Genomic DNA, 57,671 nt, shown 5'->3' with positions numbered 1-57,671 from the left:
CCGTTGATCCCGACGCATGTCGGCTTCGGCGCGCATGGGTATTGGGGACCATATCGTGCAGCAGACCCTACAAGACTTCCTGTCCCGCCAGCGCAAGATCTGGTTGTTCAATGTGCGCGGAGACCTGATTGCCGGGATCGTGGTCGCGCTGGCCCTGATCCCGGAGGCGATCGCGTTTTCCATTATCGCCGGGGTGGACCCGAGCGTGGGCTTGTACGCGTCCTTCACCATGGCGGTGGTGATCGCCTTCGCCGGAGGGCGCCCCGGGATGATCTCGGCCGCGACCGGGGCCATGGCCCTGCTGATGGTGACACTCATCGCCGAGCACGGACTGCAGTACCTGCTGGCCGCGACCATCCTGACCGGGATCATCCAGATCCTGTTCGCCTGGGCCAAGCTCGCGCGCTACATGATGTTCATCCCGCGCACGGTGCTGGTCGGCTTCGTGAATGCGCTGGCGATCCTGATCTTCCTGTCCCAGGTGCCCTACCTGGTGGATGGCGACACCACCATGTGGGCGCTGGTCACGGCCGGCCTGATCATCCTCTATGGCCTGCCGATGATCCCGGGCTATCCGAAGCTGCTGCCGCCGCCGCTCGTCGCGATCGTGGTGCTCAGCGTCGTGGTCTATTTCATGGGGCTGCCGACGCTGGAGGTCGGCGACATGGGCGAGCTTCCGGACGGCCTGCCGGTGTTCCTGTTCCCCGACATCCCGCTGAACTGGGAGACGCTGCAGATCATCTTCCCGACCGCGTTCGCGCTGGCGATCGTCGGCCTGCTGGAGTCGCTGCTGACCGCCTCCATCCTCGACGATCTGACCGACACGCCCTCCGGCAAGAACCGCGAGGCCCAGGGCCAGGGCATCGCCAATGTCGTCACCGGCTTTTTCGGTGGCATGGCGGGCTGCGCGATGATTGGGCAGTCGGTGATCAACATCAAGTCCGGGGGGCTGGGGCGCCTGTCCACGCTGTCGGCGGGCATCTTCCTGCTGCTGTTCATCGTGTTCCTGGGGGATCTGGTCTCGATCATCCCGATGGCCGCGCTGGTCGCGGTGATGATCATGGTCTCCATCGCCACCTTCGACTGGGGCTCGCTGACCACCCTGCACAAGCTGCCGCGCACCGACGCCACCGTGCTGATCGTGACCGTTGGCACCACCGTGATCACCCACGACCTGTCGCTGGGCGTGTTCGCCGGCGTGCTGCTCTCGGCGATCTTCTTCGCGCGCAAGATGGTCAAGGCGGTCGAGGTCACCAGTGCGCTGTCGGAGGACGGCCGGACGCGCATCTACACCGTGCGCGGCCAGCTGTTCTTTGTCGCCGTGGACAAGTTCATCGACAGCTTCGACTACCGCGAGGGCATCCATCACATCGAGATCGACCTGACCCGCGCCTCGCTGTGGGACAGCTCGGCGGTGGCCGCCATTGACAAGGTCGTCGGCAAGTTCCGCCGCAACGGCATGGAGGTCGAGGTGAAGGCCCCGCGAGGTGAAAGTGGTGAACTGCACGACAAGCTCGCGCAGCACGACAAGGGCGCCGACCTGGGGCCGGGCGAGCACTGACCCCCGCGCGACTACTGACTCGCACAGCCATTGCGAGGCCCCGCAGGGGCCGCGGCACAAAAGCGCGAAGCGCGTTGAACGGCCGCAGGCCGGCCCGAAGGGGGAGCGCAGCGAGGCATCTCCCTACGGCAGCGCGGAGCCAGCTTCAGGAGGTTGCCACGTCGGCTTCGCCTCCTCGCAATGACGGTGCCCGTAACGACGCCGGGGGATGGGAGACGTTGGACCTCGCGCTGGGGCGTGGCAGGCTAGGCGGATGATGAATCTTCGCCGGCCGGCACCCCCGGCCGACCCCCGGGCCGAGCGCGAGCGGATTCGGCGTGCGCTGCTCTGGCCCATGCTGGGGGCCGCCGTCCTGATCGTGATCCACGCCCTGCACGACCTGCTGGGCGGGGACTGGTCGCGGCTGGGCATCCTGCCGCGCGACGCGGTCGGGGCGCTGGGCATCATCACCTCGCCGCTGATCCACGGCTCCTGGGGTCACCTGCTCGCCAATGTGCCAACCCTGTGGGTGCTCGGCATGCTTGCGCTGTACGGCTTCCCGCGCGCCACGCGCGTTGCGGTCCCGCTGATCTGGCTGATGGGGGGCCTGGGTGTCTGGCTGTTCGCCCGCGAGGGGCTGCACATTGGAGCCTCGGGTCTGACCCACGGGCTGATGTTCTTTGCCGTGGTCATCGGGATCCGCCGGCGCGATGCGCTGTCCATCGCGGTGGCCATCATCATCCTGTTCCTCTACGGCAGCATGCTCTGGGGTGTCTTCCCCAGCGGCCCCAAGGTCTCGTTCGAGGCGCACCTGTTCGGCGCGGTTGTGGGCGCGGTCTGCGGCTGGTTCCTCTATCGTCGAGACCCGTTCCCGATCTACCGCCGGCATGACTGGGAGGACGACGATCCCACCGACCCCGAGACCCTGCGCAAGATCGAACAGGGGCGGCTCGACGAGATCGAGCCGAGAGAACCGCCGGAGGAGCCCGGGCGGCGCGATTAGTCGGACACCCTTCCTTGGGGCGGTTCGCGCGGCGCCCAGTGCAGCGTGCGACGTAGCGGCTACGGTCCATCTTCACGGCACCGTCATTGCGAGGAGGCGAAGCCGACGTGGCAATCTCCGAACGCTGGCAATGCGGTGCTTCCTGAGGGAGATTGCTTCGTCGGCTTCGCCTCCTCGCAATGACGGCTCAGGGTCCGGCGTGGTGGCGCGCTAGCGCCCGAAGGTCATGCGCATGCCGGCCATCAGGGTCAGGCCCGGGGCTGGCTCGTAATAGCGGCGGTTGCCGTCGTTGATGCGGATGTTGTCGACGTTGTCCGCATCCAGCAGGTTGTTCGCCGCCACGAAGGCCTCGACATGGGCATTGCCATCCTGCCAGTGGCGGCCCGCGCGCAGGTTCAGCGTGGTCTGTCCGCCCACCCGTTCGTCGTTGGCGTCGTTCACGTAGCGCCCGCCTGTGTACAGCGCATCGACGGTGAAAAAGTAAGGCCCCTGGCGCCAGTCGGCCTCCACGAACAACTGCTCGCGCGGCAGCCCGGGCAGCCTATTACCATCGCGCCGCTCACCCTGCTGGTCCACGAAATCCCGATAGCGGAAGTCGTTCAGGCTGAGCGCGCTGGACAGCGTCCACTGCTCGGTCGCGGACCAGTCGACCGCCAGCTCGAAGCCGTTGCGCGCGGTCCGGCCGGCGTTGGTGTAGAAGGTGCGTCCGTCCACGTTCGGTTCTTCGAACGGGGCGATCTCGTCGCGCACGCGGGTCGCGTAGACCGAGGCATCCCAGGCCAGGCGACCGGTCTCGCGGCGGATTCCGACCTCGATGCTGCGTGCCCGCTGGGGGTCGAGGCCGTCGTTGAAGCCGCCCCCGCCCTCGGGATTCGCGAACTCGGTGAAGGTCGGGGTCTCGAAGTTGGTGGCCACGTTCACGTAGGCCCGGTAGTCCGGCTGGAAGTGCCAGATCAGCCCCGCCATCGCGCTGGTCTCGCGGAAGGTCCGCGCATCCGAGCGATCCGGTTCGCCGACCCGGTCAGAGAAGTGGTCGTCGATGGACATGCGGATGCGGTCGTGGCGCGCGCCGAGCACCATGTTCCAGTCCGACCCCAGCGCGGTGTCGGTCTGTACGAAAACCCCGCGCGAGCGGGCGCGCTCTCGCTGGTGCAGGGCGAGATCGTCGATCGAGGGGGTGCCGCCCGGACAGTTCGCCTGCCCCTGGATATCGGTGCAGCGCCGGGTGCGGTCGTCACGCTGCTCTTCCAGGTCGATCCCGGTCAGCACCCGGGTCGGCCCGATGTCCTGTTCGTACTGGGCATTGAGTCCGTAGAAATCCCGTTCGTAGGCTACCCGCGAGTCGCCGGGGAATGGCAGTTGCTGCGCGTAGTCGCGCTGGGTCCAGAAACCACCCAGGCGCAGCTCGCCGGGTCCGAGGGACTGTTCCCACTGCAACCCCGTCGTGAGCTGCTCGGCCTCCTGCGTGCTGTCGAGGGCCGTGGCCAGCGGGGCGGCCGCGCGGCGGTTCTGGCGCATCTCCTCGCGGGTGAGCCCGCCGGGATCATCGGTGCGCGGGGCATCGAGGTAACGCAGGTGGAAGTTCAGCGTCCCGGCCTCCAGCTCCGAGGCGGTATGCAGGCGCAGGTAGCGCTTCTCGGCGGTGGACTGGTCGCGGTAGCCGTCGATCGCGAAATCGTGGGCGGTCAGGGAGTAGCGATGGGTCCCGTGGTCCTGTTCGGCGATGGCCTCGGCGCGGCGATAACCGTAGCTGCCCAGCATGACCCCGCCACCAAAGCCACGCGGGTCGCGGCCGTCGCGGGTGCGCGCCGAAATCACGCCTCCAGAGGCATTGCCGTACAGCGCGGCGCTGGGTCCGCGCAGGACCTCGATGTCGCGCAGGTTCAGCAGGTCGATCGCATCCACCTGCGACTGGCCGTCGGGGGTGGTCTCGGGGATGCCGTCCTGCAGGATGCGCAGCCCGCGCACCCCGAACGGTGCGCGCGAGCCGAAGCCGCGGATGGAGATGCGCGCGTCCTGCGCGAAGTTGTAGCGGTTCTGGGCGAACAGCCCCGGCACGCGGTTCAGCGACTCGTCCAGCTGCAGGCCCTGACGCCCCTCGGTGGCCTGGCGCTCGTCCACGCGCGATACCGCCGCCGGCAGATCCGCCAGCGGCGTGGCCAGCCTGGGTGCGGTCACAGTGATCTCCACCGGGTCCAGCACCGGCACGTCGTCTTCGGCGAGCCCCGTCGAGCCCGCGACCAGCAGGCCGGTGAACAGGGGCCACCGTAGCTTGCCAGAGAACGCCCTATCCACTCGTCGCTCCACCACGGTCCCTCCCATTCGCGGCTGCATCGCCACAGGCCTCGAGTCAGCCTGCTCTTCGGAGGACTCGTGGCCGGTGCGCGGGTTCCCCGGCCGGGCGTATTGTTTATGCCACAGTGTCGCTTATTAACACGATCTTCACTCCCTCGTAATGGGCGCGTCACCCGCCCTCGCCATGCTTGCGCCCTGTCGGGACGCCGCCGCGTCTCGCCAACCTGCACATGCCAAAAGGGGAGAAACCCATGAATCGCAAGTACTTGCTGACCAGCCTGATTGCGGCTGGTCTGGTCGTTCCGGCCCTGGCGACGGCCGACTGGACTCTGTACGGCCGCGCCCACGTTTCCGCGGATGTTCTCGATGACGGCGCCGACTACAATGAATTCAACGTTTCGAGTAACTCCAGCCGCCTGGGCTTCCGCGGCGAGCGCGAATTCCGCGAACAACTGATCGGGATGTTCCAGATCGAACAGCAGGTGGACTTCGACACCGCGGCAGACAATGAATTGAGCTTTGCCACACGCGACACCTTCGTCGGGCTGCGCGGCGACGCTTGGGGCATGTTGCGCGTCGGCAAGTTCGATACCCCCTTCAAGCGGGCGCGTGGTCCCGCCAACTTCTTCGGTGATCAGGTTGGCGATCTGCGTAATCTCGCGCGCTCCGCCGCCCAGACCGGGCGCTTCGACGAGCGCTTCAACAACAGCATCCACTACCAGACTCCGAGCTTTGGCGGCCTGACCTGGAACATCCAGTATTCGAACGAAACTGATGGCGCCACGACGGTGGACGGTGCTGACAACAAGGCCTACTCGACCTCGCTGAACCTTAGCCTGGGCGACCTGACTGGCGCGCTGGCCTACGAAAAGCAGGAAGACGGTGACGTGAACCCGGATGCCTGGCGCCTGGCCATTGGCTACCGCATCACAGAGGCCTTCCGCATCGGCGGCCTCTACCAGAATTCGGAGACGGTCAATGGTGACGAGGCGGACGTGTACGGACTGGGCGGCCAGCTCCGTCTGAGCCCGAGCATGTACCTGAACGGCCACGTCTTCCAGCTGGATTCCGACCTGGACGATGCCGATGCCACGATGTACGCCCTTGGCCTGGAATATCGTATCGACAGCGACCTGCGCTTCTACGGCAACATTGCCATGGTCGACAATGACGATGCCTCGGCTCTGACCCCATGGGGTGCGGCGCGCAGTTCCGGCCCGGGTGGCGCGATGGGCGAAAACGCCACGGCCTTTTCGCTTGGCATGCGCTACGACTTTTAGATCGTGGCCCCAGCCCGTGTCCCGGATCCCGGGAGAGCGGGGCACGGCTGAGCAAAAAACCCCGCCGGACTACGCCCCGGCGGGGTTTCCTGTTTCTCCAGTACCGAGAGAGTCTGGCTCGGCATTGCACGGGGCATGACCCCGTGCTGGCCTCAAGGGTGGAGTTCTGGCGGCCTATCCGGTCGCCTCCTTCAGGCGGATCAGTTTGAGTTCGTGGAACAGCCCCATCATCAGGCTGACGCACATGAACAGAAGCACGATCACGAAGGGCAGCCCGGTGCTGACGGCACCGGCCTGCAGGGCCTGCAGCGCGGCCGCGCCGCCCACCGCGAGCAAGACGCCCGCGATCACGCCTTCGACCGTGGCCCAGAACAGGCGCTGGGACTGCGGGGCGTCGGTCTTGCCGCCGGAGGTGATCGAGTCGATCACCAGCGAGCCGGAGTCCGACGAGGTGATGAAGAAGACCAGCACCAGGGTGATCGCCAGCAGTGAGGTGATCGTGGTCAGCGGCAGGTGCTCCAGCATCTGGAACAGCGCCAGCGAGGAGTCGCTGATGCCGTCGGCCAGCGCGCCGATCCCGTCGCGGGCCTGATCCAGGCCGGTCCCGCCAAAGGCACTCATCCAGATCACGGTAACGGCCGTCGGTACCAGCAGCACTGCGGTCACGAACTGGCGCACCGTGCGCCCGCGCGAGACCCGCGCGATGAACATGCCGACAAACGGCGACCAGGAGATCCACCAGGCCCAGAAGAAGATCGTCCACTCGTGGTAGAAGGTCTGGTCATCACGGCCCACCGGGTTGCTGAGCGGCCACATGTACTGGGCGTAGGCGCTGAGCGTAATGCCGGTATTGGAGAGGAAGGCGATAAAGCCGCCGAACAGGGCCACGAACAGCAGCAGGATGGCGGCCAGTGTCAGGTTGATGTTGCTGAGCACGCGTACCCCGCCATGGATGCCACGCATGATCGACAACAGGGCAATGACGGTAACGCCGATGATGATCGCCACCTGGGTGTTCAGCCCGGCCTCGATGCCGAACACCGACTCCAGTCCCGATGCCGCCTGCTGTGCCCCGAGACCCAGGGAGGTGGCCAGGCCGAACAGCGTGGCCAGTACGGCCAGGGTGTCGATCACATGCCCGATCGGGCCCCAGATCCGCTCGCCGAAGATCGGGTAGAACGCGGAGCGGATGGTTAGTGGCAGGCCCTTGTTGAAGGCAAAGAACGCCAGCGCCAGACCCACCACGGCATAGATCGCCCATGGGTGCAGTCCCCAGTGGTACATCGTTGCACCGAGCGCGGCGTGCTTCGATTCCTCGGTGCCGCCCTCGATGCCCAAAGGTGTTCCGAACCACTCGGTGAAATAGCCTACCGGTTCGGCTACGGCCCAGAACATCAGGCCGATGCCCATGCCGGCGGCGAAAAGCATCGAAAACCACGACAGCACACTGAAGTCCGGCTTCGCATCCTGGCCGCCGATCCGGATGCTCCCCACCGGCAGCAGGATCAGGGCCAGACAGAACAGCACGAACAGGTTGCCGGCCGACAGGAACAACCAGTCAAAGGTCTCGCCGATCCAGGCGCGCGTGGCGCCCAGACTCTCGTCGGCCTGTTCCGGGAACAGCAGGGACAGGATCACGAACAGGAGGATCAGCAGGGCGCTGACGACGAATACCGGGTTGTGCAGATCCAGCCCCAGCGGGTTGATGTTCTGTTCCCCGATCTCGTGATCGGTCTCGTAACGGGCCTCGAGCTCCTCGATCGCCCGTTTCGGGTCTTGTGCGTTGTCGCTCACGGTCTCCTCCTTGGAACTCCGGTCCGGGATGCCGAGTTCAGCCGGTCAATGTATTGACGGCGGCGGGTGGTCCCGGCTTCGTGAATGTCTCTAGCTTTCGTGGGCCCGGGGAACGGCATCCGCATGGACCCCGTTTCCCGGGGGCTGGGTCAGAAGTAGTACCCGAAGTTGATATTGAAGCGGGCTTCCCAGTTGTCATCTTCGTTGGCACCGAGACGGTCACCGAACGGATTGTCGCCGCGACGGTTGCCACCGACGAACTCGTTGCCGTTGGAGTAGGCGAGATCCGTATAGATGTACCAGTTGCCTCGGCCCCAGGCGGCCCCCAGCACCAGAAGGTCGCTGTTGTTGAAGTCGCTCTCGCTTTTCACCACTGAGCTGAATTCCGCATAGGGGATAACGTAGTCGAGCCAGCCGATATTCGGGGTCTCGTGGTAGTAGCTGAGTGATACGGCCGGGATCCAGCCCTCAGTGGCCACGGTGTTCGGGAAGTCGTAAGCACCCATATCGATCCGGCGATCCGTGACGCTGCCGTCGAGCAGCGTGTGCTCGTCCACATCCATCTTGTAGTAGGTCAACTGACTGGCCAGTGTCCAGTTGCCCCAGCTGTTGACCATGTGACCGGACACCGCGAAGTGGTCCCCGTCATCCTGAGGCCCGCGGCTGCGCAGCTCTCCGTACTGCGCCGAGAAGCCCACCTCGTGATCGGTATCCGGGATGCTGTAGATCCCGCGGACATTCACCTGGTTGCGTTCCTCAAAGCCATCCCCGGTCTCGTTGACGACGTCGTAGGAGTAGCGAGCGCTGTCCTCGGTGTCACCCGAGTAGGACCCGGCATCGGAATAGAAATAAGCAAAATCCCAGGTCCAGTCGCCCATCGGCATCGTGTATTTGGCACCGAGGTTCATGTTGTCCGACAGGCCGAGGTAATAGTGCTGGTCGAAGAACCAGCTCTGGGAGACACCGTACGGTCCCGGGCCGAACGGCGCGCGCGTCACGCCGACCTCGAGCTGGCTCTCGTTGTCGAAGCGATAGCCTGCCCAGCCGGTATGCAGCATGTTATAGCCCTCGTACCAGCGGTACTCGAACTTGCCGAGCCACGGCCCGTTTTCGTAATCGAGATTGATGCGGGCGGTGTCCAGAGTGAAATCGCCACCCTTGCCCCATTCGCGTCGATCGCCGTCGGGATAGTCACCCAGGATGTAGTTGGCCCTCAGCGCACCCCCGATGGTCAGATTCCCCACCTGGATGCCTTCGTACTCCGCGGCCGCGGACTGCGGGCCAAGGGTCAAGGCGAGCACGATGGCTCCGGACAGCCCGAGCCCCAGGGGCCGGTTCAACGTGTACTTGTCCATGCTGTACTCCTCCCGAAAAGGTCTGTCAGGGAGGTCACGCATCCTGAGGAGACAACTGACCCAGTCCCGCCGCGAGAAGGTTGGTGTGCAGCATTTTCACCCCTCTGATTGATGGCCCTTTTCGTGGGCCGTGCGGGTTCGGTCAAACCCTTCCGATGCCGACCTGCCTGTCCCTGTCCCCTGTAGTGGTCGCTCCCAAGATCTGACCGCGAGTGCGGTCCTCATTCTGGCATTGCCGGCAAGGAATAGATCGCCGTACCTGGCCAAACGGACCATTTCCGTGGCCCCTCCCCTAGATAGACGCATGTACAGGTCTTGTCCAATGATTGAGTAGCCCAGACTTGCGCTAATAGTATTTTTGTACAAAACTATATGGCAATAGCCACACTGAGCCCGACTGTGATGTCAGCTGTTTCTGCCCAGAACGAACCTCAACGCCCCGCGACGGAAGGGGAACCGGATCTGCCGCGTTCCGTGATCCGTCAGCTGCGCGTGATCATTCGCGCCCTGCAGGGGCACTCGCGGGCAGTGGAGCGCGCCTGTGGGATCAGTGCCTCGCAGCTGTGGGCCCTGTGGGAGCTGCAGCGTACGCCCGGGCTGAATGTCAGCGACCTCTCGCGCCGGCTGTCGGTGCATGCCTCGACCACCTCGAACCTGCTGGACAAGCTGGAATACAGCGGGCTGGTCGAGCGCCGCCGCCCGGAGAAGGACCAACGCATCGTGCGCCTGTATGTCACGCCCAAGGGGGAGGCGCTCCTGTCCGACGCCCCGGCGGCCCCCCAGGGCGAGTTGAACCGCGCGTTGCACGCCCTCCCGCCCGAGCGCCTGGCGGAGCTGGATCAGGGGCTGACCCTGCTGGTCGATGCGATGAACACCACCGAGCCGCGTGCCGGTCTGCAGCCGTTCGAGGTGAAAACCTGATCGGCGTGGCCGTCAGGAAACGCGCCATGCGCTCCCTCCTGCCCGCGAGCCTGCTGCTTCTGCTGCTGCCGCTGGTTGCACTGGCCGAGCCTCGTTTTGACGACCCGCCCGCGGACTCCCGTGATGGTGGTCTAACCCTCGAATGGAACGCCGAGGGGCCCGTCGAACTCGAACAGGCGAGCGGTCCGGATTTCGACGACGCCCGTGTGATCTACCGCGGCGGCGACACCAGCAGCGTGATCAGCGGTCTCCCGGACGGCGAATATCGCTTTCGCCTGCGGGCCGATGGCGCGGACGACTGGGCCGACGAGGCCCGGGTCGAGGTAGCGCACCACAGCCTGGCCCGTGCGTTCGGCTTTTTCGCGCTGGGGGGCGTCGTCTTTCTGGTCCTGATCGTGGCCATCCTGCGCGGCCGCCCGCGCGACTGAATTCACTCGCCCCGCCCCGTCGATCCGCGTGAACCGCGACCGGGGCCGGTGGCCCCACCGGAGAACACGATGCACGAACTCAAGATCAACATGCAGCGCCTGCAGCAGGACATTACCGAGCTGGGGCAGATCGGACGCGACGCCGACCGTGGCCTGCACCGCCGTGCGTTCAGCGAGGGCGACCGCGCCGGGCGCGAGTGGTTTCGCGGCCGCCTGGAGGCCGCGGGCCTCGACGTCTGGCAGGACGGTGCCGCCAACCTGCATGGTCGACTGGACTACGACGGCAAGCGCCCGGTGGTCGCGATGGGTTCGCATCTCGATACCGTCCCCGGCGGCGGCCCGCTGGATGGTGCCCTGGGCGTCCTGATCGGGCTGGAGGTGCTGCGCACGGCCAAGGAACAGGAGGTCGACCTGCAGTATCCGCTGGAGGTGATCGACTTCACCGACGAGGAGGGCCGGTTCGGCGGCATGTTCGGCTCGCAGGCGATGGCCGGCAAGCTGACCCCGGAGAGCATCAGTCATGCCCGGGACCTGGAGGGCATCACCCTGGTCGAGGCGATGGCCAACTGGGGCCTGAATGCCGACGACGCCCTGAGCGCGCGGCGCGACCCGCACACCCTGCATGCCTTCATCGAGACCCACATCGAACAGGGCCCGGTGCTGGACCGCCGCGGCCTGAGCGTGGGTGTGGTCGAGGCCATCACCGGGTTGTTCAAGTGGGAGGTGCGCCTGAAGGGGCAGCCGAACCATGCGGGCACCACGCCGATGGACATGCGCATCGACGCCTTTCAGGGGCTGGCCGAATTCGGTGGCGAGATCAATCGCCTGCTGGAGGAGCACGGCAGCCCGAACTCGCGCGCGACCATCGGCCGCGTGGAGCTCTCGCCGGGTGCGGCCAACACCGTGCCGGGCATGGCGACCTTCTCCTTCGAGGTGCGCGATACCGACGAGAAGGTCCTGACCGCGCTGGCCCATGCGGCCCGTCGCACGCTGTCCAGCCTCGCGCGTCGACGCGACCTGATGTTCGAGTTCGACGTGCTCTCCGAGATCGATCCGGTCCGCTGTGATACGGGCATCGTGCAGACCATCGAGGCGACCGCCGAACGCATGGGTCTGGAGTACCTGACCATGCCCAGCGGGGCCGCGCACGACACCCAGAGCATGAGCGCGATCACGCGTACCGGCATGATCTTCGTGCCGAGCCTGCAGGGGCGTAGCCATTCCGCGGCGGAATGGACAAACTGGGAGGACATCGAGACCGGCGCCAACCTGACGCTGCAAAGCGCCCTGGCCCTGGCCGCCCGTTCGTGAGCATCCCCGATCACCGCGACCCAAGGACCGCCCGGCATGGCCAATAACGACAACGTCTCCCAGCTGACCGACTACGACTCCCTGGATCCGCTGCGCGAGCAGTACCAGGAGAGCCTGATCACGACGCCGGTTCTGCGTCAGGAGCTGCGCGAGCATCACGTCGCCCTGCTGTGCATCGACCTGCAGTACCTGGACGCCGCGCGCGGTCATGGCGTGTTCGCCGACTCGGTGCAGTCGGGCGTGCCGCCCGAGGCGCAGGAGTACTACTTCAACCGCCTGGAGCAGACGGTGCTGCCGAACGTGCGCCGGCTGCAGGATGCGTTCCGCGAGCAGGGACTGGAGGTGATCCACACGCGCATCCGCTCGCTGACCCACGACGGCCGCGACCGCAGCCCGGGGCACAAGCGCCTGGGGCTGCATGCCGCGCCCGGTTCCAAGGACGCGGAGTTCGTCGAGCAGGTGGCACCGGTGGGCGACGAGATCGTCCTCGACAAGACGGCCAGCGGGGTCTTCAACTCGACCAACCTGCACTACATCCTGCGCAACCTGAACATCTCGGCGCTCTTCATTGTGGGTGTGTACTCCAACGAGTGCGTATCCACGGCCGTGCGAGATGCCTGTGACCTGGGCTTCTATGTCACGCTGATGGACGACGCCACCGCGACGGTGACCCCGGAGATGCAGAAGGCGACGATCACCACCATCAAGGATCGCTACGCCCGCGTGATGACCACCGACGAGGCGATCCGCGAGATCAAGAAGGTGAAGGAGGCCTCGTGACCGGCCTCGACGACCCGATCCTCCCGAGTTCGATCGCCTGGGGGCTGCTGATCGCGTTCAGCATCCTCTGGGTGGTGCTCGGCTGGTGGCTGGGTCGTCACAACAAGACCGCCGAGGACCACATGCTGGCCGGTCGCAACGTGGGGCTGGCGCTGGCTACCGCGACCGCGATGGCCACCTGGGTGACGGCCAACACCACGATGACCGCCCCCCAGCTGGCGCTGCAGCTCGGTGTCTGGGGCATGCTCGGGTATTCGCTGGGGGCGCTGGGCCTGATCCTGTTCGCGCCGCTGGCGCGACGCATCCGCGAGCTGATGCCGCGCGGCTTCACCTCCGGGGACTTCATCCGTCTGCGCTTCGGCACCTTCACCTGGCGCGTGTTCCTGGTGGTCTCGCTGATCTACGCCTTCGGCTGGCTGGTCTCGATGGCCATGGCCGGCGGGGTGCTGATCAATGCCCTGGCCGGGATCGACTACCGCGTGGGGATGACCGTGATCCTCACGGTCTGCGTGATCTACACCCTGCTGGGCGGTCTGCGCGCGGTCATCGGTACCGACTTCATCCAGACCATCATCATCATCGCGGGCGCGGCGTTCATTGCCTGGCTGACCATCGACAAGGTTGGATTCGAGGCGATCCACTTCAACCTGATGGAAGAGCGCCCGGAACTGCTGAGCCTGCTGTTCCCGGCCGCGATCATGTTCCTGTTCAACAACCTGCTGTTCGGGGTCGGCGAGATCTTCCATTCCAATGTCTGGTGGTCGCGCGCGTTTGCCTTTGGCCGCAACGTCGGCTTCCGCGCCTACCTGCTGGGCGGGCTGCTGTGGCTGCCGATCCCGATCGTCGCCGGCTTCATCGCCCTGGCCACGCCAGCGCTGGGCATCAACGTGCCTGCGGCGGACATGGTCGGGCCGCTGGTCGCGGCCGAGGTGCTTGGGCTGACCGGCGCGATCGTGGTCTTCATCGTTGTCTTCGCCGCACTGGCCTCAAGCCTCGACTCGCTGCTGGCGGCCACCTCGGACCTGGTCACCCGTGATATCTACCGCGGCCATATCCGTCCGCAGGCCAGCGAGCAGAACCAGTTCCGCGCGACCAAGGTGATCGTGGTGCTGCTGGGGCTGCTGACCTGGCTGGCCGCGAGCTATCGCGGCTCGCTGCCGATCATCGGCTCGCTGGCCGAGCTGCTGTACTTTACGGGGGCCTTCGTGGCCTCGGCGATCTGGCCGATCGTCGCCGGGCTGTACTGGCGGCGAGCGAACCCTCAGGGCGCGGCCTGGTCGATGATATTGGGGTCGGGCATTGGGCTGGCCAGCTATTTCCTGATCGGCTTCTATGTCGCGGCACTGGTGGGCGCGGCCGTCTCCCTGGCCGTGATGGTGCTGAGTACCTGGCTGGCGCCGCGGCCGTTTGACTGGGATCGCCTGTCCCGCGACGCCGCGGCCGAGGAGGTCCGGAGCGCATGATGATCTCGTCTACCGCCTTGTCCGTGATCGTGGTGGTTGCCACGCTGGTCGCCACCCTGACCCCGATCCTGCTGCTGGCCCTGTTCATTCGCGACTGGAAAAAAGGATGCCTCTGGTGAACTACACCGAAGATCCCCTGCACGTGCTCCACCCGAAAGACGGCGCCGCCGGCACCGACCGCCCGAAGGCGCTCCTCGAGGCCGTGGAGGAAGACCCGGACCCGCTGCTGAAGCTCGCGGCCGCGCATGTGGTCTCCAGTCAGCAGTTCTCGCGCGCCGAACTCCTCCAGTTGTTCCGTCTGGCGGCGCAGTACGAGACCACCCCGGCGCTGATGCACCTGCCGCTGGCCGGCAAGATCCTGATCAGCGCGTTCTACGAGCCGTCCACTCGCACGCGGCTGTCGTTCGAGAGCGCCTGGCACCGGCTTGGCGGGGCGGTAATGTCGATCACCGACCCCAAGAGCACCGGGATCGCCAAGGGCGAGTCGCTGGCGGACATCGCCGAGATGTTCAACAACTACGGCGACGTGCTCGTGCTGCGCTCCTCGGATGGCGAGGCGGCGCACAACATGCTGGAGAACCTGCGCATCCCGCTGGTCAACGCCGGCAACGGGATCGACGAGCATCCGACCCAGGCCCTGGCCGACGTCTACACCCTGGCCAAGTGGCGACCGCAGTTGTTCACCGGCCCGGTGGCGCCGGAGGAGCGCATCAAGGTCGGCATCATCGGGGTGCCCTCGCGCATGCGCACGGTGCGTTCGCTGCTGCGCCTGCTGAGCCTGTTCCCCGAGGCCATCGAGGAGGTCGTAATCATCTCCCGCGAGGACGAGAATTTTGACCCGGGCCAGCGCGAGGAGCTGGAAGAGGCCGGCCTGAAGCTGCGCGTGGCGCACGAACTGGACCCGCTGCTGCCGGAACTGGACGTCGTCTACATCAACGCCATTGCCTGGGTGGGGGACACGTTCGAATCCATGGGCGAGGGCCTGAAGCTGGATCGCAACTCCCCTCTCAAGAAGGGCGCGGTCATCCTGCACCCGCTGGCGCGGGGTGACGAGCTCTCCACGGACCTCGACGACACCCCGCACAACTGGTACTTCGCCCAGGCCCGCGGGGCTGTGTTCGTGCGAATGGCGCTGCTGACCACGGTGGTCCGCCGGATCAGCGCGGTCATGGATACCCCGGAAGGCTGAGCCAGCGTTGAACTTGAACCGCGAGCGGCGTGGCGCGCCGTAAAGCGCGCCCCGCTCGCCCCACGGAATCGAACCAAGGAGACATGCCATGTGTGGCATCGCCGGAATCTTTCACGCCGACCCCAACCGGAAGGTGGACCCTCAGACCCTGGTCAACATGGCCGCGATCCAGTATCACCGCGGCCCCGACGGCTTCGGCTACAAGACGCAGGATGATCGCGGGGTGGGGTTCTCGCATGCTCGGCTGTCGATCATCGATCTGGACGAGAATCGTGGCCGCCAGCCGTTCTGCCTGACCGATGGCGAGATCATGACCGCGGTCAACGGCGAGCTGTACGACTACAAGCGCATCCGTACCGACCTGACCTCGCGCGGGGTGCAGTTCCGCACCAAGAGCGACTCCGAGATGGTCATGCACCTGTACCAGCGTGAGGGGCTGGAGGATGCGATCAAGCATTTCCGCGGGGAGTTCGCGATCTCGCTGTATGACCGCAAGCGTGACCGCCTGGTCCTGATCCGCGACCGATTCGGCATCAAGCCGCTTTACTTCACCGAGGCCAATGGCAGCTTCGTGTTCGGCTCCGAGTTGAAGGTGCTGTTCGCCAACCCCGACGTCCCGCGCCAGTTTGCCGATGACGGCCTGTACCACCAGCTGATGCAGACCATGGTCCCGGGGACCACCGCCTTCGAGGGCATCCAGCAGGTGAAACCCGGCCACATGGTCATCGTCGAACGCGCCCACGGCAAGCTCAAGGTGCGCCAGGAGAAATACTGGGACATGGACTTCCCGCTGGCCTCCGAGCGCCCGCCGGAGGAGAACACCGACGAAAACTACTGGATCGAGGGTGTGCGCGAACAGCTGATGGAGGCCGTCCAGCTGCGCCTGGAGGCCGACGTGCCGGTGGCCTGCTACCTCTCCGGCGGCATCGACTCCTGCATCACCCTGGGCCTGGCCTCGGCCAGCCAGCAGTCACCGGTCAAGGCCTTCACCATCGGCTTCGACAACGATGACTACGACGAGACCGCGATTGCCCGCGAGATGGCCGAGAGCGTCGGTGCCGACCAGGACATCCTGAAGCTGGATGCCGACCACCTCTACGACAACTTCGAAGAGGCCCTGTGGCACGCCGAGCGCACCATCTACAACACCCTCGGCGTGGCCAAGCTGCTGATGAGCCGTCACGTGAACGAGGCGGGCTACAAGGTAGTGGTCACCGGCGAGGGCTCGGACGAGCTGTTCGGCGGCTATCCGGCCTTCCGCCGTGACATGTTCCTGCACGGCCTGGACACCCTGCCGGAGGCCGACCGCGCCGCCTGGCAGCAGATGCTGAACGAGTCCAACGAGCTGTTCTCGGGTGCGATGCTGGCCGAGGACGAGGTCGACGACCCCGAGTTTACGAAGATGATGGGCTTTACCCCATCCTGTCTGCAGCCCTGGCTGGCGGCGGCCGAGCACGTGCCCGGCCTGCTGGCGCCGGAGCGCCGCGAGCGCATGCAGGGCTATCAGCCCGGCCGTGCGATCGCCAACGCCCTGGACGACGACATGCTGGATGGCCGCCACCCGCTGGACAAGGCCCAGTACGTCTGGATCAAGACCATGCTGGAGGGGCAGATCCTGACCTGGGGTGGTGATCGCATGGACATGGCCAACTCCATGGAGGCGCGCCCGCCGTTTCTCGACCACCACCTGGCCGAGTTCTGCGCCCACCTCCCGCCGACCATGCGCATCAAGGGTCGCACCGAGAAGTACGTGCTGCGCGAATCGATGAAAGGCCTGCTGCCCAAGGTGCTCTACGAGCGCGAGAAATTCGCGTTCATGGCCCCGCCCGCGCACACGGACCCGGTCAAGTGGGCGGCGATGAAGGCCCTGGCCGATCGCTATCTGTCGCCGGAGAAGGTGGCCGAGGCGGGCCTGCTGGACCCGGAGGGCGTGCGGCGCGTGTTCGAGATCCACGAGGACGAGAACACCCCGGCGGCCACCCAGGTCCAGCTGGACGCGGTGATCAACCACATGATCGGGGTGCAGGTGCTGCACGAGAAGTTCGTCGCCACCGACATCCCGGCGCTGGCCCGCCAGAAGGCCGACGAGTTCGGCTGGCGCCCGTAAGCTGGCGGTTCGGCCAACGGCCATCTCGGACGAGGTGGCCAGGCTTGTCCGCGCTCAATCCCAGTGGATGCGGGCGTCCCGGTAAAAGTCGGGGTCGTCGCTGGTGGCGCCCTGCAGGGTGCAGACGGCTGCCGCGAAGGCCAGCGCGCGTTCGAGGATGGTCGGCCAGTCCCAGCCCTGCCGCATGCCAAGCAGGACGACACTGGCAAAGGCATCGCCGGCCCCGACCGCATCGCGCAGCTCGGGTACCGACGGGGCGGGGGCCGCAACGCGTTCCCCCTCTACGGTCTGGATGATCGCCCCGTCGGCCCCGGCGGTGACGACCAGGGCCTGACGGATGCCCGCCTGCGCCAGCAGGGTGGTCTTCTCCGCCTCTTCGTCCGCAGCCCCGGGGACCAGGGTGGCCAGCTCGTCCTGGTTCAGCTTCACCACGTCGGCGTCCCGTATCAGGTCCAGTGTCGTGTCCCGGGTATACCAGGGGTCGCGCAGGTTCACGTCCACGAAGCGGTGCCCGGCGCGTTCGCGCAGGCGTGCCAGCAGGTCGTGATTCCCCCGGCGCAGGGCCAGGGTGCCGTGGTAGAGCAGCGGCGTGGAGGCGGGCAGTCCATCGGCCCAGGCTGCGGGTACGTCGTCGTAGGCCTGGTCCGGCACGATGGTGTAGCTGGGTTCGCCGTGGGCGAGTTCGACACGGACCTCGCCGGTCGGGACCTTGGGGTGCCGGTAGAGCCCACGGGTATCCATGCCGATCGCATCCATGCGGGCCTGCACCTCGGCACCCGCCGGGTCGTTGCCAATGCCGCCGACGAAACAGACCGGCTCCCCGAGCTGATGCAGGTTCCAGGCGACATTGAACGGCGCCCCGCCCAGGACGCGCTGTCCATTGGGAAAGACATCGAACAGGACCTCGCCAAAGATCAGCTGGGGGGATGGCTCGGCACTCACAGTGGCCTCCTATCAGGGAAATTGTCCCGGGCGATCAGGACGTTTGAGGCTCGCGGTCGGCCCGCTCCACGCGATCGCGCCCGAGCTTCTTGGCTTGTAGCAGGGCGTGATCCGCGGCGTCGAAGATGGCCTCGGTGGACTGCCCAGCTGCGATCGGGCACATACCTGCCGAGATGGTCACGCGCAGCCGCGTCTTGCCGGCCCGTACGATCAGCCGATCGACGGCCTCGCGGATCGAATCGGCACGGCGCTGGCAGGTATCCGGGTCCGAGGTGAGGATCATCACGAATTCCTCGCCCCCGTAGCGCGCGACGAAGTCCTCGCTGTGTACACCTTCGGCCAGGATCTCCGCGACGGCCTTCAGCACCTTGTCGCCGGCACTGTGGCCGTACTCGTCGTTGATCGCCTTGAAACGGTCGATATCCCAGACCAGCAGACAGGCCGGTTGCTCCGCCCCCAGTTCCTCCCGCAGGCCATCAAGGTAGCGCTCGAAGGCGGTGCGGTTGGGCAGCCCGGTCAGGCTGTCGCGGTAGGCCTCTGCCCGCGCCTGATCCAGCCGCTTGCGCAGGGCATTGATCTGCGACTCCAGCGTACGGCCCTTCGCCCGCAGCAGGCGGTTGCGCTCCAGGGCCTCGAGCAGATCGCTTTCCTGCTGGTTGCGAAAGGCCGCCACGTGTTCGACCACGCGGTCCAGGCCCCGGCTGATCTCCTGGCGCAGGGTGCCGATGTCCTCCAGGTCGTCCATGCGGCCCTTCATGGCCTGGACGTTGTCCGAGATGCCGGCGTGCAGGGACGCAACCGAGTCGCGTGCCCGTTCGCTGCGTTTCTCGTCTTCTGACAGGGCCGAGTCGACATCTTCCAGGCGATGCCAGATTTCGCCCACGACGTCCGACAACTCGTCGCGCTCGTGCATGGCGCGCTCGCACTTGTCGTGCAAGACGAGGAAGAGCTGGGAAAGCGTTCGTTCGATCTCCGAGCGGTCGCGCCGCTCCGTGGCGCGATGCAGGTCATCCAGGCCGGGATCCAGGAAATCGAACCCGTTCAGTCCGCGGCGCACGACCTCGAGCACAGCGCTGGCCAGGTCCTCGTGGTGATCGGAGCTGCGAACCGCGTCGGCCAGCTGCGCACCCAGCCGATCCATCCAGGCAGAGTCGGGCGGGCTGGCTTCTACCGCGCGGGACAGGTCCTGAACCGCGCCCTCCAGTGCCGGCACGCGGGCACCGACCACCGCCAGTGCCCGCAGGGCCACCCGCCTCAGTGCATCCTGCTGGACCTGCTCGCGCTCCAGGCGGCGTTCGAGGTCGATGATGGTCCTGCGCATCTCGCTGGCGGACATGGGGCTCCCGGAAGGGCTGTGGAGTGTGGGTGTGCCGGGATCATTTAACCGCGTCCGCGACGCGGACGCCACCAGTGGGGATCAGGCGGTGTGGCGGGTCCCGTGCAGCGACTGGGCGGCGGGGAGTTCGATCTCGATACCGACCGGGAGGTGGTCGGACAGGGCCACGTTGTACACACGCATGTCGCTGACATGCAGGTCCGGTGTCAGCAGGATGTGGTCGAACACGAGCCGCGGATCCCAGGAGGGATAGGTGGCCGGGCAGCTCATGGGCTCCAGGAGCCCGGTACGGGCAACCAGGCGGAGGATCTCCAGGCTGTCCTGCTGGCAGTTGAGATCCCCCATCACCACGGCGTGACGTTCCGACTGGATCCGCTCGGCGACGTAGTCCAGCTGGGCCTGGCGGGCGCGCCGGCCGAGTGCGAGGTGCAGCAGAAACAGCACCAGTTCCTCGCCATTTTCCATCGCGTAGCGGGCCTCGATGGCCCCGCGCCCCGGCAGCGGTCCGGGCAGGCGGTGCATCTCGACCCGCTCCGGCTCCAGCCGCGAAAACAGGGCCAGCGAGTGCTTGGCGAATTGGCCGAGATTGCGATTGATTCGGTTGTAGGTATGCGGGAAGCGGGCCTTTTCCGACAGATAGGAGGCCAGGTCGACAAAGTTCGAGCGCAGGCTGCCCCCGTCCAGCTCCTGGACGCCGACGATGTCGAAATCGGAGATGAAGCGCGCGACGCGGTCCAGGTTGCCGATCCTCCCCTTGTAAGGCAGGACGTGCTTCCAGGAGTTGGTCAGATAGTGGTGCAGGCGCGACGAGGGGATGCCCACTTGGGCATTGAAGCTCAACAGGCGCAGGCGCTGCGCCCCCTGGTCGTGCTGATAGGTCAGTCCGCGGACCTCCGGCGAGGCCGGCTGTGCGCGAACGGGTTCGGCATGCTTGCCGTCGGCCGTCATACTGCTTGGTTCCCCAGAGAATGGCGGAAGGCCCGCCTGGATACTCCCTAAAATGGACAGACCAATTCGCCCAAACGTTCCGTCAGCTTCAGGTTTTCGCTGTAGTCGACCGGGCAGTCGATGATGGTGACACCGGGGGTGGCGAGGGCCTCGCGCAGGGCGGCCTCCAGGCTGTCGTCCGGGCCGATGCGCACGCCGCTGGCGCCAAACGAGTGCGCCAGCTGCACAAAATCGGGGTTGCCGAAATCGACAAAGGCCTTGCGCCCGTACTCGCGCACCTGCTTCCACTCGATCAGGCCGTAGGCATTGTCGTTCCAGATCAGCACGACAAAGCTCTGGTTCAGACGCACGGCCGTTTCCAGTTCCTGCACATTCATCAGGAAGCCGGCATCGCCGGTAACCGCGATCACCTGGCGTTCCGGGTAGAGCGCCGCCGCCGCGATAGCCCCCGGCAGGGCGATGCCCATGCTGGCAAAGCCGTTCGAGATCAGGCAGGTGTTGGGGAGCTCGCAGCGGAACATGCGTGCCATCCAGAGCTTGTGCGCCCCGACGTCCGTAATGACCACGGCGTCGAGCTCGGCCGCGGTGCGCAGGTCCCAGATCAGCTTCTGCGGCTTCAGCGGGAACTGGGTGTCCTCGCGATGCTCGTTCATGTCGTCGATCAGACTCTGGCGCAGCGGGCGCAGGATAGTCTCCTCGCGCGGGTCCACGAGATCCGTGAGGCGGGCGAGGCAGGTGTTCAGGTCGCCGATCACCTCGGACGAGACGTTGTAGTGGCCATCGACCTCGGCCGGCGCGGAGTCGATGTGGATCAGCGTGCGGTCCCCCGTGGGGTGCCAGAGCTTGGGTGGATATTCCACCAGGTCGTACCCGGTGCAGACGATAACGTCGGCCTTGTGAAATCCGAAATTCACGAAATCCTGGCTTTGCAGGCCGACCGAGCCCAGGGCCAGCGGGTGGCGGAATGGCAGCACGCCCTTGGCCATGAAGGTGTTGGCTACCGGGATATTCAGCGCGGAGGCGAGCTGCGAAAGGGCACCGCTGGCCCCCGATCGGATCACGCCGTTGCCCGCCAGGATCAGCGGATGTTTGGCCTCGTTGAGCAGCTTCGCCGCGGCCTCCAGCGAGGCCTCGGCCGGCACCGCCTCGGGGCCGGCATGGACCGGGAGCGGCGGGTTGGGGCATGGCAGGGCCGCCACGTTCTCCGGCAGCTCGATGAAGCTGGCGCCGGGCTTGCCGCCCTCGGCCCACTTGAAGGCCTTGCGGACGATCTCCGGCAGGATCTCGGGCTCGACCACGCTGGAGCTGTACTTGGTGATCGGCTGGAACAGACCCTTCAGGTCAAGTACCTGGTGCGACTCCTTGTGCAGTCGGTGGGTACTGGCCTGGCCCGCGATCGCGACCAGCGGGGCGTGATCCATGTTGGCATCGGCCACACCGGTGATCAGGTTGGTCGCACCCGGACCAAGCGTCGCCAGGCACACCCCGGCACGGCCGGACAGGCGGCCATGGACGTCGGCCATGAAGGCCGCGCCCTGTTCGTGGCGCGTGGTGATGAACTCGATGGGGGAATCGGCCAGGGCGTCGAGAACGGCCATGTTCTCTTCGCCCGGCAGGCCGAACACGCGCTCGACCTGTTCCTGTTCCAGGCATTCGACCAGTCGCTGGGCCGTGGTGACGGTTGTGCTCACGCGTTACGCCACCCGGTCGGCTGGAACCTGGACACGGGCGGGATCAGCCCCGGGCCCGTTCGATCAGGAAATCGGCGACGTCGAGCATCTCCTCGTGGCTGCGCGTCATGCTGGCCGAGACCACGGCCTCGCCATCGATGACGAGGGTGGGCACGCCCTCGACGCCGTACTCCTGGACGTCCTGGCCGGCCTCGGTGACCTTGCGGCGGATTTCTTCGGAGCGCATCACTTCGCGGAACTCGTCTGCATCCAGACCGCGCTGATTGATAAAGCGCAGGATGGCGCTTTCCGAGCGCAGCTCGCGGCCCTGGTCATGTATGGCGTCATAGAACGCCTGGTGGACCTCGTCCAGGACCTCCAGCTTCTGCGCGGTGTAGAAGACACGCGCATGCAGGGCCCAGACATCGTTCATCGGTGCGGGCAGATAGACGAACTCGACATCGTCGGCCAGCCCTTTCTGCCACTCCTGCACGTAGGGCTCGAACGAGTAGCAGTGCGGGCAGCCATACCAGAACACCTCGACCACCTGGATCTTCCCGTCTTCCAGCCCGGTATCAATGGGCGGCTGGATGGTCCGGAAGTTCTGGCCGTCCCGGTATTCGCGGGCCAGGCTGGTGCCGGTTGCCAGCAGCAACCCGGCACCGCCCATCGCACCCAGGAAATCACGACGCCTCATTTACAGCTCTCCGTAGGAATGCAGCCCGGACAGGAACATATTCACGCCCAGGAAGGTGAAGGTGGTGACGAACAGACCGATGATGGCCCACCAGGCCATGACCGGGCCGCGCCAGCCCTTGGTGAAGCGCATATGCAGCCAGGACGCGTAGGTCAGCCACAGGATCAGGCTCCAGGTCTCCTTCGGATCCCAAGTCCAGTAGCCGCCCCAGGCCTCGGCCGCCCACATCGCGCCCAGCACGGTGGCGATGGTGAAGAAGGCGAAACCGATCGCGATGGACTTGTACATCACGCTGTCCAGCGCATCCTTGCTGGGCAGCCGATGAGTGATCGCGGCATCCGGCCGGGTGCGCTCGAAACGGTGCTTGATCAGGTAGGCCACACCCAGCATGGCCGCGATGGCAAAGCCGCCGTAGCCGACGAAGTTGGTCGGTACGTGGATCTTCATCCACCAGGAGTTGAGGGCCGGCACCAGCGGTTCGATCTCGTGCGCCTGGCGGTCCCACATGTACCACAGCAGGAAAGTCACCGAGGCGGCGATCACCAGCATCACGAAGGCGCCCATGGTGCGCTGACCGGTGCGCTGCTCGTAGTACAGGTACATGAGCGTGGTCATTACCGCCAGCAGGATGAATACCTCGTAGAGGTTGGACACCGGGATGTAGCCCCAGCTGGGGTCGGTCAGGTAGATCTCGCGCCAGCGCACCATCAGCGCCATCATGCCGGCGCCCGAGCCGATCCAGGCGAAAGCGGCCCCGAGGCGCGACGGGAAGTCGGATTTGGTGAACAGGCCGAGGATGTAGGTCGCGGTGGCCATGTAGAGCATCACGCTCATCCACATCACACCGGCCTGGCCGGAGCCAATGTAGTTCAGCCAGAAGTTGGTGCTGCCCCGGGCCAGATCGTCACCGTACAACCAGACCCCGAACAGCGAGAGCGCGGCGACGATGATCGAAAAGAGCTGCCAGGGGCGCCAGAACCAGCCCAGCCAGGCACTCATGCCGGCGGCGAGGATCAGGCCGCCGGTATCATAGCGATCCATCAGGTGGCCGTACTGCCAGTGAGCGATCACCGCAACGGCGAGCACCAGCGCAAAGTATGCCCAGTCGAGCGGCCGGATGCGCCGGAAGATACTGGGCCGTTCAAAATCCAGGGCCTCATGGGGTACTGACATGGATCGCTCCTCCGACTGCTACCGGTTAGTCGTTCTTATTAGTTGATTCATTTCTGGCCATCGTCCGAGCCGTTGGCCGGCTTCTGATCGATGATCCAACGCTTAAGATGCGCGAAACGGTTCTCGAATTCCACCTTGTGCCGGTTACTGGTGCCGGCCATGGTCACCTGAGTCCCGCGGCCGTCTTCACGGCGTCGGGCGATGATCCACAGACGCTGATACGACACATAAAACATCAGGAAAATCCCGATGATCAGCATCACACTGCCGGTGTACACCGTACTTTGCCCCGGGGCGCGCGCAATCTGCAGACCGGAGGCCTCGCGGTGTTCGAAGTCGCTCAGGTGGAAATAGAACGGCGACTCGTAGAGGCTGATCGCGTTGATCGCGGAGACCGCATCTTCCAGCCAGCGCTGCTCCTCCTCCTGGATCGAGACCACACCCTCGTCTTCCAGGACCTCCATGTACAGGCCCTGTAGCCCGGCGTGCAGCACCCGCATCAGGAGCTGGCCGACCTGCTCGCGCTGTTCTTCCGGCACGCGGCGGTCAATCTCCGCGTGCACCGCGCCGTATCCGCCCTCGGCGAACAGGCGCATCAGCTCCGAGGTTGTCTGCGCGATCGCGGTACCGGAGGGGTCGTCGGCCGCGACTTCGCGCGCGATGGTGTTACGCACCTCGGCGTTGTGCAGCATCGCCAGATAGGTCCGGAAACGGTCCAGCGAGTCATCGGCATCCGCCGGCAGGAACAGATAGTGGAACTCGTCGCCGGGGCTTTCGCGCACGCCACTGAGGAAGTACATCGCCCCCTCCTGTAGCGCCGGGCGCATGTAGTTACGGTAGTACAGCCCGTGCCCGGTGCGGTCCATCAGGCGGAAGTCGAAGGCGGGACCAAGGTGCCGGTTTTCCCGCTGCCCTTCCTCGTTCAGGAGCGGTACGACGTTTTCGTCACGGAAGTCGATGAACTCAATGGTCCGCGTGTCACCCTGCGGGGTCGGGATCTCCTGCTCCTGGAAGACCCGGCCTGGAACTTCGAGTGAACGCAGTGCCTCGCCACCGAGCGGGATCGCCTCGATATCGAGGCGGGTTCCACCATCGGCAAAGCTCGCCTGATAGATCGCGTACCCGTTGTAGATCAGCGGGTGGTTGACCGAAATGGTGTGGCGCAGAGGTTCGTCACGCTCGGGGTCATGAATGATCAGATCGGATTCGAAGGAGCTCTCCGCACCGGTCGAGAAACGCTCGATGCGAAATTCTTCCAGCTCAATTCGAAACGGCAGTTGCTGGACGAAATAGCCCTCTCGCATCGGCAGGAACACCACGTCTGCGGAGGAGCCTTCCGGGATCTCGACCATGCCACGGAACGAGGGATTGGAGACCGGCACCCAGGCCGACCGCGGGACCTCGGAGACCGGGACGCTCCGGGTCTCGATCTCGATTATACCCAGCCACTCTTTGGCCTTGAGGAGCGTCGAGCCGTCTGCCAGCGCGCCCACGCAGATCACCACGATCCCGACGTGGGTCAGCAGATAGCCGAGGCGGTTCCAGCGGCCCTTCATGGCCGCGATCACGGTCTGCCCCTCGGATTCCTTCTCGCGCGCCTTGAAGCCCTGGGCCTTCAGCACGCGCCGCGCATGATCAACGAACTCTTGTTGCGACTGATCGAGTTCCCCGGTCGCGCTCGAATGGAACGAGCGCAGGGACTTCTCCTTCACCTGCAGGTTGTAGCGCCGCAGGTCCTTCAGAATGCCCGGACTCTGACGGTAGACGCAGAACGAGGTGGAGGCCACCAGGAAGGTGACGATCAGCAGGAACCAGGTGGCGGAATAGACCTGATAAAGCCCCATGCCGGCAAAGATCTCGTGCCAGAAGGGGCCGTAGTCGATCAGGTACTCAGTGTAGGGCTGGTTCTGGACGAGGACCGTGCCAATCACCGAGGCAATGGCCAGCGCGACCAACAGGGTGATCGCCAGGTTCATCGACCCCATGAACTCGACCAGGATGCGGCTGCGCCGCGGGGCGCGGGCGGACTTGCTGCGGGCACCGGCCGCGGGAGCAGAACCCGCCACCTGTTCGTTATTCGACATACTGAAACCTGCGTTGACCTTCGCGACTATGCGAAGCACCCCTGTCGGGATTCAATTTCCTAGACAAACTGCACGGAAGTTTCGTGCAAACCCTGTTACTGGAGCGGGCCAGTTCCTCTGATCCGACCTGTCTGACGTGCCGAGCCCTCGCTCCATTCCCGGTAGCGGAAAAATTTGTCTGCCCCGGACAGCAAAAAAGGGGCGGCCCATGGCCGCCCCTTCCCTGGGAGGTTCGCCGCCCGGACTGCACGGCGCTCCGGCACGATCAGTCGGACGACAGCCCGGCCATGTACTGCGACACGGCCTCGATGTCTTCGTCGGACATGCGCTGAACCACGTTGCGCATCATGCGACCGGCGTCGTTCGCGCGCTCGCCGTCACGGAACTTGCGCAGCTGGTTTGCGCTGTAGGTGGCGTGCTGGCCAGCCACCTTCGGGAACATGGCCTCCGGGTTGCCCTGGCCGTTCGGGCCGTGGCACGCGATACAGGCGGCGACGTTCTGGGACGGGATGCCGCCACGGTAGATGCGCTCGCCACGCTCGACGACGTCTTCGTCGGCGGTTTCGGTGGTGATGGACTGCTCGGCGAAGTAGGCCGCCAGGTCGCGCATATCCTGCTCGTCCAGATCCGCGACTTCGCCCGCCATCAGCGAATCGGAGCGGGTCTCGCCTTCCTGGAAGTCACGCAGCTGTTTGACGGTGTACTTCGGGTGCTGGCCCGCGAGCTTCGGCCACTCCGGGTTGGTCGAGTTGCCGTCCGCCTGGTGGCAGGCCGCGCACGACTGGGAGATTTCCTGGCCGCGCTGGGGATCGCCCGCCTGAGCTGCCGACAGCGGGAGCAGCAGGGATACGGACAGGGCAGCAAAGAGAGCGGAAAGCTTGTGGTTCATGATCGAAGATTCTCCTGCATGTAAATGCGTGCCGGGTCAGACCCGCGTTCCTTGTGCCCCTTGGCAGGGCGATCAACATAAGGGGCGCAGTTTATAGCACAATGCTAAATTACGCTCAAAAATATCCCGAGCCCCGCACTCGGCCAAGGGAAACACTGATCAATGTGCTCGCTCGCGTTGGTACCCCAGGTTTTCCGAGGCAAGGCGCGGTGCGCATCCGGTAGTGATTCTACCGGTAAGCGGCGCAACGCGGGATCGGGGAACCTGGGGTACCAACCCCGCAAGCCATTCAAAGCAGGGGCTCGGACTCTTTTGCCCACGCACGGCGTTGAGGTTCCCTTGTGCAGAATGACGGCACGGCAGCCGCCGCGCCTTGTCCGCCCGCAAAAGCGACGAAGCAGCGAGCGTGTACATTAATCAGTGTTTCCCAAGGACGCCCCGCCCCATGGAACCCCGTTTTCGCGAGACCGCCTTTATTAAGGGCGTGGCCCAGGTCGAGCAGCTCCCGGAGGATGACGGCATCGAGATTGCCTTCGCCGGGCGCTCGAATGCCGGCAAATCCAGTGCCCTGAACGCCCTGTGCGGGCGCAAGGCCCTGGCCCGGGTGGGTCGCACGCCCGGGCGCACGCAGGAGATCAACTTGTTCGCACTGCCGCCGGACGAGGCATGGCGGCTGGTGGATCTGCCCGGCTATGGCTACGCGAAGGTATCGGCCGGCCAGCGCCAGCACTGGGACCGGCTGCTGGGGGATTACCTGCAGTCGCGCGAGTGCCTGGCAGGGCTGGTGCTGATCATGGACATCCGTCGTCCCCTGACCGAGCTCGACCGTCAGCTGCTGGAGTGGGTGCCGCTGGAGCGCTGCCAGTTGCACTGCCTGCTGACCAAAGCCGACAAGCTCTCGCGGCAAGCCGCCGACAAGCAATTGCACGCGACCCAGCGCGAGCTGGAAGGCTTGGGGATCGAGGCGACCCTGCAGACCTTTTCATCATTGAAAAATCAGGGGGTCGACGACCTGCGCGGCCTGTTGACCGAGTGGCTCCAGCCGGTCGAAGACTGACCGTGGCCCGCGCCTCGGGCAAGAACCATGAACCCCAGACAAAAAAATGCCCCGGCCTTGGGGAGGGCCGGGGCAAGATTCGGCCTCGACAGGGGGGAGCGAGGCCTGCCCGCTCAGGGAGAGAAGCGGGCTCGCGCTGGGCTAGAGCGCTTGTAACGTAAGAAAGCGTTCGTTGCCTCGAGTTCCATCCGTTCCGGAAAATGAACGTGATTGGCATCACAGTCCTGAGCGCGGCCGCCCAGAGGGCCCGTCAGTCGGCGCTTTCCCGGTGTCCGGCATGTTCCAGCAAGGCCTCGATCAGTTCGGCTGCGCTGGTCCCGTGCGGGTGAATCTCCAGCAGTTCGCCATCGGGCCCAATCAGATAGGTGGATGAGCTGTGGTCGATCACATCGCCCATGGCCGAGTCCGTTGCGCGCCGCTCGTAGAAGACGCCGTAGCGTTCGGCTATGGGCCTCAGGTCGTCCTCCGGTCCGGTGGCCGCATGAATCCCGGCATGAAAATGGCCCACATAGTCGGCCAGGCGGTCCTCGGTATCGCGCTCCGGGTCGACGCTGATCAGTACGCCGTTCACCTCGCCCTGCCATTCTTCCGGCAAGCGGTTCAGCGCCCCGCCGATCCAGCCGAGGCTGGTCGGACAGGCGTCCGGGCAGCTGGTGTAGCCGAAGTACAGCCAGATGTACTGGCCCGCGTAGTCGTCCAGGTCGAACCGCTCCGCATGGGTGGCCACCGGCAGTTCGATGGGGCCGCCCTGCACCTCGTCGGCGACTGGCAATTGCGCGTGGGCCGCGAAATCGCGCTGCGGCGGTTCGCCCGGAGCCAGGGTGACGTACACGAGCAGCGCACCGGCGGCGACCACGGCAAAGGCCCAGAAGAGGCTGCTGACGGGGATGCGGTTCATAACGGACTCATCAGTGATCGCGGGCCGTGACGAAGCGGAATTGTGCAAAGGCTTCGTCCGGCGCGCCAGCGGGCATGGCCGTGGCGGCCCAGGTCATGGATTCGGTCACGCAGATCGGCAGGGTGGTCGTGCCGTGATACTCGCCTTCGCCGGCGTGTTCCAGCGCCGGGCGCTGATACCCCATGAACATCTCCACGCCCGCCAGATCGAGTTCCAGCGTGTCGGGTGTCCCGAGCGCCGCCCGTGCCGGTTCATCCAGCACCAGACGCAGCTCCAGTTCGCGCAGCATGGGCACGGGCCGCGGGCTGATGTCGAGCGTGATCGTGCCCCCCTTGGCCAGTTCGGCCGTGCACGGACCGGCATTCAGGTCGCAGTCCTCCGGCAGGACCACTGGCAGACCCATTGGGGCGCCACCATCCAGGTAGCGCTCGGCCAGCATCCAGCCCGTCGCGAGCAGCAGCAGTGCGACCAGCCAGGCGGCTATACGGTTAAAGCGGCGGGCGGACATTGTGGTTAGGGAAACACTGACGAATGTACACGCTCGCGCTCGAGTCGCTTTTGCGTGCGAACAAGGCGCGGTGAGCGCAGTGTAGCCGAGCTACATAAGCGAGCCGCAACGCCGTGCGCGCGCAAAAGCGGCCGAGCCCCGTGGGGTTGGCACCCCAGGTTCCCCGATCCTGCGTTGCGTCGCTTGCGGGTAGAACCACTACCCGCTGCACGACGCGCCTTGTCTCGAAAAACCTGGGGTGCCAACGCGAGTGTGTACATTCGTCAGTGTTTCCCTAGTGGGCGTCGTCCCAGTTGGCGCCGGTGCCGACGTCCACGACCAGCTCGACGTCCAGATCGGCGGCCCCGCTCATGGCCTGGCGCACGAGCGTGGTCAGGTCCTCCACCGCCGCATCGGCCACCTCGAACACCAGTTCGTCGTGGACCTGCATAATCATGCGTGCCTCGATCTTCGCCGAGGCGAGGTCATCGGCGACCCGTACCATCGCGCGCTTGATGATGTCGGCGGCCGTGCCCTGCATCGGGGCGTTGATGGCGACACGCTCGGACTGCTGGCGTCGCGCCCCGTTGCGGCTGTTGATCTCCGGCAGGTACAGGCGGCGGCCGAACAGGGTCTCGACATAGCCGTTCTCGCGCCCGGAGGCGCGCGCGCGCTCCATATAGTCGTGCACGCCGGGATAGCGATTGAAGTAGCGGTCGATGTACTCGCGGGCCTCGCCCTGCTCGATGCCGAGGTTGCGCGCCAGGCCCCAGGCGGACATGCCGTAGATCAGGCCGAAGTTGATCGCCTTGGCCGCGCGGCGCTGATCGCCGGAGACCTTTTCCGGGTCCAGCCCGAAGACCTCGGCGGCGGTCGCGCGGTGGATGTCCTGGCCCTCGGCAAAGGCCTTCAGCAGGCCGGCATCCTGCGACAGGTGGGCCATGATGCGCAGCTCGATCTGCGAGTAGTCCGCCGCCAGCAGCTGGTGGCCCTCATCCGCGATGAACGCGCGGCGGATGCGCCGGCCGGCTTCGGTGCGCACCGGGATGTTCTGCAGGTTCGGCTCCGAGGACGACAGCCGGCCGGTGGCCGCCCCCGCCTGGTGATAGGAGGTGTGCACCCGTCCGGTCTCCGGGTGGATGCGCCGGGGCAGGGTCTCGGTGTAGGTGCTGCGCAGTTTGGACAGGCCGCGATGCTCGAGGATCAGGCGCGGCAGGGGGTAGTCGTCCGCCATCTGCTCCAGCACGTCCTCGGCGGTGGAGGGCTGGCCCTTGGGCGTGCGCCGCAGCACCGGCAGGCCCAGGCGCTCGAACAGGATCTCCTGGATCTGCTTGGGCGAGCCGAGGTTGAACTCGCCGCCGGCCTCCTCGAAGGCCTCGCGCTCGATGCGCTCCATCTCGGCCAGCAGCTCCTGGCTCTGCTCGCCGAGCAGATCCGGGTCCACCTTTACGCCCACGCGTTCGATATCCGCCAGCACCGGGACCAGCGGCATCTCGATCTCGCGGTAGACGAACGCGGGGCCTTCAGCCTCCTGCAGCCGTGGCTGGAACACCGCATCCAGCTGCAGGCAGATATCGGCATCCTCGCCGGCGTAATCGGTGGCGATGCCGATATCCACCTCGGCAAACGGGATCTGCTTCGCCCCCTTGCCGGCCACGTCCTCGTAGTGCGTGGTCTGGTAGTCCAGGTGGCGCTCGGCCAGGGAGTCGAGGTCGTGGCGGTTGGCGCCGGCGTCCAGGCAGAACGACTCGAGCAGGGTGTCGTCGACGATGCCGCGCAGGGTGATGCCGTGATTGCCCAGCACGTTGCGGTCGTACTTCAGGTGATGCCCCAGCTTGCCGTGGCGCTCCGACTCCAGCCACGGCTTCAGGCGTTCGAGCGTCTCCGCGCGCGGCAGCTGCGGGTCGGCATCCGGCCCGGTGTGGGCCAGCGGCAGGTAGTACGCGGTCCCCGGCTCGAAGGCGAAGGACATGCCGACGATCTCGGCGCGCATCGCATCCAGGCTGGTGGTCTCGGTATCGAAGGCGACCCGCTCGGCCTGGTCCAGACGCTCCAGCAGCTCGGCCAGTTCGGCCTCCTCGCGCAACGTGCGGTAGTCGCCCTTCGCCTGCGCCGAGCCCGGATTGCCGCCGGCGGCCTCGTCTTCGCTGCCCTCCAGCTCCGCGCGCCAGCGGGTGAAGCCGTAGCGGCGCACCATCTCCAGCAGGCGCTCGTGATCCGGCTCGCGGATGTTGAGGTCGTCGGGGCCGACGTCCAGCTCGACATCGCGCTTGACCGTGATCAGTTCGCGCGAGGTGGGCAGGCGCTCGGCCGCGGCGCGCAGGTTCTCGCCGATCTTGCCGCCGATGTCGTCGGCCTGTTCCAGGATGGTGTCGAGGTCGCCGTACTTCGCGATCCACTTGGCCGCGGTCTTGGGGCCGACCTTGTCCACGCCCGGGATGTTGTCGACGCTGTCGCCCATCAGCGCGAGGTAGTCGACGATCTGCTCTGGGGCCACGCCGAATTTCTCCTGCACGCCCTCGGGGTCCAGCGTGACCCCGCTCATGGTGTTGACCAGCGTGATGCGGTCATTCACCAGCTGCGCGAGGTCCTTGTCGCCGGTGGAGATCACCACATCGTGCCCGGCTGCGGCGGACTGGTCGGCGAGGGTCGCGATCACATCATCGGCCTCCACCCCCTCGACGCACAAAAGCGGCAGGCCCATCGCCCGCACCAGTTCGTGCAGCGGTTCGATCTGGGCGGCCAGCTCTTCCGGCATCGGCGGGCGGGTGGCTTTGTATTCCGGGTAGATGTCGTCGCGGAAGGTCTTGCCCTTGGCGTCGAACACCACCGCCATGTGCTCCGGGCCGTAGTCCGCGCGCAGCTTGCGCAGCATGTTGGCCACACCAATCATCGCCCCGGTCGGGGCGCCATCCGGCGCGGTAAGCGGCGGCAGGGCATGGTAGGCCCGGAACAGATACGACGAGCCGTCGACCAGGACAAGGGGGGCTTGTGACATCAATGCGGCATCCGTTCGGAAGGTGCGCGCCATTCTACAGCCCCGTCTCAGGCCGCGACCATTTGTACCGACCCGGGGCGGCCGTTACGCTTGGCCTTCGACACGAGGAACCCGCCGCATGAACGACCGCGAACGCGCCGAACACCCCGGCCTGCGCCCGATTGACGACTCCGCCCTGACCCGCGAAAGCTGGAAGATCTTCCAGATCATGGCGGAGTTCGTGGAGGGCTTCGAGCGCCTGGCGCATATCAAGCCATCCGTGAGCATCTTTGGCTCCGCGCGCTTCCCGCCGGGGCATCCGCATTACCTGCTGGCCGAAGAGGTCGCCCGTCAGTTGTCGGATGCTGGCTTCGCGGTGGTCAGTGGCGGTGGCCCGGGCATCATGGAGGCAGCCAACAAGGGCGCCTTCGCCGGGTGCTCGCCCAGCATCGGCCTGAATATCCAGCTCCCCCACGAGCAAAGCGCCAACCCCTATCAGGACATCGGCCTTGGGTTTCGCCACTTTTTCTCGCGCAAGGTGATGTTCGTGAAGTACGCCTCCGCCTATGTGGTCCTGCCGGGCGGTTTTGGCACGCTGGACGAACTGGCGGAGATCCTGACCCTGGTGCAGACCGGCAAGACCCGGCGCATTCCGATCGTGCTGGTCGGCTCCGAGTTCTGGAAGGGGCTGCTGCACTGGTTCGAGGACACTCTTGTGTCCGAAGGCACAATCGACGCCGAGGACCTGCAGCTATACTCGTTGGTGGATGCCCCGGAAGACGTGGTGCGCGTGATTTTCGAGCACTACGAGGCGCGCAGCTTCGAGCCTTCCGCGGAAGAAAAGAAACGCATGATGGAGCTGTGAGCATGGCCGCTAAACCCACCCGTTACCCCGCCGCCATCCTGGCTGGTCTGTTCCTCGCGCCGGCCCTGGCCTTTGCCCAGCAGGAGCGCGAGTGGGACGATGCCCCGCCGCCGCCCGAGATGCCGGACGAGGCGGAGGTCGACCCCGCGCCGCCCGTTCTCGACGAGCGCGCGCGTGAGCAGCGCGGCCTGGAAGAGGCCGACATCGTGATCATCGAGCGCGACGGCGAGACCCGGCGCGAATACCGCGTGGGCGGCCAGCTGGTGATGGTCGAGGTCATCCCCGCGGCCGGTCCCTCCTACTACCTGATCGACAGCACCGGCGACGGCTTGCTCGATCGCCGTCAGCGCGAGCTGGAACCCGACTTCGTACCGCCGTCCTGGGTGATTTTCCAATGGTAATGAATGAACACGACCTCCAGGCCTGCGCCGCGGCCTGCGGGGTGATCATCGAGTTTCGCGAGGGCGAGGCCTTGCTGGCGGGGCAGCCCGTGCAGTGCCTGCGTCTGTCGGCGGATGCCGCCTCCGGTATCGAGGCAGCCCTGAAAGACGCAGGTATCAACCCGCTGGCCATGGCCGATGCCGACGGGGCGCGGATTCTTTTGCTGGATCAAGGTCAGGCATTGTGCGAACCCCTGTCGGCCGAGGGCCCCGGAAGCCTCGAGGCCCTGGGCGAGCGGGCCGCGAGCTGGCAGGCCCTGCACCCGGCGAGTGCGATGCCGGAGGCCACCGGCTATCGCCGCGGGGTACTGCAGCAGCTATTGCGCGAACGCGCCGATGCCCTCGGCCAGACGCTGTCGGCCGACGAGCGGGAGACGCTGGATGCCGAACTTCACCACCAGAGCCTTTATCGTTTCGAGGATCTGCCGCTGGCCGGGAGCTATTGGCACTCGGTGCGGGTCTATCCGGAAGGGGCGGGGCTCGCGGACCTGGTGATGCCGCCGGCGCCGGTGCCCGCCTTCTGGCAGCTCGCGCGCATCGCACTGGCGATTGCGGTGGACGAGGCAGGCGAAATTCGAGCCGATGCCTACCGCTCGTTGCTGGCGGGCTACCATGCCAAACGCCCGCTGGCCGCGATCGAGCGCGGGGCCGCACCGACATTGCTGCGCCTGGCCGCGCTGGACGACTGGATCGCCCGGCGCGAATCCGGTACGACGGGCGAAGCCGAACGCCAGCGGCTCGTTGCGCTGCAGGGGCATGCCGCCCGTGTGCAAGGCATGTGGGTGCACGCCGCGTAGGTGGCCAGGGTCGGGGGTTTCGGCCAAGGAGATCGACGATGAACAAGGTCTGGGTGCTGTTTCTAGTCGCGATGTGCCTGCCGGCGCTCACCCAGGCCGAGGTCTACCGCTGGACCGACGACCAGGGCAATGTGCACTTTGGTGACCGTCCTCCCGAGGGCAGCGCCAGCGAGTCGGTCGATGTGCGTGAGCCCATGCGCGGGGTACCACTCGAGGGTGCCCGCGAGATCCTCGAGCGTCCGGTGCGGCCTCAGCAGGAGGAGGCCGATGCCAGTGGCTACGAACGCGTCGCGATTACGCAGCCGGAAGACGGATCCGGCGTGCGTGCCAATGACGGCAATGTCACTGCAGAGGTGGCGCTGGAGCCGGCACTGGATGCCGAGGCTGGCCATCGCGTCGTCTGGCTGTTGAACGGCGAAGAGGCCGGCGACAGCACCGGCTCCAGTATCACCTTCGAGGGCCTCAATCGAGGCGAATACAGCCTGCGGGCGCGGGTAGAAGACGACGCCGGACAGGAGCTCGCCAGCAGCGACACCATCCAGTTCAACGTGCTGCGCATGGCGATCCCGCGCGAACAGCAGCAACAACAGCGCCCGCAGCAATTCCCCCAGGGTGGGGCCCCGCAGGCCCCTCGGGCCCCACAAGCCCCGCGCGCACCCCAGCCCCAGGTCCCGCAGAACTAGCCGCTCGCACCAACTCCGTGCGCATATTGCCCCATTATAGTGCCTTTTTTGCACTATAATGGGGCGGCGCTTTGCGATTGCCATCATGGCAACCGCGCCTGGGCGCTTTCCGGCCCGCGGATGATCCACCCCGTGCGGTGCCCCTGTTTGGCGCGATTCCTGCTTGAGGCCCGTTGATGAACAATCCTGTCGCCAAGCCCGCCCCAGCTCCATGGCCCTGGTGGGATGACCTGTCTACAGCCGTGCTGGTGACGGATGGCGAGCTGCGCCTGGTCAGCCTGAACAGTGCGGCCGAAGTCCTGCTGGGGCTTAGCCGCGAGCGTATCGTTGGTCACGGACTGGGGCAGTGGCTCAGGCTCGACCGCAGCCTGTCCAATCGGCTGCGGTCGGTGTTGTCGCTCGATCAGCCGATCACCCTGCGCGCCCGACAGATGGAACCATTGCGCGCCGAGCCCTTCCTGGCGGACATCACCATCACGCCCCTGCGCGGTGAAGATAGTCGAGCGTCACAGCTCTTGTTCGAACTCAACGCCATCGATCGCCACGAACGGATCAGTCGCGAGGAACAGCTGCAGAAGCAGCAGGCCATCACACGTGCGGTGACCCGCGGACTGGCCCACGAGATCAAGAACCCGCTCGGTGGCCTGCGCGGGGCCGCGCAACTGCTGGCCAGCGAGCTCGACGACGACGGGCTGAAGGAATACACCGGCATCATCATTCGCGAGGCGGATCGGCTGCGCAGCCTGGTGGATCGCATGCTCGGGCCGAACAATCTGCCCCGCCTCGAGGCCGTAAACCTCCACGAGGTGCTGGAGCATGTGCGCGGCCTGGTCAGTGTGCAGCTGCCGCTGGGTCTGAAGATCCGCGGTGACTATGACCCGAGCATCCCCGATGTGCAGGCCGACCGCGACATGGTGGTGCAGGCCATCCTGAATCTGGTGCAGAACGCGGTGCAGGCGTTGAGCGAGGGCGGCGAGATCACGCTGGTCTCGCGCGTGCTGCGCCAGTACACCATTTCTGGTCACCGCCACCGACTGGTGGCGCGCCTGAGCGTGCGCGACAACGGCCCGGGCATCCCGGAGGAGATCCGTGAGCGCATCTTCTTCCCGATGGTGACCGGCCGCGCCGCCGGCACCGGGCTGGGCCTGCCGATCGCCCAGAGCCTGATCCAGTTGCACAACGGGCTCATCGAGTGCCGTTCACGACCGGGCAGCACCTCGTTCGACATCCTGCTGCCGATCGAACCCCAAAATGCCAAGGAGGCCGGCAACTGATGGACCCCATCGTCTGGATCATTGATGACGACGACTCGATCCGTTGGGTGCTGGACCGCGCCCTGCAACGCGCCGGTATCCAGGTGCGCGGATTCGAGACGGCCGACGCGGCCTGGGCTGCGCTGGAGACCGACGAGGCCCCGGATACGGTGGTGGCCGACATCCGCATGCCGGGGCTGAACGGCCTCGATTTTCTCGCCCGCATGCAGACCCGCCCGGATCCGCCACCGGTCATCATCATGACGGCGTTTTCGGATCTGGAGAGCGCGGTCGGCGCCTACCAGACCGGGGCCTTCGAGTATCTGCCCAAACCGTTCGATGTCGACGAGGCCGTAGCCCTTGTTCAGCGAGCGCTGGAGGCGCGGGCGACTGCGCAGCAAAACGCCGAGGGTGGCGCCCGGATCGAGGACACCCCGATCATCGGCGAGGCGCCGGCGATGCAGGAGATGTTCCGCGCGATCGGGCGTCTGTCGCGCAGCAACATCACCGTACTGATCAACGGCGAGTCCGGTACCGGCAAGGAGCTGGTCGCGCGGGCCCTGCACCAGCACAGCCCGCGGGCCGATCAGCCGTTGATCGCCCTGAATACCGCCGCGATCCCGAAGGACCTGCTGGAGAGCGAACTGTTTGGCCATGAACGTGGCGCCTTTACCGGCGCCAGCCAGAGCCGCAAGGGCCGCTTCGAGCAGGCCGATGGCGGCACGTTGTTCCTCGACGAGATCGGCGACATGCCGTTCGACCTGCAGACGCGTTTGCTGCGGGTGCTGGCGGACGGAACCTTCTATCGTGTCGGCGGGCACACCCCGATCCGCGTGGATGTGCGCATCATCGCCGCTACCCACCAGGATCTCGAGGAGCGTGTACGAGCGGGGCTGTTCCGCGAGGATCTGTTCCATCGCCTGAACGTGATCCGCATCCATGTGCCGTCACTGCGCGAGCGCCCGGAGGATATCCCGCTGCTGGTGCAGCACTTCATGGCCGAGGTGGCGCGCGAATTGGGCGTGGAGGCAAAGACCATGCGGCCGGAGGTGGTGCGTGAGCTGCAGCGCTTGCCCTGGCCGGGCAATGTGCGCCAGCTGGAGAACACCTGTCGCTGGTTGACGGTCATGGCATCGGGGCGCGAGGTGCATCTGGATGACCTGCCGACCGAGCTGCATCAAGAGGCCCCGCCCATGGAGGCCCATGGAGGCCTGTCGGACGCGCAGATGGCCACGCCGCGGGACTGGACCAGCGAGCTGGCCCAGGTCGCTCGGCAGCACTGGCAACAGGGCGAGCGTGATCTGCTTGGGCGGGTCCTGCCACAACTGGAGCGCACGGTCATCCGCGAGGCGCTGAATGTGACCGGTGGGCACCGCCAGCAGGCTGCCGCCCTGTTGGGCTGGGGCCGCAACACCCTGACTCGCAAGATTCAGGAGCTGGGCATCGACGACGAGTAGCGCGGGTCAGGTCGTCGGGTCTTCCGGGGCCGGGGCGGCGCAGGCGGAGATCGCGCTGTTGAGCTGCAGGCTCCCGGTCAGCTCGCTGACCTGCTGGATGCCGTGGCAATTCATGTAGTCGCGGATGCCGTCCAGGATCTTCGGCAGGCACAGCGGATCGTAGAACAGACCGGTCCCGACACCCACGGTGCTGGCGCCGGCGATCAGGAATTCCAGGGCGTCGCGCGCGGTCAGCACACCGCCCTGGCCGATGATCGGCACGTTGTGCGGCGCGGCCACCTGATAGACCTGCTGTACTTTCAACAGCGCAATCGGCTTGATCGCCGGGCCGGAGAGTCCGCCCTGGTTGTTGCCGATCACCGCACGGCGGCTTTCCACGTCGACGGCCATCCCCATCAGGGTGTTGATCACGGCGAAGCCGTCCGTCCCGGCGTCGATGCACCGGCGGGCGTTTTCGGCAATGTCGGTCTGGTTGGGCGAGAGCTTGGTGATCAGCGGCTTGGAGGTTACCGAACGGCAGGCCTCGACCACGCGCGCGGACATCTCCGGGTCGTTGCCGAAGGCCACGCCGCCTTCTTTCACGTTGGGACAGGAGATATTGATCTCGATGGCATCGATCGGCGAGTCGTCGAAACGCCGGGTGACCTCGATGTACTCCTCGATTGTGGAGCCGGAGACGTTGGCGAAAAAGCGCGTCTCCTCGAAATCGAGCGCGGGCAGGATCTCGTCCACCACCCGGTCGACGCCCGGGTTTTGCAGCCCGATTGCGTTCAGCATGCCTTCCGGGGTCTCGTAGACGCGGTGCGGCGGATTACCCAATCGCGCCTGGCCGGTCGTGCCCTTCAGGCAGATCGCACCTGCGTCGCGATTGGAGAACCCCGCGACCCGGGTGTATTCCTCGCCAAAGCCGACACAGCCGGACAGCAGCACCAGCGGCGTGTTCAAATGCAGCCCGCAGAAATCAACGGCCAGCCGCGGATCGGTGCGCGAATCACTCATGCTTCACATCGTCCTTTATGAACCGGAAATCCCGCCGAACACGGGCAATATTATTCGTCTGGCGGCCAACACCGGGGCGGCGCTGCACCTGATCCATCCGCTCGGCTTCGAGCTGGACAGCGCCCGGGCGCGCCGCGCCGGGCTCGACTATCACGAGCTGGCCCGGGTGCAAGAGTATGACAGCCTCGACCAGTGGCGGGAATCGACCCGGCCGCAACGCGTGCTCGCTCTGACCACGCGCGGGCAGGCCCGTTACGATCAGGCCGGGTTCCAGTCCGGTGACGCGCTGTTGTTTGGCCCGGAGACCCGCGGCCTGCCCCAAGCGGTACTCGACGCGCTGCCTCCCGAACAGCGACTGCGTCTGCCCATGCAGCCCGACAGCCGCAGCCTGAATCTCTCCAACGCGGTGGCGGTGGTCGTCTATGAGGCGTGGCGCCAGCTCGGTTTTCCGGGTGGGGTCTAGTGGCTGATGCGCTGGGCAGGAAGCCGTGCTTTGCTCTAAGCTCGAAGGCGTGGCTCACGGCTGCGGGACCCTTGGTTGGACCGTCCGCGCGGCTCCAAGAACAAGGGGTTCGGGATTCATGTTTTCTGCTTTGCGATCGTTCTGCCTGCTGGTCACCGCCAGCCTCCTCGTCGCGCCGCTCGCCGCGGACGAACCCACCGGTTCCGACAACTGGTGGTGGGATGACGACTGGTGGGAGGACGGCGTGCTGTATTCGGACCTTGAGAATCACGAGGTCGAGATCGAGCGATTCGAGTATGAGCGCGACGGCGTGGACATCCCGGCGCTGGTGGCGCGCCCCGCCGATGGCGAGGCCTATCCCGCGATCCTCTGGGCACATGGCCGGCGCGGGCTGGACGATCTGGCGATCCTGCACGTGAAGCGCCTGGCCGCGCGCGGCTTCGTGGTGATGGCGCCGGACCTGTACACCGGCCGCTTCATGGAGACGCATCCGCTGGATCATGACTACGAACTGGAGGGCGACCTGAACCAGGGGCTGGATGTCCTGCTCGAGCGCGACGACATCGTCGGCGACCGGGCCTGCCTGGTGTCCATCACGCGCGGGGGCTACAAGACGCTGAAGGTCGCAGTGACCTACGAGCGCCAGGTCGAGGACGTCGCCTGCTGGGCCGGTTACTACCCGCACCTGCAGGACCCGAACCTTGGCGAGCCGCACCAGGTGTATCGCTACGCCAACGAGGTCAATCAGCTCGAAATCCCGATGATGATCCTGATCGGCGAGGACGAGCAGTATCAGCGCCACCGGACCGCGAAGATGGCGGCAGACGGCCTGGAAAGCCGCGGCGGTGATGTGACCTGGATCGAATATCCAGGCGTTGGCCGCGGCTTCGATTTTCGCAACGGCAGCAACCGCACCTTCGCCGACGATCTGGCCTCGCGTGACGCGATGATTCGGGTCACGCGCTTTGCGAACCAGCATCTGCGCGACTGAGTTCTCCCTCGACTTCCTCTCCTGGCCTGCGAGCTGGCACCACCGACCCACCGGGTTGGTGGTGCCGTTGCACCCGTGGGCCCTCCTCAGTCAATAAGTCTTTGATAATACAATTAAACGTTTCCGTGCGGCGAGTGCGGAATTTGCTATCTTCGGGCCTTATGTCACTGAGATGCCCGGTCGTTGCGCGGCCGATTCACGGTTGGAACGTACTTAAAGTCGCAGAAGGAGGACGAAGATGGCCAAGGTTCTGATCGCCCAGGGTGGAGGCCCGACGGCGGTAATCAATCAATCCATGGTGGGCGCGGTCCTGGAAGCCCGGAAATTTACCGACGTCGAGCTGGTATACGGGGCCTTCCACGGGGTCCGCGGGATCATCGACGAGGAATTCCTGGACCTGACTCAGGAGACCACCCACAACCTGGAAATGGTCGCGCAGACGCCCTCGTCCGCCTTGGGTTCGACGCGCGACAAGCCGGACCTCGACTACTGCAAGGAGATCTTCAAGGTTCTGAAGGCCCACGAGATCACCTACTTCTTCTATATCGGCGGGAACGACTCCTCTGACACGGTGCGCATCGTCAGTGAGGAGGCACGCAAGGCCAACTACCCGATGCGCTGCGTGCACATCCCGAAGACGATCGACAATGACCTGGTGGAGAACGACCACACGCCAGGTTTTCCCTCGGCCGCTCGCTTCGTGGCCCAGGCCTTTATCGGCGCCAACCTCGACAACTATGCCCTCCCGGGGATCTACCTGGCGGTCGTCATGGGGCGGCACGCCGGATTCCTGACCGCGGCCTCCGCCCTCGGGAAGAAGTTCCCGGATGACGGCCCCCATCTGATCTATGTGCCCGAACGGGTATTCGAGGTCGATCGCTTCCTCTCGGACGTCAAGGCGACCATGGACCGCCACGGCCGCTGTGTGATCGCGGTCAGCGAGGGCATCCACGATGCGGACGGCGAACCGATCGCGACCAAGCTTGCCAAGGACGTGGAGAAAGACGCCCACGGCAACGTGCAACTCTCCGGTACCGGGGCCCTGGCCGACATGCTCTGCGACGAGATCCGCAGCAAGCTGGGGGTCAAGCGCGTGCGCGGCGATACCTTCGGTTATCTCCAGCGTGCCTTCATTGGCTGTGTCTCCGATGTCGATCAGCGCGAGGCCCGCGAGGTGGGCGAGAAGGCCGTGCAGTTCGCAATGTGGGAAGGCCGCGACGGCTCGGTCGCGATCAAGCGCACCGGCTTTTATTCGGTGGACTACGACTATGTGCCGCTGGAGGCCGTTGCGGGCAAGACCAAGGTGATGCCGGACGAATTCATCGATGCCTCGGGCACCGATGTGACCGATGCCTTCCGGATGTATCTGCGCCCGTTGCTGGGCTCGGGCATGCCGGATGCCTATCGTCTGCGCAAGAACAAGGTGACCAAGGTGCTCGGTCGCTAGAAAAAGGCCCTGGTCCCGTGTCCGGGGCCAGGGGCCAAGTACAGGGGGTTTGATCCCCTGACAAAGCCCGCTCGGTACGCCGGGCGGGCCTTTGCTATCCGAGGGCCTTGAAGATCTGGTCGCGGATGTCTTCCACCGATCCGGTCCCCTTGATGTGGACATACTTCGGCGCGCCGGCGTCGCCACTGTCCGCCCACTTCGAGTAGAAGTCCACCAACGGCCGCGTCTGGCTGTGATAGGCCTCCAGACGCTTGCGCACGGTTTCCTCGTTGTCGTCCTCGCGCTGGATCAGATCCTCGCCGGTGACGTCGTCCTTGCCCTCGACCTTCGGCGGGTTGAATTCGACGTGGTAGGTGCGCCCGGAGCCGGGATGCACCCGCCGTCCGCTCATGCGGCGGATCACCTCTTCGTCGGGGACATCCACCTCCACGACAAAGTCGAGCGGCACATTCTGCTCCTTCAGGGCCTCGGCCTGCGGGATGGTGCGCGGGAAGCCGTCGAACAGGAAGCCGGTGTCGCAGCAGTCGGGCTGCTCCACGCGTTCCTTGACCAGACCCAGGATGATGTCGTCGGAGACCAGGCCGCCTGCATCCATGACCTCTTTGGCCTTCAGACCCAGTGGGGTGCCTGCCTTGACGGCTGCACGCAGCATATCGCCGGTGGAGATCTGCGGGATGTTGTACTTCTCGCAGATGTACTGGGCCTGAGTGCCCTTGCCGGCGCCGGGCGCCCCCAACAGAATCAGTCGCATGCTCTCGCTCCTATGAGGAGTGGGTGGTTGTGCTATGGTCGCGGCAGACGCTCCCGAGCCGCGCAAGTTACAGTACAAGGGTTGTGGTTGTCGGTACAACCCTGCCCATCCTTATGTGACACCCGCCCCCTGCAAGGAGTCATCAACCGTTATGCAAGCCGGCCCCCGCGAGATCACCACGCCGTTTCGGCCCATCCCCCTGGACATCCCGGAGGGCATGAAACCCAACGAGTTCTTCAACAGCACCGAGAACCTCGCCGACCTGGTGAATAACAACGGCCTGCTGGTCAATCCGGAGAACCTCCTGCTCTACCGCAAGGCGCTGGGACACAGCAACGAGTTTGACTGCTCCATCATCTACAACACCTCGCAGACGATCCTCGACCCGATGGGGCGCCCGGTGCGACGCACCCAGGTGCCGGAGCCGGTGCGGCATGTCTGGAACCGGATGAACGGCGTGATCATCGAGTACATGCTGGAGCAGTACCCGGACCCGGCCGAGGCCCTGGTGCTGGCGGGCGAGGCCAGCCTGGACGCGACCTGGCCGCTGACCGCGCCCGGGGTGCCCAGCATCCGCATGCTGCACAACCATTTCATTGTCTTTCCGATGGCGACCCTGGCCGATGCACCGCTGGCGGATCCCGGCAACCCCAACCTCACCGATGGCGGCCAGCACAGCCTGTTCCAGGCCTATATGCGCGATGTCTACCGGGCGTTCTTTACCCGGGCCCTGGATCTGCAGATTCTGCGTCCGGCGCCGGATCATCAGGCCCGACTGGGACTGACCGGTTACCCGCACGGTCTCCCGAGCTGGGAGATTCAGGGTGGGGTCGAGGCGCTGAAGGACATCCGCTTCTGGCGGGAATACGACGCGGTCCTGCAGGGCTTTCTGGACTTCTACCGGACCTTCTTTTCGCAGGTCTCCACCCGCAATGCCCCGATGCCCGAGGGCGTGCACTTCCCCGATGCGGTGGAGGAGGTCCTGCTGTTCAACAACGACTTCCTGAAGACCGCGAAGAAAATACGCGATCGCTGCTTCACCGACGCCAAGTACGCCCACGCGATCCGCTGGCAGCCGGCCTTCAAGCAGCTGATCTACCGCAACGACGAGGGTCGCCTGATCGTCACGATCAGTCAGAACTCGATCGGCAACGCGATCACCGAGCTGCTGGGGGTGGTGGTCAACCGGGTACCGGACGCGGAGGCCTACGAGCGCGTCGAACCGGACCTGGTCGAGAAGTTGCTGGAGGTGCGCCGCCGCCTGGTGGAGTTCGATCTGGGCGAGGGGATCGCGACCGAGGGTTGGCCGGCGGTATGACGGAAGGGGGTTTGAAGAAGCGAGGCATTCGCTGCGGGCAGGCCGGGGGGCAGTATTCCCGCCCCCCCGGCAGGTTCAGGCGACCGACTGGTAGTAGATGTTCTGCGGGTGGTTGGCCTGGGCGAAGAAGAACCAGCGCTCGGCGACCATGCCCAGATACTGGATCACGAACGCAGCGATCAGCAGGTTGACCGGGTCGATGCGGGTGACCAGTACGACCAGTAGCAGGATAGCCGGGACCACGAACGCACCCAGCAGGAAGATCCACTTCATGCCGCGCAGGAACGCCGCCGACATGTGGTGGAAGAACTCCCGCGTATTGAATGAGCCGCCCATGAAGCCCTGGGACTTCTGCTGGATCTTCGGGTGCTTCACCCCAATCGCGGTTTGCAGCGTCGATTTCGACTTGATGCGGGAGTTGCGCACCAGCGACGCGCTGCGGGTACCCAGTCCCAGAACCGTCAGGACGATCGCGACTGTCGCCAGGAAGGCGACCAGCGGGACACCGGCCCAGGCCGCATAGGCGGCCGCCAGGGTAAAGCCGTTGGCGGCCCCCAGCACGGTGTAGTTGACCACGGTCAGCGGGGAGTGCCATTCCTGCAGGAACTTGATGCAGGCGTAGATCATCGCGGTGGTCACATACAGCACGATGGCCAGCAGCGCCCCGACCGCCCCGAGCACGACGGTCAGCAGGACGGGTACGTCCCCGGCCAGCGTACCCAGGGGCGGGTTGAACCCGAACGCATGGGCCGCGCCGTACAGGAACACTACGCCCATGAACGCCGGGAGCACGATCACCTCGCGCGAGAGCCACGAGGTGCGCCACTTGGTGGCGGTGCGCCAGGCGCGTTCCGGCCGTCCCAGGTGGAAGAACGAGGCGATCAGCCCCAGCACCAGGAAGACCAGCGCAAGCGCGGAGCCCAGAGCCAGGAAGTCCGAACCCGGGGGCGGCAGTACGCCCAGCAGGCTCAGTGCCTCGGCACCGAACAGGCCGAGAAACAGGCCCTGGCCGGCGCCAATCAGGGTGGTGAGAAAAATGACCGAGAAGGCTGGATGCATAGTGTCTTCGTCCCTGTTTACCAGCTGGTGACGTCGTCGAGCGAGGGTTCGTCCTGCCCGGGCTTCGGCAACTGACTGTCGATCTTCAGCGGGTTGTCCGCGCGTTCGACCTCGTCCTCGCGGATGGTGAGCTGGGTCTTGCGCCGCGGCAGGTAGTGGTTGGCCGGCTTGGTCCCCCATTCCGGCATCAGCTGGTAACCACCGGCCTCGCGGATGGCCTTGGAGACGACCGACTCGGGGTCATGGATATCGCCGTAGAGCCGGGCATTGGTCGGGCAGGCTCGCACGCAGGCCGGCTTGCGATCCCATTCCGGCAGCTCCTCGTTGTAGATGCGGTCCACGCACAGGGTGCACTTGGTCATCACCTTGCGTTCGGCGTCCACCTCGCGCACGCCGTAGGGGCAGGCCCAGGAGCAGTACTTGCAGCCGATGCACTTGTCGTAATCGACCAGCACGATGCCGTCCGACTCGCGCTTGTAGGAGGCCCCGGTCGGACACACCGGCACGCAGGGCGGCTCCTCGCAATGCAGGCAGGACTTTGGAAAGTGCACCGTCTCGGTGTTCGGGTATTCACCCACCTCGAAACTCTGCACCCTGTTGAAGAAGGTGCCGGTGGGGTCCGCGTCGTAGGGGTTCTGGTCGACCAGCGGGCCGGCATCGCCGGAGGTGTTCCATTCCTTGCAGCTGGTCACGCAGGCGTGGCAACCCACGCAGACGTTGAGATCGATGACGAGGGCGAGTTGGGTCATTTCTTGCCTCCTGGGGGAACGCTGCACAATGTGCGCACTCGCGCTCGAGTCGCTTTTGCGTGCGAACAAGGCGCGGCGACTGCCGTGCAGTCACTCTGCACAAGGGAGCCGCAACGCCGTGCGCATGCAAAAGCGGCCGAGCCCCTGCTTTTCAATGGTTTGTGGGGGTGGCGCCCCAGGTTCCCCGATCCTGCGTTGCGGTCCTTGCCGGTAGAACCACTACCGGCTGCGCACCGCGCCTTGTCTCGGAAAACCTGGGGTGCCAACGCGAGTGTGTACATTGTTCAGCGTTTCCCCAGGCCCGCAAAGAAGTTCAAAACACGTGCCCGTGTGGACTGGCCGGGATACGGTTTGAGCGGCTTGAACTGGGGAGAGGTCTCCTGCGGCTCCCCTTCTTCGGCCTTGTAGATTCGTACGCGGACGTCATACCAGGCCGCCTGACCGGTCACCGGATCGGAGTTGGAGATCGGGCCGTCATGCCCCGGCAGCTCCTCGGAGATCAGGTGGTTCAGCAGAAAGCCCTTGCGTGACTCGTTGGCACCCGGGGTCAGGTTCCAGGCGCCCGCGGCCTTGCCGATCGCATTCCAGGTCCAGACGGTGCCGGGCTCGACGGCCTCCGAATACTTGGCCATGCAGCGCACCCGGCCCCAGGGGCTCTCCGCCCAGATCCAGTCCTCGTCTTCGATGCCGGCGGCCCGCGCGGTGCGCGCGTTCACGTACAGCAGGTTGTGGGCGTGGATCTGGCGCAGCCAGGCGTTCTGGGAGTCCCAGGAGTGGTACATCGCCATCGGCCGCTGGGTGACCGCCGCCAGCGGATAGGTGTGCTTGTCCGTGGACTGGTGTTCCAGCGGGTCGTAGTAGAAGGGCAGCGGGTCGAAGAAGGTCTCGACGCGCTTGGCCAGGTGCGCCGGCACCTTGCGTGTGGTCCCCTTGCCCTGGGCGGCGGCGCGGAATTTCATCAGCACCTCGGAGTAGAGGTGGATCAGTACGGGCTCGCCGTAGCGCGTGATGCGGTTGCGCTGCGACCACTCCAGATAGCCCTTGTTCCAGTTGCGCATGTACTGGTAGCTGCGCGGCAGCTCGTACTGGAAGACGCAGTTGTTCTTCGCGTACATCTCCCACTGGTTGGGGTTGGGTTCGCCGCGCAGGGACTTTTCGCCACCCTTGCCGCGCCAGCCGGCCAGGAAGCCGATGCCGGAGCCCGGCTCAGTCTCGTAGTTGACCACGAAGTCCGGGTAGTCGCGGAATTTGCGGTCGCCCTTCTCGTTCACGAAGGCTGGCAGCTTCAGGCGCGATCCGAGCTCGATCAGCACATCCTGGAAGGGCTTGCACTCGCCCTTCGGCGGCACCACCGGGATGCGCACCGAATCCACCGGGCCGGTGAACTCGGAGATCGGGCGATCCAGCATCGACATCACGTCGTGGCGTTCCAGATAGGTGGTATCCGGCAGCACCAGGTCGGCAAACGCGGTCATCTCGGACTGGAAGGCATCCGCCACGACCAGGAACGGGATCTTGTACTCCCCGTTGTCGTCCTTGTCGTTCAACATTTTGCGGACCTCTTCCGTGTTCATGGTCGAGTTCCACGCCATGTTGGCCATGAAGATCAGCAGGGTGTCGATCGGGTAGGGGTCGCCGCGCCAGGCATTGGTGATCGCGTTGTGCATCATGCCGTGCACGGCCAGCGGGTATTCCCAGGAGAAGGCCTTGTCGAGCCGGACCGGCTCGCCCTTGTCGTCCACGAACAGGTCGTCCGGGCTGGCCGGCCAGCCGAGCACCATGCCGTCCAGCGGCTTGCCGGGCTGTACGCCCTCCGGCCCCTTCGGCGTGCGGGCGCAGGGCGGGATCGGACGCGGGAACGGGGCCTTGTGGCGGAAACCGCCGGGGCGGTCGATGGTGCCCAGCAGCGACATCAGGATCGACAGCGCGCGGATGGTATGGAAACCGTTGGAGTGCGCGGCCAGCCCGCGCATCGCATGGAAGGAGACCGGGTTGCCGGTTACCGACTCGTGCTCCACACCCCAGGAATCGGTCCAGGCGATCGGCAGCTCGATGCGCTGGTCGCGCGCGGTCACGCCCATCTCGTGAGCCAGGCGGCGGATATCCTTGGCCGCTATGCCGGTGACGCGCTCGGCCCATTCCGGGGTGTACTCCGCGACCCGGTCCTGCAACAGCTGGAACGAGGGCTTTGCGCGTGTCCCGTCGTCGAGTATGAATTCTCCGAGCAGGAAGGGGTCGGCGCCCGGGGTGTGGGTGGGCACCGGGCGACCGGTCTTGCGATCCCACCAGAGCTGGTTCTGCGCGTCGTAGCAGCCCTCTTCCGGCGGCTCTTCGGTGCGCAGGAACATGCCGAAGTCGTCCTGATCCTCGTCCATGTTCACCAGCTGGCCGGCATTGCTGTAGCGCACCAGGAAGTCGCGGTCGTACAGGCCCTTGTTGATGATCTCGTGGATCAGTGCCAGCAGCAGGGCGCCATCGGTTCCCGGACGGATCGGGACCCATTCGTCGGCGATCGCGGAGTAGCCGGTGCGCACCGGGTTGATGGAGATAAAGCGCCCGCCCTGGCGCTTGAACTTGGAGATCGCCACCTTCAGCGGGTTGGAGTGGTGGTCCTCCGCAGTGCCGATCATCACGAACAGCTTCGAGCGTTCCAGGTCAGGGCCGCCGAACTCCCAGAACGAGCCGCCGATGGTGTAGATCATGCCGGCGGCCATGTTTACCGAGCAGAACCCACCGTGTGCCGCGTAGTTGGGGGTGCCGAACTGCTTGGCGAACAGCCCGGTCAGGGCCTGCATCTGGTCGCGCCCGGTAAACAGCGCAAAGCGCTTCGGGTCGGTCTCGCGGATGTGTCCGAGGCGCTCGGCAAGAATCTCGAAGGTCTCCTCCCAGGAGATCGGCTCGAACTCGCCGTCGCCACGCTCGGCGCCGGGCTTGCGCCGCAGGGGCTGGGTCAGCCGCGCCGGGGAGTGCTGCTTCATGATCCCGGAGGCGCCCTTGGCGCAGATTACGCCCTCGTTGATCGGGTGCTCGGGGTTGCCATCAATGTAGCGCACCTCCCCGTCACGCAGGTGCACCCGGATGCCGCAACGGCAGGCGCACATGTAACAGGTGGTGTTCTTGATTTCGTGCGACGGGGTCTGTGCCATAGATCGTTAACGCCTTGATAGTTTAGACAATTACGATATACTTGCGTCCCCCTCTCTGCCGCCCGGGGTTACCCCCACTATGCAGTTCCGGGGGGTCCACCACAAGGCATTTCGGGCGCGATTTGTGTATCGATTGGGCGGCCTGGATCGGGGCTGAACGCGGGGATGGGTGCGGCAGTGTTATCGTCTCGGGCCAGGAACCTGACAGCAGAGGCCCGCGAATCCAATGAAGGTATGCATTGTTTCCGACAGCCACGACCGCGGCCCGATGCTGGCCCGCGCGATCGAGGCTGGCATTGCCGAAGGCGCCGAGGCGGTCATCCATTGCGGCGACGTGATCGGCGGCAATACGCTGCGGGCGTCACTGAAGCTGGGTGTGCCGATCCACGCGGTGCATGGCAACAACCTGGGGGACCCGGTCGCGATCTCGCGCATCGCCCACCAATCCAACGGCCTGCTGCACTACTACGGGCTGGATGCCACGATCACGCTGGGGGGGCGCCGCATCTTCGTCACGCACTACCCCCACTACGCCCACGCGATGGCCTGCACCGGTGACTACGACCTGGTCTGCTGCGGCCACAGCCACGAGACCGAGATCCGTCAGCAGCCGCACGTCCAGAATGGCTCTACCTGGGTCGTGAATCCCGGCACGGTCGCCGGTCTCGGCGCGCCCGAGGCGACCTGGGCGCTGGGGGATCTCGACCGCATGTCGTTCGAGATCCGGCCAACGCCGGAAGAGGCGGTCGCCGGAATCAAGTGACCCCTCGGGGCCCTCGGTGGCCCCTTGGCGTTGATTCGCCCTCACCGGCCCGGTCCGGCAGAACCCGCTTGTCAGCGCGCCCATCTCAGGGCATCGTCTAGGTTCCCACCCTGGATGGAGAAACGCGATGACCGCAGAATTCCCGCACAAGCCCCTGCCATCGAGCAAGGCAGCTCCCGGAACCGGGCTTCAGCAGGTAACCGACGAGGAACCGCGGGTTACGCTGGCCTCCTCCGCGCTGTGTGTGCTGACCGACTTCCGCCGAGTGCCGGTGGCCACAATCGGTCCCGACGCGACCCTCGGTCAGGCGACGGAGCAGATGATTGCCAGGGGTGTGCGGTTGCTGATCGTGGTCGACGACGCGCGCCAGGTGCGCGGGTTGATTACGGCTCGCGATACGCAGGGGGAGCGCCCGATCCAGATGGTGAACGAGCGCGGTCTGCGGCACGAGGATCTTCGGGTACGTGACCTGATGGCGCCCCTGGATGACGTGGATCTTCTGGACATGCAGCGGGTGATGCAGGCGGACGTTGGCGACATCATCGCAACCCTGAAGGACTGGGGGCGTCAGCATGCGCTCGTTGGGCAGACGGATCCGGCGACCGGCGAGACCCGTATCCGCGGCATGTTCTCAGCCACGCAGATTGGCCGCCAGCTGGGCGTGTCGGTGCAGACATTCGATGTCGCGCGGACCTTCGCCGAGATCCAGGCGGCCTTGTCGAAGACCTACTGAATGCAAAACGGTGGCGGGAAATCCCGCCACCGATTCGCCTTGCGGGCCGGGCTGCGGCCCGGCCCCGCTACTTGTTGATGCTCTGGTAGTAGTCCATCAGGATCTCCGCCACTTCCGGGCGCGAGAATTCCACCGGTGGTGCCTCGCCGCGGCCCAGCATCTCGCGAACCTTGGTGCCGGACAGGAGCACGAAATCCTCCTTCGTGTGATCGGGTGCATCACACATCATCACCACGCGGCCGAGCTTCTTCGAGAAGGCGGTGTGATCCGCCCGGAAGATCTCGATCTCCAGCGCATCGTCGGGGACCTCCGTGTCGAAGATGGTCTGGGCGTCGAACGGTCCGTAGTAGTCCCCCACGCCGGCGTGATCGCGCCCGATGATGAAGTGGGTCGCACCCATGTTCTGCCGGAACAGCGCATGGAGCACGGCCTCGCGCGGCCCCGCATAGAGCATGTCGAAGCCGTACCCGGTGATCATTACGGTGTTCGGGGGGAAGTAGATCTCGGCCATCTTGCGAATGGCGGCGTCGCGCACCGGGGCCGGGATATCGCCGGGCTTCAGCTTGCCCAGCAGCATGTGGATCACCAGACCATCGGCGCCCAGCTGGTCCAGTGCCATGCGGCACAGCTCTTCGTGAGCGCGGTGCATCGGGTTGCGGGTCTGGAAGGCCACGACCTTGTTCCAGCCGCGTTCCGCAATCTCGTTGCGGATCTCGACCGCAGTGCGGAAGGTGTCGGGGAAGTCATCCTGGAAATAGGAGAAGTGGAGCACCTGAATGGGGCCCGACACGCAGACGCGACCCACGCTGTTGAAGGCGGCCACCCCGGGGTGTTCCATGTCGGTTGTGCCGTAGACCTTCTGCGTCATGGTCTCCATCTGCTCGGCGCTGAACTCCTCGATGGCCTCGACTTCCTGGATGGCGAGCACCGGGTTCCCTTCCATGTTGGGATCACGCAGGGCGATTCGCTTGGCCCCGCGGATGGCGTCGGCATTCTCCAGCAGGTTCACCACCGGGACCGGGAAAAACAGACCGCTGGTGGTTCGCATGTTTTCCGCGCAGCTCATCGCATCCGCGACATTCATGAAGCCGGTCAGGGGTGTGAAATAGCCCCCCCCCATCATCACGGCGTTGCCGGCGGCCGCCGAGCTGATCACCACGGAGGGGAGGCTTTCGGCCTCTTTCAGCAGGGCATGGTGTTGTTCGGGGTCGTAGACAAACAGGGGCTTCAGGGTGTCTGCACCGTGCGGTTTGATCATGGGGCTTTATCTCCTGCCGACGCTGGATGTGGGCTGCATGGATTGGGCGGATTATCCCGCCGGGTGTCGTGCTCGGGCCGCACGCGGCCAGCCCGTCTGGTGGCCGGGCGCGCTGCTAATCGACCCTGAACGTAGCACAAGATAGTCCATAAAGCGCCGGGTTACTTGACCCTCTGTCGGGCCGCGCCCTCGGCCGGGCTGTGCAGATCAAGCGGTATCGGGGTTTGTAGTGCGGGGCTTAATGCCGACGGTTCGCTCGGGCGCAATGCCCGCCGCTGCGGGCTTTGCGATTGTTCAGGGGCCTTGATGCGGGCTGCAAAGTAAAGACCGGCCGAAGGGCCGTTGGGGGCGGGTGCCCATCTGCGGGCGACCTTAATAGATTAGCGTTTCCCTAAATTAGCATATCGACCCATACATTCCCTTTATGTCGCGGCAAGCAACTTTGATTTGAAGCGCAAGAACGATTTATCACAGACTCAGTGGGCCCATTGGACACTCGAGGAGGCCTGACGCCGTGATCACTAGCAATCCCTTTGCCGAACTGGCTGCGTTTATCCCACCAGCCGCAATGCAGGCGTATGTCGTGCTCATGGTCATTCTGGTGGCCGGTGGCACGATCCTCGACATGATGCACAAGAGGAGTGCCAAGTACTTTTTCGAGAACGCCAAGAAAGCCGAGAAGAACGCAACCCGCAGCGTGAGCGGTGGCGAAAAATTCTCGCTCGCGATGCAGACCATTGGGAAAGAGGTCATCACCTCCGGCGAATTCAAAAATCCGACGCGTCGTGCCTCCCACCTCTTCACCATGTGGGGCTTTATTGTTTTCGTCGTCTCTTCCGCCGTGCTGATTTTTGGCTACGCGGCCGAGCCTGCCGCCGGCGTGTGGCCGCTCCTGTGGCACCTGGGCGCCCTGTCGCTCGCATTTGGTGGCTACTGGTTCTGGTTCTTCATTCGTGTCGATGTGAATTCCGAAGGTCGTCGCTGGTACCAGCTGGTCCGTGCCGATCTGTTCATCGTGTCGCTTCTGGCGATGTCGACGTTCGCCATTCTGTGGTCGCTGACCCAGGGCGCCGGTGCCCTCGGCTGGATCTTCTTCGCGCTCTTCCTCGCGGCCACCACGACGCTGTTCGCAACGGTTTACTGGTCCAAGTTCGCGCACATGTTCTTCAAGCCCGCCGCGGCCTATCAGAAGCGCCTTACCCGGGCTGACGGTTCCGCCGAAAACCTCCCGACCCTCACGCGTGACGACCCCGAGCAACAGCAGCGCCACTCGATGGAGCTGTTGCGTGACGCGCCGATGGAGATGGGGAAGGGTATCCAGCGTGAAGCGCCCAACCACTACTAAAGCCATTTACCCGAACATCAGCATCGATCGAGGACTACCATGCCAACTTTCGTATACATGACCCGTTGCGATGGCTGTGGGTACTGCGTGGACATCTGCCCGTCAGACATCATGCATATCGACGAAACCACCCGTCGCGCCTACAACATCGAGCCCAACATGTGCTGGGAATGCTATTCCTGCGTGAAGGCCTGTCCGCACCACGCCATTGACGTGCGCGGCTACGCGGACTTCGCGCCACTGGGGCACAGCGTGCGCGTCGACCGCGACGAAGAGCGCGGCACCATTGCCTGGAAGATCAAGTTCCGCGACGGCCGGGAGAAGAATTTCCTGTCGCCGATCACTACCAAACCCTGGGGCAAGCACATCCCGCAGCTGGCGGACGTCCCCGCACCGGACAAGTCCATGCGCGACAGCCAGTTGCTGTTCAACGAACCCAAGTACATCCGCATGGATGAGGGGGATCTGCACACGCTTGAGGCCGCCGGTCTCAAACTGAAAGAAGGGGTGTACTACTGATGGCCTACAAGACAATCGTCGAAGACAACATCGACATCCTGGTCTGCGGCGCCGGGCTCGGCGGCACGGGCGCCGCCTGGGAAGCCCGGTTCTGGGGCCAGGACAAGAAGGTCGTGATTGCCGAAAAGGCCAACATCGACCGCTCCGGCGCCGTGGCCCAGGGCCTGTACGCGATCAACTGTTACATGGGCACCCGTTGGGGCGAAAACAACCCCGAGGACCATGTCCGCTACGCCCGCATCGACCTGATGGGCATGGTGCGCGAGGACCTGCTGTTCGACATGGCGCGTCACGTGGATTCCACCGTGCACCAGTTCGAGGAATGGGGCCTGCCGCTGATGCGCGACCCGAAGACGGGCGCCTACCAGCGTGAAGGCCGCTGGCAGATCATGATCCACGGCGAATCCTACAAGCCGATCGTGGCCGAGGCCGCCAAGAAGTCGGCCGATACGATCTACAACCGCATCTGCGTCACCCATCTGCTGATGGACGAGTCCAAGGAGAACCGGGTGGCCGGTGCCGTGGGCTTCAACGTGCGCACCGGTAACTATCACGTCTTCAAGTCGAAGACCGTGATCGTCGCCGCCGGCGGTGCCTCGATGATCTTCAAGCCGCGTTCGGTCGGTGAAGGTGCCGGTCGCGTCTGGTACGCCCCGTGGTCTTCCGGCTCGGCCTATGGTCTGCTGATCAACGCCGGTGCCAAGATGACCCAGATGGAAAACCGCATCGTGCTGGCCCGCTTCAAGGATGGTTACGGTCCAGTCGGTGCGTACTTCCTGCATCTGAAGACCCGTACGCAGAACTGCAATGGTGAAGAGTACGAGTCCAAGTGGTGGCCAGGGCTGCAGGAAATGGTCGGCAAGGAGTACCTCGACCCGGAGGCCTCCCACCGGACCCATCGCCCGATCCCGACCTGCCTGCGCAACCACGCATTCCTGAACGAGGTGAATGCCGGTCGTGGCCCGATCCACATGGTCACCATGGAGGCCTTCCAGGATCCGCACCTCGAAGAGGTGGGCTGGGAGAACTTCCTGGGCATGACCGTCGGCCAGGCCGTGCTGTGGGCCGCCACCGACGTGGACCCCAAGAACGAGAACCCAGAGCTGACCACCTCGGAACCCTACGTGATGGGCTCGCATGCCACGGGTTGTGGTGCCTGGTGCTCCGGTCCGGAGGATGTCTCCCCGCCCGAGTACTTCTGGGGCTACAACCGTATGACCAGCGTCGAAGGCCTGTTTGGTGCCGGCGACGCCGTGGGCGGGACGCCGCATGCGTTCTCCTCCGGTTCCTTCACTGAGGGCCGCCTGGCCGCCAAGGCCGCCTGCAAGTACATCGACGATGGCAAGGCCGACGGCATTCGCGTCTCCGATTCGCAGATCAACAAGCGCAAAGAGGAGATCTACAAGCCGCTCGAGCACTACAAGATCTATCGCAACGAGGTCGTGGCCGGTTCGGTCAATCCGAACTACATCAACCCGCGCCAGGGTCTCGACCGCCTGCAGAAGCTGATGGACGAATACTGCGGTGGCGTGACGGTCAGCTACATGACCAACGAAAAGCTGCTCAACATCGGCCTGAAAAAGATGCACATCCTCGAAGAGGATCTGGAAAAGCTGGCGGCGGAGGACATCCACGAGTTGCTGCGCGCCTGGGAGCTGAAGCACCGCGTGCGCACGGCCGAGAGCGTCTTCCACCACACGCTGTTCCGCAAGGAAACCCGCTGGCCGGGTTACTACTACCGCGGCGACTACATGAAGCTCGACGACAAGAACTGGCATCACCTGACCGTCTCTCGTCGTGACCCGAAGACGGGCGAGTACACCATGGAGAAGGCGCCGTGCTATCACCTGGTCGACAAGGACGAGGCCCCGGCCGAGCCCGAGAAGGCGGAAGCCTAGGGTGCTAACGTGACGGGGTCGGCTGCGGCCCCGTCACTATGGCTGGCAAGCAGCGATGGCCAACGCGTTCGCGCGTTGGTCTTCTCTTTCAACCGTCACCCCCGGGGGTTTCAACATGACCAGTGCAGCTGAAGCACAGCCAATGCCGGAGACCTCGATGAACATCATCGATCACTCCGACGAGGAGATCCTGGAGATCGCCCACCCCATGTGGAGCGATCTGATCAAGTACTCGAACAAGGGCCAGTACGGCAAGTTCGTCCGCCGGTTCTCCTACCACCTGCTGTTCGGCCTCAATGAAGTCGAGGTGGGCAAGCAATTCGCCCAGAGCGAGCTGACCCGCAACCTGAAGGAGGACTGGGATTACCTCGGCATCATTCGCCGCGGCGAACATGTCACGGTCCTGTATCGGGTGCGCAGCACGAAGAAAGAAGGCGAGTGGCTCGGCCGCATGGTCCTTGGTTACGAGGAAGGCGAAGTGCGAATCTTCGGTGCGTCCATTTTCTAAGACAGCGGGACTTTGAATGACAGATGTAATCAAGGACAACAAGTACGTTGAGCTGAACTATCAGGTCATCGACGAGAAATCCGGCCAGGTCCTGACCGAAGTGGAGTTCCCGCTGGGCTATGTGCACGGCGTCAATGAGGTCCTGTCACCCAAGGTAATGGGCGAGCTTGAGGGCAAGGCGCAGGGCGAGACCATCGAGGTCCCCATCGATTGCAATGCGCTGTACGGCCCGCGCGACGAGTCCCTGGTGATCACGGAAGCGATCGAAAACGTGCCGGAGGAGTACCGCGAAGTCGGTACGGCGATCCTGATGGAAAACGATCGCGGCCAGACCAAGAATTTTCTGGTTACGCGGCTCGACGACAAGACGATCACCATCGATGGCAATAACCCGCTGTGTGGTCGGCAGGTGATTTTCAAACTGAATGTGTTGTTGGTGCGTGATGCCACTGCGGACGAAATCGAGCATGGTGGCAAGGTGGAGTCGGGCCCGGAAATCGACAGCGGACGAACGGTGCCCATCGAGTGATGGAGCCGGTCCAGCCGGCCTTTCAGTATGTCTGGGGAGCGAGACCAGTATCTCCCATCCCCTCTTTTTCATCGAAGCGAGGTGAATGAACCATGAGCCAGGATACCGAGAAGAAACACCCGCAGGTCCCGGACGGCAAGTCCCGTTACCTGGTGACCCGCCAGATGCCGCCCAACGAAAAGGGCTTCGTCGGTTACGAGACGATCTGGGAGTCTTTCCAGAAAGAGGCGGAGTACCAGACGCCGAAGCGCCCCTGAAGCCGGGAGTAGTCGATAGCCGCCCCTTCGATACCGGGGGCGCTGCCCTGCCGTCCGCTTGCGATCGTCATCGCCGGCGGACGTTTTTGTTTTGGTAGGCCCCGGACGGACGGGCCGACGTTCGGAACCCGGGCCCGCCTCTTACGAGGGGGCGCGTTCCGGTCCCTCCGGCGGCGCCTGCAACTCCGACGGTCGGCCCGGCTGGGCCATGCGATCCGGATTGGCCCAGCGCATCAGTGCGAGCGCCAGCAGGATGGTGGGAATGCCAATGAGCGCCGAGCTGACAAAGAACCAGAACCAGCCCAAGTGCTCGGCGAACACACCGGTAAATCCGGCCAGGAACTGACCCGGGAGGGTCATGATCGAGCTGAACAGGGCGTACTGGGTCGCGGTATAGGCCGAGTTGGTCAGGCTGGAGAGATAGGCGATGAACACCGAGATTGCCATCCCGCCAGAGAGGTTGTCGGCCATGATCGCGAACACCAGGCCGTAGATTTCCGGGCCCAGGGTCGCCAGCCAGGAGAAAGTCAGGTTGGTGGCCGGCGCCAGGATGGCGGTGGCGATCAGCATGCGCATGATCCCGAATCGCACGACCAGCAGTCCGCCCAGTGCGGCCCCCGTCAGCGTCATTGCCAGGCCGAACGCCGCAGCGATGTTGGCGATCTCGTCCTTGGTGAAGCCCAGGTCGAGATAGAACGGATTGGCCATCACGCCCATAAAGATGTCGCTGATGCGGAAGATCGCGATGAACGCGATCACTACCAGCGCAACACGCCCGAAGCGCTGCCAGAAATCCACGAACGGACACACCACCGCGCC

50 protein-coding genes and 1 pseudogene (1 of these 51 running past the window's edge) are annotated in these 57,671 nt (G+C 65.2%); 30 read left to right on the top strand and 21 right to left on the bottom strand.

Annotated features, from left to right (window positions below):
* Positions 1-55: 55 nt before the first annotated feature.
* Together F579_RS0109015 and F579_RS0109010 are read left to right on the top strand one after the other, a co-directional pair.
* Positions 56-1,561 carry a SulP family inorganic anion transporter gene (locus F579_RS0109015; RefSeq protein WP_026300984.1) on the top strand — a complete coding sequence of 502 codons (1,506 nt, stop codon included), beginning with the start codon at positions 56-58 and terminating at the stop codon, positions 1,559-1,561.
* Between the two features lie 253 nt (positions 1,562-1,814).
* Positions 1,815-2,543 carry a rhomboid family intramembrane serine protease gene (locus F579_RS0109010; protein ID WP_019023512.1) on the top strand — a complete coding sequence of 243 codons (729 nt, stop codon included), beginning with the start codon at positions 1,815-1,817 and terminating at the stop codon, positions 2,541-2,543.
* Positions 2,544-2,753: 210 nt separating this feature from the next.
* On the opposite strand, the gene F579_RS0109005 is transcribed toward F579_RS0109010, so the two are convergent.
* Entirely contained in the window at positions 2,754-4,865 is a 2,112-nt protein-coding gene (locus tag F579_RS0109005; protein ID WP_231365767.1) for a TonB-dependent receptor, read from the bottom strand.
* Positions 4,866-5,089: 224 nt separating this feature from the next.
* Here F579_RS0109005 and F579_RS0109000 point away from each other — a divergent pair, with 224 nt between their 5' ends.
* Entirely contained in the window at positions 5,090-6,118 is a 1,029-nt protein-coding gene (locus tag F579_RS0109000; RefSeq protein WP_019023514.1) for a porin, read from the top strand.
* A 174-nt stretch (positions 6,119-6,292) separates the two neighbouring features.
* On the opposite strand, the gene F579_RS0108995 is transcribed toward F579_RS0109000, so the two are convergent.
* Entirely contained in the window at positions 6,293-7,912 is a 1,620-nt protein-coding gene (locus tag F579_RS0108995) for a BCCT family transporter (RefSeq protein ID WP_019023515.1), read from the bottom strand.
* A 149-nt stretch (positions 7,913-8,061) separates the two neighbouring features.
* Positions 8,062-9,267 (bottom strand): hypothetical protein, encoded by a 1,206-nt coding sequence (locus tag F579_RS0108990; protein WP_019023516.1) that lies wholly within the window; start codon positions 9,265-9,267, stop codon positions 8,062-8,064.
* A gap of 402 nt (positions 9,268-9,669) precedes the next feature.
* Between F579_RS0108990 and F579_RS0108985 the strand changes: the two genes are divergently transcribed.
* From F579_RS0108985 to asnB, 8 genes are all read left to right on the top strand, one after another.
* On the top strand, positions 9,670-10,188 hold the full coding sequence (locus tag F579_RS0108985) for a MarR family winged helix-turn-helix transcriptional regulator (RefSeq protein ID WP_038029692.1): 519 nt from the start codon (positions 9,670-9,672) through the stop codon (positions 10,186-10,188).
* Positions 10,189-10,214: 26 nt separating this feature from the next.
* A complete protein-coding gene (locus tag F579_RS0108980; protein ID WP_017925587.1) occupies positions 10,215-10,616 on the top strand; it encodes a hypothetical protein in 402 nt (133 codons plus the stop codon).
* 69 nt (positions 10,617-10,685) lie between these two features.
* On the top strand, positions 10,686-11,927 hold the full coding sequence (locus F579_RS0108975; protein WP_017925588.1) for a Zn-dependent hydrolase: 1,242 nt from the start codon (positions 10,686-10,688) through the stop codon (positions 11,925-11,927).
* A gap of 36 nt (positions 11,928-11,963) precedes the next feature.
* Positions 11,964-12,707, top strand: a complete 744-nt coding sequence (locus F579_RS0108970; protein WP_017925589.1) for a cysteine hydrolase family protein — start codon at positions 11,964-11,966, stop codon at positions 12,705-12,707.
* Positions 12,704-14,170 (top strand): sodium:solute symporter family protein, encoded by a 1,467-nt coding sequence (locus F579_RS0108965; RefSeq protein ID WP_019023517.1) that lies wholly within the window; start codon positions 12,704-12,706, stop codon positions 14,168-14,170. The genes F579_RS0108970 and F579_RS0108965 overlap by 4 nt, the downstream gene beginning before the upstream one ends.
* Entirely contained in the window at positions 14,167-14,289 is a 123-nt protein-coding gene (locus F579_RS15455) for a hypothetical protein (protein WP_012981446.1), read from the top strand. The genes F579_RS0108965 and F579_RS15455 overlap by 4 nt, the downstream gene beginning before the upstream one ends.
* A complete protein-coding gene (locus F579_RS0108955) occupies positions 14,277-15,359 on the top strand; it encodes an aspartate carbamoyltransferase (protein WP_019023518.1) in 1,083 nt (360 codons plus the stop codon). The genes F579_RS15455 and F579_RS0108955 overlap by 13 nt, the downstream gene beginning before the upstream one ends.
* An 88-nt stretch (positions 15,360-15,447) precedes the next feature.
* On the top strand, positions 15,448-17,466 hold the full coding sequence (asnB, locus tag F579_RS0108950) for an asparagine synthase (glutamine-hydrolyzing) (RefSeq protein WP_019023519.1): 2,019 nt from the start codon (positions 15,448-15,450) through the stop codon (positions 17,464-17,466).
* A gap of 54 nt (positions 17,467-17,520) precedes the next feature.
* On the opposite strand, the gene F579_RS0108945 is transcribed toward asnB, so the two are convergent.
* From F579_RS0108945 to F579_RS0108910, 8 genes and pseudogenes are all read right to left on the bottom strand, one after another.
* Positions 17,521-18,408, bottom strand: coding sequence for a carbohydrate kinase (locus tag F579_RS0108945; protein WP_019023520.1), 888 nt, complete (start codon positions 18,406-18,408; stop codon positions 17,521-17,523).
* Between the two features lie 34 nt (positions 18,409-18,442).
* Positions 18,443-19,744: a diguanylate cyclase gene (locus F579_RS0108940; RefSeq protein ID WP_019023521.1), complete on the bottom strand. Its 1,302-nt coding sequence runs from the start codon at positions 19,742-19,744 to the stop codon at positions 18,443-18,445.
* Positions 19,745-19,825: 81 nt separating this feature from the next.
* Positions 19,826-20,692, bottom strand: coding sequence for an endonuclease/exonuclease/phosphatase family protein (locus F579_RS0108935; RefSeq protein WP_019023522.1), 867 nt, complete (start codon positions 20,690-20,692; stop codon positions 19,826-19,828).
* Positions 20,693-20,739: 47 nt separating this feature from the next.
* Positions 20,740-22,383, bottom strand: a complete 1,644-nt coding sequence (locus tag F579_RS0108930; protein WP_019023523.1) for an acetolactate synthase large subunit — start codon at positions 22,381-22,383, stop codon at positions 20,740-20,742.
* Positions 22,384-22,426: 43 nt separating this feature from the next.
* On the bottom strand, positions 22,427-23,059 hold the full coding sequence (locus tag F579_RS0108925) for a thiol:disulfide interchange protein DsbA/DsbL (protein WP_019023524.1): 633 nt from the start codon (positions 23,057-23,059) through the stop codon (positions 22,427-22,429).
* Positions 23,060-24,232, bottom strand: a complete 1,173-nt coding sequence (gene ccsB, locus F579_RS0108920; RefSeq protein ID WP_019023525.1) for a c-type cytochrome biogenesis protein CcsB — start codon at positions 24,230-24,232, stop codon at positions 23,060-23,062.
* 25 nt (positions 24,233-24,257) lie between these two features.
* A pseudogene (locus F579_RS0108915) lies at positions 24,258-26,316 on the bottom strand (cytochrome c biogenesis protein ResB).
* Between the two features lie 265 nt (positions 26,317-26,581).
* A complete protein-coding gene (locus tag F579_RS0108910; protein WP_017925601.1) occupies positions 26,582-27,205 on the bottom strand; it encodes a cytochrome c in 624 nt (207 codons plus the stop codon).
* Positions 27,206-27,650: 445 nt separating this feature from the next.
* On the opposite strand from F579_RS0108910, the gene yihA reads away from it, so the two are divergent.
* Positions 27,651-28,262, top strand: a complete 612-nt coding sequence (yihA, locus tag F579_RS0108905; protein WP_012981457.1) for a ribosome biogenesis GTP-binding protein YihA/YsxC — start codon at positions 27,651-27,653, stop codon at positions 28,260-28,262.
* A 250-nt stretch (positions 28,263-28,512) separates the two neighbouring features.
* Here yihA and F579_RS0108900 read toward each other — a convergent pair whose 3' ends face one another.
* From F579_RS0108900 to polA, 3 genes are all read right to left on the bottom strand, one after another.
* A complete protein-coding gene (locus F579_RS0108900) occupies positions 28,513-29,160 on the bottom strand; it encodes an SCO family protein (RefSeq protein WP_019023527.1) in 648 nt (215 codons plus the stop codon).
* A gap of 10 nt (positions 29,161-29,170) precedes the next feature.
* Positions 29,171-29,668, bottom strand: a complete 498-nt coding sequence (locus tag F579_RS0108895) for a hypothetical protein (protein WP_019023528.1) — start codon at positions 29,666-29,668, stop codon at positions 29,171-29,173.
* A 274-nt stretch (positions 29,669-29,942) separates the two neighbouring features.
* The gene (gene polA / locus F579_RS0108890; protein ID WP_019584613.1) at positions 29,943-32,645 is read right to left on the bottom strand and encodes a DNA polymerase I; all 2,703 of its coding nucleotides are present in this window, start codon (positions 32,643-32,645) and stop codon (positions 29,943-29,945) included.
* A 118-nt stretch (positions 32,646-32,763) separates the two neighbouring features.
* On the opposite strand from polA, the gene F579_RS0108885 reads away from it, so the two are divergent.
* The 6 genes from F579_RS0108885 to ntrC all read left to right on the top strand — a co-directional run bounded on the left by F579_RS0108885 (position 32,764) and on the right by ntrC (position 38,119).
* A complete protein-coding gene (locus F579_RS0108885; RefSeq protein ID WP_019023530.1) occupies positions 32,764-33,489 on the top strand; it encodes a TIGR00730 family Rossman fold protein in 726 nt (241 codons plus the stop codon).
* A gap of 2 nt (positions 33,490-33,491) precedes the next feature.
* Entirely contained in the window at positions 33,492-33,890 is a 399-nt protein-coding gene (locus tag F579_RS0108880; protein WP_019023531.1) for a DUF2782 domain-containing protein, read from the top strand.
* Positions 33,890-34,726 (top strand): hypothetical protein, encoded by an 837-nt coding sequence (locus tag F579_RS0108875; protein ID WP_019023532.1) that lies wholly within the window; start codon positions 33,890-33,892, stop codon positions 34,724-34,726. Before F579_RS0108880 ends, F579_RS0108875 begins: the two co-directional genes overlap by 1 nt.
* Positions 34,727-34,764: 38 nt before the next feature.
* Complete coding sequence (locus tag F579_RS0108870; protein ID WP_019023533.1) at positions 34,765-35,409, top strand: DUF4124 domain-containing protein; 645 nt, start codon at positions 34,765-34,767, stop codon at positions 35,407-35,409.
* Between the two features lie 176 nt (positions 35,410-35,585).
* Entirely contained in the window at positions 35,586-36,683 is a 1,098-nt protein-coding gene (gene glnL / locus F579_RS0108865; protein WP_038029698.1) for a nitrogen regulation protein NR(II), read from the top strand.
* A complete protein-coding gene (ntrC, locus tag F579_RS0108860; RefSeq protein ID WP_019023535.1) occupies positions 36,683-38,119 on the top strand; it encodes a nitrogen regulation protein NR(I) in 1,437 nt (478 codons plus the stop codon). The genes glnL and ntrC overlap by 1 nt, the downstream gene beginning before the upstream one ends.
* Before the next feature lie 6 nt (positions 38,120-38,125).
* On the opposite strand, the gene F579_RS0108855 is transcribed toward ntrC, so the two are convergent.
* On the bottom strand, positions 38,126-39,118 hold the full coding sequence (locus F579_RS0108855; RefSeq protein ID WP_019023536.1) for a dihydroorotate dehydrogenase: 993 nt from the start codon (positions 39,116-39,118) through the stop codon (positions 38,126-38,128).
* Between F579_RS0108855 and F579_RS0108850 the strand changes: the two genes are divergently transcribed.
* From F579_RS0108850 to F579_RS0108840, 3 genes are all read left to right on the top strand, one after another.
* Complete coding sequence (locus F579_RS0108850; RefSeq protein WP_019023537.1) at positions 39,117-39,581, top strand: tRNA (cytidine(34)-2'-O)-methyltransferase; 465 nt, start codon at positions 39,117-39,119, stop codon at positions 39,579-39,581. The two genes, F579_RS0108855 and F579_RS0108850, sit on opposite strands and share 2 nt — an antisense overlap.
* Before the next feature lie 118 nt (positions 39,582-39,699).
* A complete protein-coding gene (locus F579_RS0108845; RefSeq protein WP_019023538.1) occupies positions 39,700-40,572 on the top strand; it encodes a dienelactone hydrolase family protein in 873 nt (290 codons plus the stop codon).
* A 238-nt stretch (positions 40,573-40,810) separates the two neighbouring features.
* Positions 40,811-42,019 carry a 6-phosphofructokinase gene (locus tag F579_RS0108840; RefSeq protein ID WP_019023539.1) on the top strand — a complete coding sequence of 403 codons (1,209 nt, stop codon included), beginning with the start codon at positions 40,811-40,813 and terminating at the stop codon, positions 42,017-42,019.
* 94 nt (positions 42,020-42,113) lie between these two features.
* Here F579_RS0108840 and adk read toward each other — a convergent pair whose 3' ends face one another.
* Entirely contained in the window at positions 42,114-42,770 is a 657-nt protein-coding gene (adk, locus tag F579_RS0108835; RefSeq protein ID WP_019023540.1) for an adenylate kinase, read from the bottom strand.
* Between the two features lie 151 nt (positions 42,771-42,921).
* Between adk and F579_RS0108830 the strand changes: the two genes are divergently transcribed.
* On the top strand, positions 42,922-44,088 hold the full coding sequence (locus tag F579_RS0108830) for a hypothetical protein (RefSeq protein WP_019023541.1): 1,167 nt from the start codon (positions 42,922-42,924) through the stop codon (positions 44,086-44,088).
* Between the two features lie 75 nt (positions 44,089-44,163).
* On the opposite strand, the gene F579_RS0108825 is transcribed toward F579_RS0108830, so the two are convergent.
* From F579_RS0108825 to F579_RS0108815, 3 genes are all read right to left on the bottom strand, one after another.
* Positions 44,164-45,147: a DmsC/YnfH family molybdoenzyme membrane anchor subunit gene (locus F579_RS0108825; RefSeq protein ID WP_019023542.1), complete on the bottom strand. Its 984-nt coding sequence runs from the start codon at positions 45,145-45,147 to the stop codon at positions 44,164-44,166.
* A 17-nt stretch (positions 45,148-45,164) separates the two neighbouring features.
* Positions 45,165-45,896: a 4Fe-4S dicluster domain-containing protein gene (locus F579_RS0108820; protein WP_017925619.1), complete on the bottom strand. Its 732-nt coding sequence runs from the start codon at positions 45,894-45,896 to the stop codon at positions 45,165-45,167.
* 284 nt (positions 45,897-46,180) lie between these two features.
* On the bottom strand, positions 46,181-49,042 hold the full coding sequence (locus F579_RS0108815; protein ID WP_019023543.1) for a molybdopterin oxidoreductase family protein: 2,862 nt from the start codon (positions 49,040-49,042) through the stop codon (positions 46,181-46,183).
* Positions 49,043-49,268: 226 nt separating this feature from the next.
* Between F579_RS0108815 and F579_RS0108810 the strand changes: the two genes are divergently transcribed.
* A complete protein-coding gene (locus F579_RS0108810) occupies positions 49,269-49,805 on the top strand; it encodes a metallophosphoesterase family protein (protein WP_019023544.1) in 537 nt (178 codons plus the stop codon).
* Positions 49,806-49,932: 127 nt separating this feature from the next.
* Entirely contained in the window at positions 49,933-50,538 is a 606-nt protein-coding gene (locus F579_RS0108805; protein ID WP_012981477.1) for a CBS domain-containing protein, read from the top strand.
* A 67-nt stretch (positions 50,539-50,605) separates the two neighbouring features.
* Here F579_RS0108805 and sat read toward each other — a convergent pair whose 3' ends face one another.
* A complete protein-coding gene (gene sat, locus F579_RS0108800) occupies positions 50,606-51,796 on the bottom strand; it encodes a sulfate adenylyltransferase (RefSeq protein ID WP_019023545.1) in 1,191 nt (396 codons plus the stop codon).
* 568 nt (positions 51,797-52,364) lie between these two features.
* On the opposite strand from sat, the gene F579_RS0108795 reads away from it, so the two are divergent.
* From F579_RS0108795 to F579_RS15355, 6 genes are all read left to right on the top strand, one after another.
* Positions 52,365-53,141, top strand: coding sequence for a hypothetical protein (locus F579_RS0108795; protein WP_019023546.1), 777 nt, complete (start codon positions 52,365-52,367; stop codon positions 53,139-53,141).
* Between the two features lie 39 nt (positions 53,142-53,180).
* Complete coding sequence (gene aprB / locus F579_RS0108790) at positions 53,181-53,660, top strand: adenylyl-sulfate reductase subunit beta (RefSeq protein WP_038029702.1); 480 nt, start codon at positions 53,181-53,183, stop codon at positions 53,658-53,660.
* On the top strand, positions 53,660-55,558 hold the full coding sequence (gene aprA / locus F579_RS0108785) for an adenylyl-sulfate reductase subunit alpha (protein WP_018860997.1): 1,899 nt from the start codon (positions 53,660-53,662) through the stop codon (positions 55,556-55,558). The genes aprB and aprA overlap by 1 nt, the downstream gene beginning before the upstream one ends.
* A 157-nt stretch (positions 55,559-55,715) precedes the next feature.
* On the top strand, positions 55,716-56,066 hold the full coding sequence (locus F579_RS0108780) for a hypothetical protein (RefSeq protein WP_019023547.1): 351 nt from the start codon (positions 55,716-55,718) through the stop codon (positions 56,064-56,066).
* Between the two features lie 16 nt (positions 56,067-56,082).
* A complete protein-coding gene (locus F579_RS0108775; protein WP_019023548.1) occupies positions 56,083-56,595 on the top strand; it encodes a peptidylprolyl isomerase in 513 nt (170 codons plus the stop codon).
* Between the two features lie 92 nt (positions 56,596-56,687).
* Positions 56,688-56,852 carry a hypothetical protein gene (locus tag F579_RS15355; RefSeq protein ID WP_018139797.1) on the top strand — a complete coding sequence of 55 codons (165 nt, stop codon included), beginning with the start codon at positions 56,688-56,690 and terminating at the stop codon, positions 56,850-56,852.
* Positions 56,853-56,993: 141 nt separating this feature from the next.
* Here the strand turns inward: F579_RS15355 and F579_RS0108765 are convergent, their stop codons facing one another.
* Positions 56,994-57,671 carry the 3' portion of an AmpG family muropeptide MFS transporter gene (locus F579_RS0108765; RefSeq protein WP_019023549.1) on the bottom strand. It continues 750 nt past the right edge of the window, so only the last 678 of its 1,428 coding nucleotides appear in the window; its start codon lies off the right edge, out of view; its stop codon occupies positions 56,994-56,996.

The organism is Thioalkalivibrio sp. ALJ21, assembly GCF_000378605.1.
Classification (GTDB): domain Bacteria; phylum Pseudomonadota; class Gammaproteobacteria; order Ectothiorhodospirales; family Ectothiorhodospiraceae; genus Thioalkalivibrio.
This window is presented reverse-complemented; position numbering and strand designations above follow the sequence as displayed.

Excerpts from the sequence above, each read along its gene's own strand:
- F579_RS0109010 (WP_019023512.1), top strand. The coding sequence starts at position 1,815 with ATGATGAATCTTCGCCGGCCGGCACCCCCGGCCGACCCCCGGGCCGAG.
- F579_RS0109005 (WP_231365767.1), bottom strand. The coding sequence starts at position 4,865 with ATGGGAGGGACCGTGGTGGAGCGACGAGTGGATAGGGCGTTCTCTGGC.
- F579_RS0109000 (WP_019023514.1), top strand. The coding sequence starts at position 5,090 with ATGAATCGCAAGTACTTGCTGACCAGCCTGATTGCGGCTGGTCTGGTC.
- F579_RS0108990 (WP_019023516.1), bottom strand. The coding sequence starts at position 9,267 with ATGGACAAGTACACGTTGAACCGGCCCCTGGGGCTCGGGCTGTCCGGA.
- F579_RS0108985 (WP_038029692.1), top strand. The coding sequence starts at position 9,670 with ATGTCAGCTGTTTCTGCCCAGAACGAACCTCAACGCCCCGCGACGGAA.
- F579_RS0108980 (WP_017925587.1), top strand. The coding sequence starts at position 10,215 with ATGCGCTCCCTCCTGCCCGCGAGCCTGCTGCTTCTGCTGCTGCCGCTG.
- F579_RS0108975 (WP_017925588.1), top strand. The coding sequence starts at position 10,686 with ATGCACGAACTCAAGATCAACATGCAGCGCCTGCAGCAGGACATTACC.
- F579_RS0108970 (WP_017925589.1), top strand. The coding sequence starts at position 11,964 with ATGGCCAATAACGACAACGTCTCCCAGCTGACCGACTACGACTCCCTG.
- F579_RS15455 (WP_012981446.1), top strand. The coding sequence starts at position 14,167 with ATGATGATCTCGTCTACCGCCTTGTCCGTGATCGTGGTGGTTGCCACG.
- F579_RS0108955 (WP_019023518.1), top strand. The coding sequence starts at position 14,277 with ATGCCTCTGGTGAACTACACCGAAGATCCCCTGCACGTGCTCCACCCG.
- asnB (WP_019023519.1), top strand. The coding sequence starts at position 15,448 with ATGTGTGGCATCGCCGGAATCTTTCACGCCGACCCCAACCGGAAGGTG.
- F579_RS0108940 (WP_019023521.1), bottom strand. The coding sequence starts at position 19,744 with ATGTCCGCCAGCGAGATGCGCAGGACCATCATCGACCTCGAACGCCGC.
- F579_RS0108935 (WP_019023522.1), bottom strand. The coding sequence starts at position 20,692 with ATGACGGCCGACGGCAAGCATGCCGAACCCGTTCGCGCACAGCCGGCC.
- F579_RS0108925 (WP_019023524.1), bottom strand. The coding sequence starts at position 23,059 with ATGAGGCGTCGTGATTTCCTGGGTGCGATGGGCGGTGCCGGGTTGCTG.
- ccsB (WP_019023525.1), bottom strand. The coding sequence starts at position 24,232 with ATGTCAGTACCCCATGAGGCCCTGGATTTTGAACGGCCCAGTATCTTC.
- F579_RS0108910 (WP_017925601.1), bottom strand. The coding sequence starts at position 27,205 with ATGAACCACAAGCTTTCCGCTCTCTTTGCTGCCCTGTCCGTATCCCTG.
- yihA (WP_012981457.1), top strand. The coding sequence starts at position 27,651 with ATGGAACCCCGTTTTCGCGAGACCGCCTTTATTAAGGGCGTGGCCCAG.
- F579_RS0108900 (WP_019023527.1), bottom strand. The coding sequence starts at position 29,160 with ATGAACCGCATCCCCGTCAGCAGCCTCTTCTGGGCCTTTGCCGTGGTC.
- F579_RS0108895 (WP_019023528.1), bottom strand. The coding sequence starts at position 29,668 with ATGTCCGCCCGCCGCTTTAACCGTATAGCCGCCTGGCTGGTCGCACTG.
- polA (WP_019584613.1), bottom strand. The coding sequence starts at position 32,645 with ATGTCACAAGCCCCCCTTGTCCTGGTCGACGGCTCGTCGTATCTGTTC.
- F579_RS0108885 (WP_019023530.1), top strand. The coding sequence starts at position 32,764 with ATGAACGACCGCGAACGCGCCGAACACCCCGGCCTGCGCCCGATTGAC.
- F579_RS0108880 (WP_019023531.1), top strand. The coding sequence starts at position 33,492 with ATGGCCGCTAAACCCACCCGTTACCCCGCCGCCATCCTGGCTGGTCTG.
- F579_RS0108875 (WP_019023532.1), top strand. The coding sequence starts at position 33,890 with ATGAATGAACACGACCTCCAGGCCTGCGCCGCGGCCTGCGGGGTGATC.
- F579_RS0108870 (WP_019023533.1), top strand. The coding sequence starts at position 34,765 with ATGAACAAGGTCTGGGTGCTGTTTCTAGTCGCGATGTGCCTGCCGGCG.
- glnL (WP_038029698.1), top strand. The coding sequence starts at position 35,586 with ATGAACAATCCTGTCGCCAAGCCCGCCCCAGCTCCATGGCCCTGGTGG.
- ntrC (WP_019023535.1), top strand. The coding sequence starts at position 36,683 with ATGGACCCCATCGTCTGGATCATTGATGACGACGACTCGATCCGTTGG.
- F579_RS0108850 (WP_019023537.1), top strand. The coding sequence starts at position 39,117 with ATGCTTCACATCGTCCTTTATGAACCGGAAATCCCGCCGAACACGGGC.
- F579_RS0108855 (WP_019023536.1), bottom strand. The coding sequence starts at position 39,118 with ATGAGTGATTCGCGCACCGATCCGCGGCTGGCCGTTGATTTCTGCGGG.
- F579_RS0108845 (WP_019023538.1), top strand. The coding sequence starts at position 39,700 with ATGTTTTCTGCTTTGCGATCGTTCTGCCTGCTGGTCACCGCCAGCCTC.
- F579_RS0108840 (WP_019023539.1), top strand. The coding sequence starts at position 40,811 with ATGGCCAAGGTTCTGATCGCCCAGGGTGGAGGCCCGACGGCGGTAATC.
- adk (WP_019023540.1), bottom strand. The coding sequence starts at position 42,770 with ATGCGACTGATTCTGTTGGGGGCGCCCGGCGCCGGCAAGGGCACTCAG.
- F579_RS0108830 (WP_019023541.1), top strand. The coding sequence starts at position 42,922 with ATGCAAGCCGGCCCCCGCGAGATCACCACGCCGTTTCGGCCCATCCCC.
- F579_RS0108825 (WP_019023542.1), bottom strand. The coding sequence starts at position 45,147 with ATGCATCCAGCCTTCTCGGTCATTTTTCTCACCACCCTGATTGGCGCC.
- F579_RS0108820 (WP_017925619.1), bottom strand. The coding sequence starts at position 45,896 with ATGACCCAACTCGCCCTCGTCATCGATCTCAACGTCTGCGTGGGTTGC.
- F579_RS0108815 (WP_019023543.1), bottom strand. The coding sequence starts at position 49,042 with ATGGCACAGACCCCGTCGCACGAAATCAAGAACACCACCTGTTACATG.
- F579_RS0108810 (WP_019023544.1), top strand. The coding sequence starts at position 49,269 with ATGAAGGTATGCATTGTTTCCGACAGCCACGACCGCGGCCCGATGCTG.
- F579_RS0108805 (WP_012981477.1), top strand. The coding sequence starts at position 49,933 with ATGACCGCAGAATTCCCGCACAAGCCCCTGCCATCGAGCAAGGCAGCT.
- sat (WP_019023545.1), bottom strand. The coding sequence starts at position 51,796 with ATGATCAAACCGCACGGTGCAGACACCCTGAAGCCCCTGTTTGTCTAC.
- F579_RS0108795 (WP_019023546.1), top strand. The coding sequence starts at position 52,365 with ATGCAGGCGTATGTCGTGCTCATGGTCATTCTGGTGGCCGGTGGCACG.
- aprB (WP_038029702.1), top strand. The coding sequence starts at position 53,181 with ATGCCAACTTTCGTATACATGACCCGTTGCGATGGCTGTGGGTACTGC.
- aprA (WP_018860997.1), top strand. The coding sequence starts at position 53,660 with ATGGCCTACAAGACAATCGTCGAAGACAACATCGACATCCTGGTCTGC.
- F579_RS0108780 (WP_019023547.1), top strand. The coding sequence starts at position 55,716 with ATGAACATCATCGATCACTCCGACGAGGAGATCCTGGAGATCGCCCAC.
- F579_RS0108775 (WP_019023548.1), top strand. The coding sequence starts at position 56,083 with ATGACAGATGTAATCAAGGACAACAAGTACGTTGAGCTGAACTATCAG.
- F579_RS15355 (WP_018139797.1), top strand. The coding sequence starts at position 56,688 with ATGAGCCAGGATACCGAGAAGAAACACCCGCAGGTCCCGGACGGCAAG.